Origin of the sequence: Bacillus sp. FSL M8-0277, assembly GCF_037975305.1 — a bacterium.
Classification (GTDB): domain Bacteria; phylum Bacillota; class Bacilli; order Bacillales; family Bacillaceae; genus Bacillus; species Bacillus pumilus.
On sequence record NZ_CP150255.1, the window covers coordinates 2,874,571 to 2,932,241 of the forward strand.

The window sequence follows — 57,671 nt, forward strand, 5'->3', positions numbered from 1 at the left end:
CTTTTTCTTGGACCGTTGTCACACTCTCTTCAATGTTATTCGTATAATCCGCCACCCCTTTTTGGCGGTCGGTTAACGAACTCATATTTTCAGAAAGTCGAAGCACTTCCTGACCAATTGAATCCTGTGCACTGACAACAATAGAACTGCCTGCAAGGTCTGCCGTATACACTGCATCTCCTTGATCAGCCATTTGCTCCGCAACATTGTCCGCACTTTCAGAAATTGTGTTTAATTCCTGTTCCATGCTTGCCTGCTGAGTCGAAATGTATTCTGCATAGCCATCTGAAAACTTCTGCATCTCATCAATAAAAGTAGACACATCATCGTTTGACGTCAGCATTTGTTTTTTGAGCGTATCCCAGTTTTCTGTTTCCTCTTTTTTGATGGAGAGGATGGACTGGATTTCATCTGGTTTGGTGTCGACCAAAGAAGAAGGATCCTTCTCTTGATAGAAGCTGTTAAGTAATGCTTCATAATGTACTAATTCATTTGAATACTTTAATAATTCTGATGCATTTTCTGATTTTGTATTAAAATCTCTAAGTTTATCCATTTTCAATGTATATCGATTTAATGGAGATTGAGTTGTTTCTATTCGTTCTAATTTTCTTGTAATAGCAGATTCTTGTTTGATGATGGATTTCTTTATATCACTTATGTTTTTATTGTTGCTAGTTTCTATTCTTATTATTTTTTCTTCTAGTTTATCTATTTTATCTGTTAAAGATTTTAATACTTTACTCAAAAGATCGACTTTTCCTTGTAATTGATCATTATGAGCTGTGGTTTTCTCCTCGATATTCTTTTTCACTTCTTCTAATTTTAGGGATAGTGCTTTTAGTTGCTCTTTTGATTGAACTGACGTTGATTTGGTTTCCCCAGTTTGTTCTGGATTTTCTTCACCATTTTCTGGAGTAGGTGGCGTTTCTTCATTTCCAGACAACTCATCTGCCACTTGATTTATTTCTGTTGAGATTTCAGTTAATTTCTTCGTCTCTTCTTCAAGATTTATTTTCAAATCGTCTGTCGAGTCTTTTTGGTCTTCACCTTGATTATTCGAATCCTCATTCGGATCCTCCGGTTTCTCTGCTTCAAGCAATGCCTTTCTCGAAACTTTCAATTGCTCTTGCAATGGAGTAATTTTATCCCCTATGTATGCAAGATATTGAGCTTCATAATTACTAATCAATTCTTCCTGAGACGTCTTCACAAGTTCCTTTAATCCCTTTGATTGATCAGGAATAGCGTCTTCTCTCGACTTTTGAACAGATTGGATAGCGCTGTCCGTTGTGTTTAGCTGACTTTGTACGCCGTTGATGTCTGTTTTGAGTCCACCCATTTGATCACTAAAGCTGCGGGCATTTTGGTTTTGGATATCAGCAAGCTGTTTGAGCCCCTGCTGGATTTGTTTTTGGTTTGTTGATTGCGCTTTGATCAGGAGGTCCTTTTGTTTGTCTTGATACTGCTGGTATTGATCGACTACTTTCACAAAGCCCTTTAACTGGTTCTTTGCTTCTTCTGTTGTACTCAGGCCATCTTTATATTGTTTCTGCGAATCGGCCATCGCATTTTTTAATTCTTCTATTTGTTTCTTCTGCTGCTGAACAGCGTCTGATAGTTTGTTTGAGTTCGGCTTATAGAAGTTATACATCGTGTTTTGAAATTCGACTTCTTTACCGACAATATGCTCAAACTCTTCTCTGACATTGCCGATTTCCTGTGATACAAAGCTCCAGTATAACGTTGACATCTGTTCATTCATTTTCTTTTGCGCATTTTCCAGCTCTCTTTGCACTTTCTCTTTATTGACTGAATTGAGCTGATCTTGAATGGAAAATTGAATGGATGCCTTTTCAGGATGATCTTTATCATAGCTCAGCACATTTTTAGAGAAATCAGACGGAATATAGAGGACAGCGTCATACTTTCTGCTTTTCAGTCCATTTTCCGCCGCACTGCGGTTCACTACGGTCCATGTATAATCTGGACGCTCTGATAATGCGGCAACGACATCCTGTCCGAAACGAGCGGTGTTTTCACTTTCGCTCGCTCCCATATCCTCATTGACCACAGCAATATTACGTGTGGCATTCTTTTTCTGTTTTGCCGGATCATCTCCAATAAGGTGGAAAAATAAAACCGGCAGAACCAGAATCAATATCATGGTCGATACGATTTTGATGGAGCTTTTTTGCTGCTCTGTCATTGAACACTCTTCCTTTCTACCGCACATAAAGGAACCTGGATTTTCTTCTCTTTCCCGTTTTCAACCAAATACCCGAAGCCTGGCTGAATATCTGGTTCTTGTCTTGCATACGGAAGCGGTATGATGTTTTGCTCTGATTTTTTCATGAGTAACATGGCATGACGAACTTGTTTGATTTCGTTTGTGAGTGCATCATAGCCTTTACTGAATTCGGTATGATTTCCTGATGCGATCAGGCTAAAGCCTAGGTGTGCATATGACTTCATGAAATCAGCCAATTGATCTTGAAGACGCGGGTCGATTGTCTGCTGAAAACGCGTAATGCCATCAATCACAAGCACAATTTGAGAGAACGACAACTGATCAGTCTCTCCCCGGCGCACAGCTTCGACGTACATCTCTTCACGCACCTTGAATAAACGGTCTATTTCCTCAGCCCATTCGGTGATATCACCTTTTGTTTCAAGGTAATCAATGTTCTCTTCTTTTGCATAATGAGAGAGACCCCGATCAATCGAATCAAAGACGGCTAGCTTCTCAGGTTTTGCTGCTAATAGCTGATCAAGCATCAGTTTTGTCACATTTGTTTTCCCTCGCTGCGTTTGACCGATGATGAGGCAGTGTTTATTCTTCTTCAAGTCAAAGTAAACAGGAGCAACAGATTCCTCATCTAGTCCGACTGGAATGTCATACGGCTGTTTTTGTTCTTCTAAGCGACTTTCTAGCTCCCAAATGGTTAGTTTATCAGGAAGCATTGGTACAGGTTTTGGTTTTTCAGCTGATGCAAAGCGATCATGAAGAAGCTGGATCTCTTGTTTCAAATGCTCAAACAGCTCGAGGTCGTTATCTCCTTCAACTGGCAGGAACATTTGTGCAAAGTAAAGCTCTTCTTTGTTGATAATAACTCGTCCTGGAATCGGCTCTAAGCTAAATTTCGGTCTGCCAATAATCGAGTACGCCTCTCCTTGATCCATTAAGTAATGGACGACCTTTGTTTTCAAGTTGTTCATAAGAGATTGACGGACTGCGTTTACCCGAGTCGCTGTAATTAAGAAGTAAATTCCTAATGATTGTCCATCACGGCTCAGCTGGATAAATTCAGATTCAAGTTCATGCATTTCGTCTTTGACAATGTCAAAGTTGTCGATCACGATGAAAATGAATGGGAGCTTTTTCTCATTTAAGGCGTTGTACATTTTGATATGACTCATTTCTTGCTGCCTGAATAAACGCTTGCGGTATTCAACCTCTTCCCGCAGACGCGTCATCGACTTTTGAATCTTTCTCATTTGATCCATTAAGAAATAATCCGCCGTGTGCGGCAGCTTGGCCAACGGAAGCAATGTTCCATTTCCGAAGTCATAAATATACGCATGCCATTCTTCAGGTGAATATCTCTCCGCAAAGCTCATGAGTAGTGTTGTTGCAGCAAGTGATTTTCCGTAGCCAGAGGAACCAAAGATCCCAATGTTCCCATCCTCCATCATTTGATAAGAAAGTGGATGCTGGCTTTGCTGATCTGGCTCATCGACAAGCGCAAAATGGAAGACATGCTCTTCACTCGACGCGTAACGTGATTTTGGAATCCGTTCTTCGAGCGGTGGAAGCCAAGGACTTGGGAGCTTCTCAATCCCAAGCTCCTGCTGCATACGTTCAATTTCATCCACAACAGCAGAAATCTCCGACACTGTCTCTTTTTTCACAGCCGGCTCTGTGCTTACCCCAGATAACGGAATAAGTCCAGTATCTGTCACAATGGCAATGTCATCTTCTGATCCGTAGCCATCCTCCATATAAGGCGCACCGCTCCAAGCTGATTGGAACAATTCATAGATTTCATTGTTTCCTACTTGTAGGTAGCCACGGCCTGTAACGGTAATAGACGCCGCATCACTATTTTTCAATATTTCCTTACTGTCTGACGCATCCTGTACTTTCAGTGCGACCTTAAAGCGTGAGTTACTCCAAATTTGATCATCAATGACCCCGCCTGGCTTTTGGGTAGCCAAAATGAGATGAACCCCAAGGCTTCGGCCGATACGTGCAGCACTGACAAGCTCTCTAATAAAGTCCGGCTCTTCACTTTTTAATTCAGCGAACTCATCAGAGATTAAGAATAAATGAGGCATTGCCTGTTCAGCCTTTTTCTCCTTATAGAGCTTCGTATAATCATTGATGTGATTCACATGATATTGATCAAACAAGCGTTGTCTTTTCTTCAATTCACTTTTAATTGAGGCAAGTGCCCTTTCACTAAAGTTCTTACTGCCTTCAATATTGGTGATCGTGCCAAGTAAATGAGGAATATTCCGGAACGGTTGCGCCATTCCGCCTCCTTTATAGTCAATCAATAGGAAAGCGACTTCATGTGGATGAAAGTGTACAGCGAGCGATAAAATGTACGTCTGTAAAAATTCACTTTTCCCTGATCCTGTTGTTCCCGCCAACAGGCCGTGCGGGCCATGTGCTTTTTCGTGCAGGTTCAGATCCACAATGTCATTTTTCCCTTTATAACCGATTGGCACAGAGAGTGATTTGGCCGTTTCTGATGTGAGCCACTTTTCACGAATACCAATCTCGTCTACCTGTTTGGCATGAAAAAGATCAAGAAAGGAGACCGTTTCAGGAATCGAATTGGTCATGCCAACTTGATGATCTAATGTTCTCAGCGTTCTGGCAAACAGCTCATTGTCCCCGCGCTCATGTGTATCAAGCTGAAATGGAATTCGGACGGCTTTCTTGTGCTGAATGAGAATATCTCCTTCTTCCTCGTTAATATAACGGACAAGCGTCGAGATATTTTCAGCTAAGCTTTCCTTTGTTTCAGCAGCAAAAATAATGGAGATGCCAAGGTCCGTTCGGCTGCCTTCTAAATATTCTAAAATCACATGTTCCGCAATGAGCTCATGATTTGTCACGATAAACACAAAGTGAGGCGTAAAGATCTTCTTCTCTTTTTCTTCTTCTAGATCACGCTCACGTAAAATTTCATAAATGGAGGACAACAGCTGATCACGTGTTTGTTCGTTGTAAATGAACCCTTTGCCGTATGTATGAGGCAGCTGGAAATGCGGAAGCCATTTCATCCATTCCCACTTCTCATACTCCTGCTCATGAAAAATAAAGACAAATCTTAAATCATGATAGCTGTGCGAGAAAGCAAGCTGTCCGACAAGCTGATGAAGCTCCTTTTTCACAATGGCTGGCTTTCCAATCAATCCTGTTGGGCCATCGGCAAGACCGAATGTGATGGGTACATCCTTTACTTCACGATAGACCTGTTGCATGTGCTGCGTTTGTTCCATTAAGTCATCGATATCACGATTGGCCATATCGCCGCCGCTCATCGATAGTTCATAGCTTGACGGGACTGCGCCCGTCCCAAGACGCAGCTGCAAGAAATCATCACTCATCAGTGTTTTTTCCCAAATTCGGCCGCTAATTTCTGACGTTAAATACTTCATTTGTTCAAATGACGGATAATGATACGTCAAAATATATTGCTGGCGGTCGTAGAGCTCTTGCAGTTCTTTTCGTTTATTTTCTAAGTAAAGAGAATAGACTCGCTGCCGTTTCTCTTCCCTTCTTTTGCGTTGTGATTTCTCTTTAAAGTATTGAACAGACGATGTGATTAACGTCATGATAAACATCGCCATCGACACGACAATAAAGATCCCGCGCGGCTGGACAAGAGCGACAATTCCCATCACAAGAAGCATCACAAGCGGCGGGAGGACAACAAGCCAAAGCCCTCTGCTGCTATTTTCACTCTCCTGCGAAGGAAAGCTAAAGGAAACCCGGTCATCTGGCAGATCATAAATTAAACGCGGTGTTCGTCTATATAAAGGATATTTTTGTTTTGTTTCTGTGCTTGGTGCTCTTGTTTTTTCCAAACGTGTTTGAAATGGTTCATATGCAGTCACCTGCAATAAATCATCCTCTTTCAATGTCACCGTTAGGAAGTTCCAGAACAGCTCATCTCCAGCATCAATTGTCTCTGGACCGTGAATTTTTTGCCCGTTCACATAAATCGTTTCGTCCTGAGGCATGACATACCAAGTTCCTTCGATTTTCTCCAAAGTAAATTGGCTCGCATCTTGAAACATGGAATGCGCTTGTTCTTTCCACACATCAATATCACCTTTGTTCTCACGTGAAAAAGACAGCTCGACTCTATTTCCTAGGTAATAAATGTGTTGATCATGATGTGCTTCCATTAAAACAAGTGTCAGTGTACCAAGCTTATATGGTTCATGTGGAAGTAATGTGCCTTTCTTCTCTTCACCCTGATAAATGGAAAAGCCATCATTCGGTTCATCAGGAGTTAAACGGATGACCCCTTCATCAAACGAAAGTGAAGGGATTGTCACCGTATGCTCTATTTCAGGTCCAATCACAGCTTCTCGATTGAACTGCTCGTCTAAACGGACGGTTTGATAATCCTCCTCATAAAAAACCCAAAGAAGACTCAAACGCTCCACCTCCTCATGGGACAGCACCAACTGTCAGTTGTATCGAAAGAATTATTTTTTCTCATCTTTTTTCGTCTGAGAGGTTTTCTTTTTCGCTTCAGATTCTTTCTCTTTTTTCTCTTGATCGGCTTTTGACTGCTCTTTTTGTTCAGCTGTTTCATCTGTTTGACTTGCGCCCGAGGAGTCATTGGTGCTTGTCTCCGTTGTTTCTTTTTCTTCATATTTCGCCATTTCCTTAATGATCGGATCTAGCTGTTTTTGTTTTTCTTCCGCAGAAAGACTGTCATCGTTTTGAATGTCGTTGCGGTAGGCGACGAGTGCCGTAAATATGTACCGGTCGTCTCCAAGTACCCGTGCAATATCAAGTGCTTCCTTGCTATTGCCTTGTCCAATATGAATCCAGAAAAGGAAATATTGCGGATCAGTCTGTAATGTGTATGTATCTGTGATTTCTTTTTTATGCTGATCGAGTAACAGGTTGCCTTGATTTGTTTGTACATACGAAATGGCCAGTTCATATTGAAGAGAGACCGGCATTTGATTGGCTGAATATTTTTCTAACGTATCCACCACTTGGCTGTACTGTTTGTTGAGATAATATTTGTTTGCCTCGACATAGGCTTCTTGTTTCGGCATCGCAAAAAAGAAGGTGTAAATGGTGTACACCAATGCTGGGATTAATAGGACAAGCAGACCTAGTCCGATATATCGTTCGACCTTCCATTTCTTTTTCGGAATGGTCAATAGCGTTTTCTCTTTCGTTTCAATCGCTTCGATCTTTTGCTGAATCAGGGCAGACAATTCTTCCAGAGACTGCGTTTCGCTGATCTCTTTTGCCAGTTCAGATAATTTCAGTGTCTCGCTGTAAGCCACATATTCTTGAAACTGATATTCATGGTCCACCACTCGAAGAATGACGGCTTTGACCTCTTTTAACAGACGATGCTCATCCGTTTCATATGGCGGGATGCTTTCTTTGACGCCGTAATGCAAAAATGCAGTAGCTAAGCCTTGATGAAAAACAATGTTTTCAGGAGAAACAATAGGATGCAGCCGCTTCACGTCGTGTTTGCACACTGCATCGACAAGCTGGTATGAAAAAATCCATTTGCTTTTTTCATCCTTCGCATGGATGAAACGAAATTCCTGATAGGCAGGAGGCGGTTGAATCGAAATAATGACCTCATCTTCAGTTAATTGAATCTCTTTTTTGAATGAAGGGTTGATGTCTTTGATCGGTGCCGCTTCTAAACCGTCTAAGAGTTTAATGGTCTCTCTTTGAAAAATGAAGCTGTAGGTTCCGCCCTCTTTTTTCATCACTGCTTCTAATTGTTCTTCTAAATAGGAACTCTTTTTATCTGCCATTTACAAAAGTCCTTTCATAGTATTTCCAGCCTGTCTCCTGTGGTGATTCCACAGTCTGACAGCTTATATTCGCCTGAAAACACAGCTTTCTTATTGACTACTCGCACCCAGCCGCCTTCTCGCTTAGGAAGTGAGATTTGTTTTGCCTGCCAGGCGATATGGATGACTTGTTTAATATGTAAATAATTTGATAGTCTCAAATCAAACACACTGCCATCATAATTTTTTAAGTCGATGGTAATATCGATATACACAAATTTCCACCTCACAAAATAGAAAGAGCGCCGGCATCCATTGACAGACTCGGCGCTTTTTCTGCTTTTCACACTTAGAAAGGAAATCCCTTTGATTAGCCGCGGATTTGGCTAGCGATGTCTTGGTCAGTGCTTTCAAGTGTATTTGCCGTTTGATCAAGCTGATTGCTGACATCTGTTAATAGATCAGACATTTTGATGAATGAAGGCTTTAACTGCTCGTATTGATCAGCAAATGCTTCACTAGAAGCACCTTCCCACATTCCTTTTAAATCTGAGATCATTCTATTTAGACGATCAACTTGGTTTAACACTTCTTGACTTTCAACACCATATTGCTTAGCGGTCGCTCTTAGTTCTTCTGGGGTTACGCGAATAATTCCTGACATATTCCTCATTACCTCCCGTGCATAGCCGCCATATAATGGGCTAATCCACTTATTTTTTGACGTTATTATTATAAAAACAGAAATGATACACAGTCAAACAAATCTGTTTTTATTTTACAAAATGAGTCTATAGAATTACTGTATTTTCGCTTTTTATCTAGTATTTAACATTTTTTTGGTCATATATTCTTAATAAGTGTAGACACACTTCACTGAATCTTTCCGCCTATTGATTTATTACTACGTTATTATTGTACTATTTCTTTTTCGCCTTCTTTCAGCATGATACGCTCGCTTCTCATAGCGATCTCTTTTTTAAATTTATGGCATTTTGTTATTGATTTACGTACCGCTTTCTCTTCATAATGTAAGTACGTGAAATATTCGAAAAAGCAGGGGTTTTTATGACAAAAAAGACAGATCCATTTAAGTATAGTCTTGATCGTTTAGAGGATGTGGCAGACCAAATTAGTGATGTGCTCAATTGCCCTATTACTATAGAAGATACGCATCATCGATTGCTCGCTTATAGCACACATAATGATTTTACTGATCCCGCCAGAACTTCAACCATTATCTCCCGCCGTGTACCGGAAAAGGTCATTAATCGGCTTTGGAAGGACGGCATCATTCCTACACTCCTTAAAACAGACGAACCGCTTCGTGTCCCTCAAATTGCAGAGGTGGGTTTATCTAGCAGGGTTGCCATTTCAATCTGGAAGGACAAAGAAGTACTCGGATTTATCTGGGCGATTGAATCCACACAGCCTTTTTCAGAAGAAGAAATGGACCTTCTGAAGATGGCAGCACATGCTGTTAAAAACAAATTACTTAACTTACAAATTCGCAAAACGAAAACAGAAGAACGCAATCAGGAGCTTTTTTGGAAGATGCTCACAGGTCATATTCATGAAAAGGATGAGATGCTCGACCTATTTTTAAGACTCGGCATCAGATGTCCAGACACGTATGCCATCATCATCTTCCGACTTCGTGACGAACTCACAGAGGACACAGAAAAAAAGCTATCTTATCTGCTTGAAACAACACAGCAAGTCCAAGTGCTGTTAACGACTGTTGATTTTCACGAATTCATTATTCTTGTCTCACCAAAAACAGAGCACCCACTGCAGGATATTAAACAATTCACAAGCGGCATGCTGCAGCAGCTGTCTGATCGTTATCATATCCATCACGTTCAAGCAGCGATTGGTGGAATTTACGATAACATCTCTCATATTCAGCCATCCTATAAAGAAGCACTGGCTGTATTAAAAACAAAAGAGCGCTTCCCTGTTGAAACCGAACGTTTACACAGTTTTTCTGAACTTGGTATTTATCAATATTTAGATGTCCTCGCTGAAAAACGAAGGGGTTCATCTTACTCCAGTTACTCTTTATCAAAGCTGGAAGATTACGACCTGAGGCATCATTCCAACCTAGTCGAAACCCTTGAACGGTTTATTGACTGTGACAGCAATGCCAATATTGCCGCAAAGCAATTAAACATCCACATCAATACATTGAATTACAGATTAAAACGCATTACGGACATTGCAGAAATCGATTTAAAAAACATGAATGAGAAAATGACCATATACCTTGATATGAAGCTAAAAAACGTCCATTTGTGAAATTTCACAAAGAGGCGTTTTTTTATTTTTTATTTCAACCGAAGCATTTTTTAAACATTCAGGATACACTAGACATACAATATGAATAGATAAGCATGGGAGGAATAAACATGATCATCGGCATTCCGAAAGAGATTAAGAACAATGAAAACCGAGTGGCATTAACACCAGGAGCAGCTTCTCAATTACTTTCAGCTGGACATCAGATTTTGATTGAAACAAACGCTGGTTTTGGAAGCGGATTCACTGATGACGATTATGTATCTGTTGGTGCAGAAATTCTTGATCAAGCGAAAGATGTGTGGGCTTCTTCTGATATGATCATGAAGGTAAAAGAACCATTACCTGAGGAATATTCATTTTTCAGAGAAGGACTCATCTTATTTACGTACCTGCATCTTGCGGCAGAGCCCTCCTTGGCTGAAGCTTTAAAACAAAAAGGCGTCACAGCTATTGCTTATGAAACAGTAACGGACGGAAAATCACTCCCTCTCTTAACACCTATGTCTGAAGTGGCAGGCAGAATGGCCGCCCAAATCGGTGCACAATTTTTAGAAAAGCCAAAAGGCGGTAAAGGCATCTTGCTCGCAGGCGTACCAGGGGTATCAAGAGGGAAGGTCACAATTATAGGCGGCGGTGTTGTTGGAACAAACGCAGCGAAAATGGCGATTGGACTTGGCGCAGATGTCACTCTTATTGACGTAAACGCAGAACGATTACGTCAGCTGGACGATCAATTTGGTCATCAAATGAAAACGTTAATGTCTAACCCTGTCAATATCGCCGATTCAGTCAGTGAGGCGGACCTTCTCATTTGTGCGGTGCTGATCCCAGGTGCCAAAGCACCAACGCTTGTGACGGAAGAAATGGTGAAGCAAATGAAGCCCGGTTCCGTCATCGTAGACGTAGCCATTGACCAAGGCGGCATTGTCGAAACCATAGATCATATCACAACACATGATCAACCTACTTATGAAAAACACGGTATTTTACATTATGCTGTCGCCAATATGCCTGGAGCAGTTCCACGGACATCGACTGTTGCTTTAACAAATGTCACCGTTCCCTACGCACTGCAAATTGCTAATAAAGGCGCTGCAAAAGCCATTCAAGAAAACAAAGCCATCGCAGAAGGTGTCAATGTCATGAACGGACATATCACATATGAAGCCGTCGCTCGTGATCTCGGCTATGATTATGTACCTGTTCATCAAGCGATCGATGCGTCCTCTATGACAGAAGCTTAATACAGACCCGCCCTTTTGATGGGCGGGTTTTATTGTTAACCAATATTAAAAACAGGTTGACAAATAACCTTCATCCCCTTAATCTATTTGTACAGATAAGACAGGGGGAAACATCATGCAACAGAAAACAAGAACCGCTGATTTTGTGCTAGTCGGAATGTTTGCTGCACTCATGGCGATTGGAGCGAATATCACATCCATTGTGCCGTTTTTACAGGTCGGCGGAATTCCACTTACGATGCAGCCATTTTTTTGTGTACTTGCTGGTCTTTTGCTCGGCAGACGGCTTGGTGCTTTAGCGATGATTGTATATGCCTTGGTCGGAATTGCTGGCGCACCTGTATTCGCACAGTTTTCAGCAGGCTTTGGGGTGATTTTAGGCAAAAGCGGTGGTTTTGTCTTATCGTATATTCCTGCTGCCTGGCTAGCTGGATTCATTTTAGAAAAAAGAAAAAATCCTGGATTTGGCCGCTTTTTACTTGCAGCTATTGCAGGTACGACCGTCATGTATGTGATCGGAACGACTTATACGTACCTCGCATTAAATGTGTGGCTGAATGCCCCGATTTCTTATCAAACCACGTGGTTCTTTATGATCTGGTTTATGGTGAAAGATTACGCATTGACGATATTACTTGCGATGCTGGCACCTAAAATTTATCGCTCTGTTTCAAAAGCTACGTCCTTTCGAAAACAACAAGCCGCATCATAAGTGCAGACATCATCTACAAGTTGAACATAGAGAAAAGAGCCTATCTTCATTTAGGCTCTTTTTTCATCATTTATTCAGCGTATTGGTCGATGATTCCTTCTAGCATCCCTTCAAGCACTTCTACATCTTCAAGGTCTGATGGACTGAAGCGGTAGCGCACAAGCTGTTCTCCATCATGATACATCTCCTCAAGCCACCCTCTGAGTCCTCTTGCTCTGCGGTCAACTTCGAAAACAATGTCTAATCCGCCTTCATCTATCAGAAAAATCAGCTCTAATTCATCAAGCATATAACGATAGTCATCTGATGTCGGAATAAACTCGAATTCTTGAACAAATGGCAGACGACGCTGGAAGTAAGGTGCTTGTTCACAGTCCGCTTCGTTCAGGTGGAAGCCAAGATTTCTAGTGGCCTCCAGTACATTTCTCACCCAAGGATGTGCTTCAACGAAAATGCGATCATAGTCCGATTTATCGATTCCTCCTTGGATATCAAGGTCTGTCATTACTGCAATTTCTACTTTTCCGATCGTCATCGGGGTATCGATAGGAAGAATAAATGAAAACGGAAATTCATGCTTTTCGCCAGGCTGGATGATAAAAGAATCCGTCACCCGTAAAGTAAAGATATTCACATATTTTCTATGCTCTTCATCATCTTTCACAATCACATACTGTGTTTGAATCTTGACATTGATATAGCGGATGTCCTGAGAGATTTTCCCGCCTTTTGCATGGACAGTTCCCCTTACCTCTTGTCCAGGATAATAAGTGTTTTTCTCCAAAATGGTATCTACCTTTGCCGCACCAATCCCTGCACTTGCCACTAGCTTTTTAAAAAATGACATCTCTCATCTTCCCCTTTTCGTTTTTATCAGCATATATACGTAAGATAGAGGAAGAAAGATTCATTTAATTCATACTTTAGTCCTAATTATTTTTTCGCTTGTGAACAACAAAAAAGCTTATAGAAAAAACATCATCGTTTTCTCTACAAGCTTTTCATCTTACAGGATAATCGCTGCAAGCCAGCCGAATAGAACAAGTGGGATATTATAATAGATAAAAGTCGGGACACATGTACCCCAAATGTGGTGATGCTGTCCATCCATGTTCAATCCAGATGTCGGTCCAAGCGTACTGTCACTTGCAGGTGAACCTGCATCACCAACAGCCGCAGCTGAACCGATAATGGCAATGGTCGCCATTGGACTAAATCCAAGGTGTAAACAAAGTGGAACAAAGATGGTCGTAATAATAGGAATCGTGGCAAATGATGATCCGATCCCCATTGTCACAAGCAGACCCACAAGCAGCATTAAAATGGCCGCGAGACTCTGGCTGTTGCCGATAAATTGTGAAGATGCTTTAACAAGCGTTTCAATGTCTCCTGTTTTGGTTAAAACGTTGGCAAATCCAGCCGCAACAAGCATGACAAAACCGATAAATGCCATCATGTTCATGCCAGATGTAATCAGTTGATCTGCTTCATCGCGTTTCATCATTCCGGTCACAAACAAGACAAGCAGTCCTGCGAGTGCACCGAAGATCATCCCTTCCACGCCAAGGCTTTGAGACAGATAAAGCTGGACAATCAATGACACGAGAATGGCAAGACCGGCAAAGAATAGACTTTTTGTCGTATAGGCTGATTTCTCTACATCTGTAATATCGCGATCCTCATATACTTTTGGCTTACGATACATGAAAAGAGAGACAATCAATCCTAGCACCATCCCCCCAACAGGGATCAGCATGGCATATGGAATATCTGCTAAATTCACAGCTAGACCTGCATCCTTCATATTGTCACGGAGCATTCCGTGGAAAATCTGTCCAAAACCGACTGGAAGTAAAATATATGGTGCAGTGAGTCCGAAGGTCATGACACACGCTAGCAGTCTACGGTCAATTTGAAGCTCGTTAAACACTTTTAATAATGGCGGAATTAAGACCGGAATAAAGGCAATGTGAACAGGAACGACGTTTTGTGAAAAACAAGATACGATCAAAATCACAAGAATGATCAGTACTTTTGATAATGTTTTTCTTCTTGAGTCGCCTTCTTTTCCTAAAAGCTTCACTGCTCCTTCAACCATGGCATCTGGAAGACCCGTTTTTGTCAGCGCCGCAGCAAATGCCCCTAAAAGCGCATAACTAATTGCCACTGTCGCATTTCCTCCGAGCCCGTCAGTAAAGGCTTCCACTGTTCCTCCCAGGCCTAATCCACCTGCAAGTCCGCCAGCTAAAGCACCAAGTGCGAGGGCAATGACCACATTGACCCGCAGCAAGCTTAATATCAACATTAAAACAACCGCTAAAACAACTGCATTCATGGTGAAACCCCCGAAATCCTTTAGTTTACTAATGTAGTAGATAATTAAAGTACCAACGTATGTTACCATAGAAAAAATACTACGTCAAATGGCGTTTGACCTACATAAAAAAGGCCCTGCCATTTGGCAGAGCCTCATCCTTTATTTCTTTCCTTCAAATCGTTCCACAAATGTGGCCAATGACCGTACCATCACACCTGTCGCCCCTGTTGGCCCAAAGCATGAAGGCTTTTCTGTTGTGGCTGTTCCTGCAATATCCAAGTGAACCCAAGGCGTATCCTCAGCAAATTCACCGATGAAAGCTCCTGCCATGATCGCATGTCCATCACGTCCTGGTGAGTTATTGAGATCTGCCATTTTGCTGTTTCGTACGCGCTTTTTATCTTTTTCAGTGATTGGCAGCTGCCAAATCATTTCACCGCATTCTTCTGATGCCTCTTTAAACTGGGCATACAGTTCATCGTTATTTGTCATGACGCCTGTTGTCTCATTTCCAAGTGCCACAATGACTCCGCCTGTTAATGTCGCCACGTCTACAAGAACAGAGGCACCGTGCTGCTTCGCATATGTCACCCCATCTGCTAAAACAAGACGGCCTTCTGCATCCGTATTCAGCACTTCGATTGTTTTACCGCTAAGCGACACAATGACGTCATCCGGTTTCATCGCGTCAGCCGAGATCATATTGTCTGTCGAAGCAATAACAGCAATGACATTTTGCTCTGGGCGCAGTTCACCGATGATTTCCATAGCGCCTAAAACAGAGGCTGAGCCGCCCATATCAGTTTTCATCCCAACCATACTGGCTCTTGGCTTTAACGAATAGCCACCAGTATCATATGTGATGCCTTTACCGACAAGCCCAATCACGTCCGTCCATTCTTCCTTGCCTTGATATTTCAGAACGATGAGCTTTGGTGGTTCTGTTGAGCCTCTATTGACAGCTAGAATCCCGCCCATCCCGAGCTCTTCCATTTGTTCTTTATCTAAAATTTCAATCTCAAATTCGTATTTATACGCAAGCTCTGCCGCGTACGAAGCCAGATCAGAGGATGTGAGCATATTCGGCGGCATATTCACAAGGGTACGAGCCGAATTGACGGACTGTCCGTAGACCTCGCCCACTTTCAGACTTGCCTGAATTTCAGTCGTATCATGATCCGTCATTGCATAAACAAATTCGATGAAGCGATCCGGCTCATTTGTTTTATGTTTAAAATCTTGTAATTCATATGTAGCTAAAAGGCAGCTTTCAGAAAGGGCATGGGCTGCATCTTGGGCAGGCAGATCCTTTCCAATAAACGTATCCAGTAAGACCGAAACCGCTTGCTTTTTATCTTGATGAAGCTTTTTAAATAAATGGGCAAACCCTTCTTTTGCCTCTTCAAACGTGTAATCTGATTCCTTCCCAAGTCCGACAAAATAAATGCGTTTGATGCCTGTTTCAGGGGATGGGAAAAACTTCGAAAGCTGATTTCGTTTAGATGAAATATCGCCTTCTTTTAATAATTCAGTGATTCGTCCTTCAAGTAATTCATCCATTTCTTTTGCTTTTCCTGATAATTGGCTCTTTTGAAAAAGTCCGATCGCCAGTGTATCTTTATGTTGCCATTCATTTGTCGAGAAAAACATATTTATCACACGCTCCTTCAATGAACTCCATTTTTCACATTGGAACTTCTATTATATCAAAATTTGCGGGTCTATACGATCATTGCCAGTCTGTCTTTACTTGATGAACATTTATATTTTCACACGCGGAAGGGCATCATGAAAAAGCGATGAAAACTTGTACAGCCCGTCCGCGTCTCCTCGTTCCACATCTACTTTCTTTAATGTTATAATTGAACATGGACTTGGCAGCATTTGAATCTGCTATCATTTTTTCATCATACTAGGGTACACAGTCCACCATTTTGCACGATATTTTTTCTTACAGAGAGGATGTTTCTTGTTCATGAGCGTACTGACGAATTTTCCGCTGCTTGCCAGCCTTGCAGCCATCTTTTTTGCTCAATTTGTAAAAGTACCGATTCAATTTATCATTTCTAGACGACTAGATTGGTCGCTCATTACAAGCACAGGCGGAATGCCAAGTTCACACTCCGCAGCCGTAACAGCACTCTCAACAGCAGTGGCTTTAGAGCACGGGCTAAATACATCAATCTTTGCGATTTCCGCCATCTTTGCGATTATTACCATGTTCGATGCGACAGGTGTGCGCAGACAGGCAGGAGAACAGGCAACTGTACTGAACAAGCTGGTAACAGATTTTAACCGATTTGTTTCTGAAGCAAAGAATTTCCCGAGTGCGGAAGAAAAAGAAAAGCAAAAGAAATTGAAAGAGCTTCTTGGTCATAAGCCGATTGAAGTCTTCTTTGGCGGCTTAACAGGGATCTTGCTGACACTTATCTTAGATTATTACTTCATGTAGAAGCGAAAAAAGCTTTGGACCTCAAACTTGTCCAAAGCTTTTTTATTCTTTATTGGCTTGAAACTGCTGACGGAATACTTGCATTGATTTTGCTTCATTAAGCTGGTTTAAGTCTTTTTCCGTTAACGTTCCTTCGCCCTTTTTGATGATATACACATCGAGCACTTTTTTACCCCATTCTCTATACACATCATCTACTGTTTCATAGTATAAATCAAGCTTATGACCTTTAATGGCTTTTCCCGTATCTGCGACCACTCCGTAGCCATAGTTTGGGATAAAGAGCACCGTTCCAATCGGAAAGACTGATGGGTCCGCAGCCACAGTTGAATATAAATCACGTTTCACTTTGACGCCTGAATATGTAATGCCATATGCATGGTGTTCCTTCGTTTTACCTGTTGATTCCACACCTGCTGTATAGCCTGTGGCGACAACCTTTTGCTTCGGGTAATCGTTCCAATTGAACGCTTCTTCGAGAGAAATAGCCCGCAAGTCATCACTTTTGAGTGCCATCGTTTCTCTTTTTTGCTGTTGGAAAAAAGAAGATACTTGCTTGCCAGGATCAGTCTCTTTCACCCAGGCAGCTACATCACTTGGTTCAACTCCAGATATGCCCGTAAAGCTTGTCAAAAGAGCAAGCATAAAAAGGGCTGTCATGAACAATCGTTTCATCCATGTTTTCATCTTTATTTGTCACTCCTCTACCCATCTATTTGTTTCCAAACAAAATGGAAACTATGCAAAGGAGAAACAAAAAAACCCACTTGCCTATCTACAAGTGAGTTAAAACATTTGATACCCTCTTTTTCGAAGTGCATTAATGACAAAACCTGATGCAATTGCACCAATCAGACCGCTTAACAAAATAATGATATCAGCCGCTGCGAGAGAGACAATGCGGTCCCCTATTCCTGAAAAAGCGATGCCCGGTTCTCTGACATAAGCAATCATCTTTTGATTGTTGATAATGAAAAGGCATACAATTGGATATAAAATAGCCATAATCCATGACATTCTCAGCAGCATATTGAGCAAAAAGCCAATGCCGAAGAATAACACGAAAAATAAAATAACGGAAATAATAACGACTGGTAAACTGATCACTTCATCTCCACCCCCAAATATCCCATCATTAGTTTAACTTGGAAATAGAGATGAAGTCAATCAATGGAAAAAGCAGATGGATTAAAGCTTCTTTCCTGTCCCTTTACATTCCTCACATGTTTCAGATCCGCCGAGCAATAGCTGAAAATATCCTTTCCCCGAACAATATTGACAGGTGGACTTCTTTTCTTTTGTATGTGCATTCATATTGCTCACTCCCTTAATCTAAATTTTCTGATAATTTATCATACCATACTTTACTGCCGATAACCAAGTAAGAAAATATGTCAAAAAAAACGTGTATCACGAGGATACACGTTTTTGTCTATATCGGTTTAGAAGAACTTGAATTTTCCTTTTTTCAGAACAAGTCCTGGTCCGCCAACCATGAATAAAGAACGGTTGTCGATGATTTTCTTCATTGCTGAAGCTTTTGTTCCTTGAAGTTTTTTACCAAACGCAACACCTACAGCGTCGTGTTCACCAAGAGAAGCAACTGTTCCTTTGATGTCTGGCTTAAAGCTTTCAAGAGAACCACCTTTCACTAGTGCGGCAAGGTTTTTCGCTACTGTTTCACCTTGCTGCATAGCGATTTGTGCAGTTGGTGGGTATGGACGGTTGATTTCTTCATTGATGATCAATGAACAGTCACCGATGATGAATACATCATCATTTTCTGGTACACGAAGATCTGGAGATACTTTTACGCGTCCGCGCATGTTTTCAAATCCAGCTTCTTCAACGATTGGGTTACCGCGTACACCAGCAGCCCAAACAACAGTTTCAGCTTTGATTTCTTCAGTATCATCGTCTTTTCCAACAATGATGCCTTCTGGCGTACATTCTTTGATCGCTGTACCAATTTTGAACTCAACGCCTTTACCTTGAAGGTAGTTCATTGCATAGTCGATCAATGCAGGATCGAATCCTGGAAGAGCTGTTGGTGCAGCTTCTACACAGATGATGCGCACATCTTTTTGATCAATATCATACTCTTTGCAAAGCTCAGGCACACGGTTTCCAAGCTCACCAAGGAACTCAATACCTGTGAAGCCCGCACCGCCGACAACGATTGTCAAGCGCTCTGGACGTTTTTCAGCTTCCGTATTATACGTCGCAAATTGAAGCTCAATATGCTCACGAAGCTGACGAGCAGAGTTGATGTTAGAGATTGAGAATGCATATTCTTTCAGTCCTGCAATACCAAATGTTTCAGGAACAGCACCAAGCGCAACAACAAGGTAGTCGTAAGAAAGTTCACCATCTGATGTCACGACTTTCTTCTCTTCCTTATTAATGCTTTCAACTGTTGCTTGTACAAAGTTGACACGGGAACTGTTAATCACATCTTTGATTTGATAACGACAGCGGTCATGATGAAGTGTACCTGCACTTGCTTCATGTAACCATGTTGTTTCGTAATGATAATTATGCTTGTTCACAAGAGTAATGTCCGCATCATTTGTGCCAAGCTGTTTTGTTAATCTTGTTACAGTCATTAATCCGCCATAACCTGCACCTAATACAACGATTTTCGGTTTATTCACTGGAATCACATCCACCTTTTTTAAATTTGCTGTAAAACGGATAAAGAATTACATATCGTTATTCTCAACCGCTTTGCGGCATTTTATGAAATTTAAACAAAAAAATAAGTATGTGAAAATCTGAACTTTCACCTACATAAAACGAAAGCATTTGACCGTATCCGACAAAAATTCATAAAAAATTAATATTTAGTTCCCTTAACAATAATAGCGAGTTCTGATCCAATTTTCAAGGCTTTAAACTGAAAATCCTTATGATAAACGGTCTTTCTCACTTTTTCCTCTTTTTCAAAGCTTCGGCATCAAAAAACGACAAGTTTTTCAAAACAAGTCAAACGACGATGTGTGGTATGATATGATATAGTGATAACAATTTTCATTTGGGAGGATTAAAGAAATGCAAGAAGATTCTAAGGTATATGACATTACCGTTATCGGAGGCGGCCCAGTAGGATTGTTTACTGCGTTTTACGGTGGCATGAGACAGGCAAGTGTGAAAATCATTGAAAGCCTTCCTCAGCTCGGCGGTCAATTATCCGCTCTTTACCCTGAAAAATACATTTATGATGTGGCTGGTTTTCCAAAAATCCGCGCACAAGAATTAATTGATAACTTAAAGGAACAAATGGATAAATTTGATCAAACCATTTGCTTAGAGCAAGCAGTTGAAACGGTTGAAAAACAGGCAGATGGTATCTTTAAACTTGTGACAAATCAAGAGGTTCATTATTCTAAAACGATCATCATCACAGCTGGTAACGGTGCATTCCAACCGAGAAAGCTTGAGCTAGATACAGCAGAATCATTTGAAGGAAGTAACCTGCATTACTTCATTAATGATTTGAATCAATTTGCTGGCAGACGTGTCGCTGTTCTTGGCGGCGGAGACTCTGCGGTGGACTGGGCACTGATGCTTGAGCCAATCGCAAAAGAAGTATCGATTATTCACCGTCGTGATAAATTCCGTGCACATGAGCACAGTGTAGAAAACTTGCACAACTCGAAAGTCAATGTGCTAACACCATTTGTGCCAACTGAGCTCATTGGGGAAGACCGTATTGAACAAATTGTGCTTGAAGAAGTGAAAGGCGATAAAAAGCATGTACTAGATGTGGACGACGTGATCGTCAACTTCGGTTTTGTTTCCTCCCTTGGACCAATCAAACAATGGGGCCTTGAAATCGAAAAGAACTCCATCGTGGTCAAATCCACGATGGAGACAAACATCGAAGGTTTCTATGCGGCAGGAGACATCTGTACGTATGAAGGAAAAGTCAAGTTAATCGCAAGCGGATTTGGTGAAGCACCAACTGCTGTGAACAACGCGAAAGCTTACATGGACCCGAAAGCTCGTGTACAGCCGCTTCATTCCACAAGCTTATTTGAAAATAAATAAGAACGGATCAAAAAAAGGAGTTCCATCTGCGGAACTCCTTTTTTGTTTATTTAAAAATCCCAATATAGGCATTCGCCATTCCAAGTACCATTGCAGCAAGTAACACCACAACAATTCCTGCCACAACCAAAATCACCCGATCCTTCACGCGTTCCTTTTTCGGAAGCGGCTTGTCTATCCCGCAAGATGGACATGTTTTTGAACGATACGGAATCAGTTCATGACAGTTCCTGCAATTGATTTGTTCACTCAAACCTCAGCAACCTCTTTTCTGATGACAGTTTATGTTTGGTTCTCATGATACTCTTTTCGAGTGGAAATAGCCAGTTGTGAGGACAAGCTGTAACAAAATTGAGCGATTTACAAATTGTTTAAGAAGGAATGGAATCAATGAAGGTTTGATTGGTTCAACCGATATAAGAATGAGAAGATCGTAATGAAGGATAGGTGGAAAGATGATAAAGCGTTTCATGATTAGTTTAAGCTTGTTACTGATGATTGGCGGTTCAGTTGAAGTGTTTGCAAAAGACTATAACAAACATTATGCTCAATTCGCTGCCGGATTGAATATGGATGTTGATCAGCTAGAACCTTTTTTAAAGCGTGTATCCACTTCGGTTTTGGATTCTGGTTTGAGTGATCAAGAAATCAAACAGATACTCACCAACGTTCAAAAAATGAATAAAAACAATGAAACAAAAAGAATGGGCACTTTTGAAGTGGTGTACCATGAAAAAACAGCAAAGATTAAAATTGAAATTGAAGTCCATGTGGAAGATGGCAATAAAGAAGTGGTGATCTATATGTTTAGCACCCAAGAGTTGGTGGATGTCTTGGATAAAGAACTATTGAAAATAGAAGAAGCAATTTGAGAAAGAGACGCTGAATGAGTGTCTTTTTTTCTAAGCTGCCAGTAATAATTTCTCTATTTTTGTAAATTTTATTCCTGAAAAAAAACTGTTTTCATTAATATCTACTAGCTTAACATGAGAAAAATCGTAAGGAGATAATGCAGTTCTCTTTCTCTGATGAATTGCGCCATCATGAGTTTTGCATCCTTACTGGCCATATAATTGAGCCCGAGGGTTGTTTCAACTTGTGTTTCCCGGTTATTAGGAAGCTCGCAGGAAATTAAAAAAGTTAATATTACCTTTTTTTCATTCTATTAATAGCAATACTACTGTTATTATACTTAACTTCTTTAGCTACAATTATCATTGGACTAATATTTAATTAGATTAAGAAAATGAATAAACGAATAACTAAGTCAAATTACCCTGATTTCTTACTAAAATCTCCTCTTTAACTTCAGGAACATAAACAAACTATTTATCGGCATTTTTTATACACGATATGTTAGAATTATGATACGTGCGACTGAATCTACTATGGGGTTATACTGCTCATGACCCTAGCAAAGAAAGGGACCCATTAGAGTCCCTTAACTAACGTGTTGATGTTCTTTAATTAATCTTTGGTAAATTGTATTATTTCAACATTAATTTCAATCTTACTACCATCTGAAGTTGTTCCTATTTTCATGGGTTTTTTTCTGTCTTTATTATTATTATAATAATTGTGAAAAAATTCATCTATATTCAGTTCATATATCTCTGCAAGCGCCTTTAACACATTATGCCTTGTATTCCAATTCCCAATATCAATTTTAACTTGACGCCAATTTTGAAAAATAACATCTCTCCCCCCAAAGCTTGTAGCTATAACATTTGGCTCTAGGGATTTAAGATTTAAAATTTCGCCTATTTGATATCGGGAAGTAAAACCTATTTTTTCAGACCATTCGTGTTCTTTTATTTGAGAATAATTCAGCCAACCATGATTTGTGTAACATAATGGAAAACCTTCACCATTACCACCTAACGCATAAATGATATCCGCTACACTGTTCAACACTTCTGGGGATAAGTGATTAAAATACTCAAGAATAATTCGACCTTGTTCGGTTGCCCATGTAGCAATTGTTTTTTCAGACGCAACAGGAACCCCTCTGCTTCTACTGGCTCCATCTACTTCACCAACCACTACGCCGAATACTCCTCGTAGCTTTTCAACATACAAACCACCGCATGTTAGATATCCACTAATCTCACTATTATAGTACCCGATTTCTTTAGTTGGGCTTATTCCTGCTCGTCCTACTTGTACACCATCTTCATTAAATATTGGCTTTACTAATACCGAATTTTTTTCAGCTAAACTTTTAATGTCATCGGGACAATTATTTTTTTGATAACCTGATAAACTTATGATGAAATCAACAGGATTAATATTTTTCCAATCATCCGCTTCAATTATTTTTTGAACTGGGTGATTTTCATACTGGATATATAAATCGACGTCTAATGTAGGAGCTATCATTCTACAAATTGATGCCAACTTTTCGTTCGATTTGACCTTGAATATCTCATCAGAAGCATCTAAAATTTTTAACATTGAATCAAGTAATTCCTCTTTATTTTCTAAATAAATACGTATACTTGTCCCTGGGTCCTGTAAACCCTCTCTCACATTACATTTTTTTAATATCGGGCGACCACTAAGCCCCATCCCAAATTCCAGTATTTTAGTTTCACTAGGTCCATCATATATGGTCCTTGTTTTTACTACTACTCTTTCCCCCCACATAAAAGTAGAATAAAAACCTATTCCAAATTTACCAATTGATTCAAAATTACTTGTAAGTAATCCTGGATGTTCTTTTGTCATTAAGTAGCTTCCCCAATAGCTTGAACCAAAAGCTAGAAGTTTTTGACACAAAGTATTCTGTGACATTCCTATACCACTATCTATTATCTCAATAAAATCATTACTATTTTCAACACCAACTTTTATTGTGATACTTCCCCAAAGTTTCCCATGGTTTTGAATTGTTCTTCTTGCATGCAAAGCATCCCTTGCATTTTGAATAAGCTCCCTTAAAGGAATTGTACTATCTTTCCCATATAAACCTTCACCTCCTAGTTGTTTAACTAAATGAGGTACATCACTTACATGCAGGCTAGCACTTACTGGTTCCCAACCATTTACACGAATCACTTCTGATAATTTAGTTGGGCTTTCTATTCCTTTTACACCTTTTATTATAAAAGTCGGTTTGTTTTTTTCCTTTAATATCCTGTCAACACTTTTTAGCTCGTTATTTACCATAGATAAATTTTCATATGCTAGCCACCAAGCATCAATTTCATCTTCATTAAATCTTTGAACAGAGGTAAAAACTAATTGGTCACCTTGACAAGTTGGTCTTGATAACTTCCCCTGAAACTTCCAATGAATATCACTATAATGTTCAGGTTTCCTTAAAGCTCTCAGAAAAGCTGGAGCCCTTCTACTATCTAAATGTGCAGCATCAGCCACACGGAGTATACATGCCAACTTTAGTATATCTACAGACCAACTATCTGGATAGGATGGTGGAGCACCAATTTCTATGTTTAAGACATTTTCCATTTTTTCTATTGACCAGCCATGACTTGATGCTAAAAGACCTATATATTCTCCAAAATGCGCTAATAATTCTTGATCTTCCAACAGACGGTAGCTCTGTCCCTCTTTAGTAGTCCAAACTGCACTCACAAGATTTTCTGCATGCGTTGCATGCAGTTCTCTTAAGCGAGTAGCCTTTGCATTATCAAGAACATTTTTAGGAATATTTTCTCTCTCTTCTTGTGTTGGAATTCTTCCTAGTTCCTCTCTTAAAGAATATTCAACTATATCTTCCCATTCTTCCCCTTCAAAAAGTTGGCTCACATCATCTACATAAGCAGCCGATGCCATCCCTAAATCATGAAGAAGGATTGCACTACCTAATACAAACGCCTCCATCGGATTTAATTCATAGCCTTCACCAACAATTTTCGAAGCTGTTTCCCATAGGGCATCGATGTGTGTAATATCATGAACAGTAAAATTAGGTAAATCTCTTGCAATTTCAGCAGACAGTATCATAGTATTTTTTCTAAAATTCTCGTAAGCTGATAATAAATTCATTCTAAAAGTTTCATATTGGTCTATTTGTTTCTCTCCTATGGAACTTTTCCATAAGCTACTATCACTTATAGTTTGCATATAAATCCTCCAGTATAGAAGTAATATATCTATTGAACTGAAAATTAGTTCATACAAGATATTAGTTTTATATATTCTAATTATAACCTTTATAGTTTTTTTTTTACATACCACCTTCATAATTAATCAAAACTGATTTCTTATTGATATATCATTGGAAATTAAATAAAAGAACACTGCTTATTCGAAAATAATGTTGTATTACCTTTTTGAACTCACTTTTTACCAAGACTGGTTCTATTCATTATTGTGAAATGATACGCTAACTGATTTCATACCTTTTCCATAGTATAGCTTTACACCAGTTTCATATTAATCCATTCCCATCTGTCAGAGTGGGGGTTATATAATCGATCATAACTGTCAGACATAAGTCTTCCTATTGTATACCTTTCACTATCGAAGTAATATCCGGGACTGACCCCCTAAGATGAGACAAATAAAAAACACCTTCAAGTTTGAAAACGGATCGTTGTGATCCGAAATAAAACATGGAGGTGTTTTTTCTATGGGGACAAGAGTGAGTTATCCGGTTGAAGTCAAACAGAAGGCTGTAGAAATGAGATTGGGCAGGCGTACCTATGAAAGAGATCATGCAGGAATTGAATATCAAGAATAAGACGCAGGTTCAGACATGGGTGAGATGGCATAAAACTGGGGATACACACAGGTTCGAACAACCTGTTAGAAAACAATATACCTATGGAAAGGGTCCCGAGTACTCTTCTGAATTAGAGCGACTACAGGCAGAAAATCGCTATTTGAGTCAACAGAATGAAGTTTTAAAAAAGTACAACGAATTGGAAAGGAAGTTGATAAGGAAACGTCAATCAAACTGGTAGAAGAATTGTGCAAAACGATGACGGTACAGGACATCTGTGTCCATTTAGGCATCTTACGTACTTCGTATTATAGATGGAAAAAGGATTTGACTCAGACTCATTCTAAAAGACAACTAGAGAAACAGGTCGGCACGTTGTGTCGAAAGCACAAATATCGATATGGTTATCGGAAAATCACAGCCATACTAAAAATGAGAATGCGTATTAACCATAAAACTGTTCAACGTATCATGCAGAAAAACCAGTGGCAATGCCGGGTTAAAATGAAAAAGCGTAAGAAGAATGGGCAGCCTTATGCCGTAGCCGGTAATATACTGGATCGGAATTTTCAGTCTGATCGCCCTCTTGAAAAACTAGTCACGGACATCACGTATTTGCCTTATGGACAGAAACAATTGTACCTTTCCAGTATATTGGATTTATATAATGGAGAAGTGATTGCTTTTACAATTGGTGATAAGCAGGACACAGACTTTATCTTAAACACACTTAATCAGCTCCCAGCACTTCCTGAGAATTGCGTGTTACATAGCGATCAAGGTTCTGTGTATACATCTTACGAGTATCAGAAAGCTGTTCATATAAAAGGCATTACCATGAGCATGTCCCGTAAAGGGACGCCCGCTGATAATGCCTCCATCGAATCGTTTCATTCCTCACTAAAGTCTGAAACGTTCTATCTTAACAGGATTGATCGCACTACGACCACCATCGTAGAACGCACTGTTATAACAACATTCGTATTCAAACGAAACTAAACAACCAATCACCGATAAACTATCGGCAATTGGCTGTATAAAGGTGTTTTGATTCCTGTCTCAAAAACGGGGGTCAGTCCCCTCCTTCAAAGTGTTTTTTATTATAATAACACTTACTGTTATACAATTCGAATAGCTGTTATCCACTACATATACAGAGTCTGAAGGACTACCTCTTATGTCTCAGACATATCCTGCTACAATATCCTCAAGTTCCTGTTGTATATAGAAAAGTCTAATCCATTTTTTTCTTTTGTGATGCCAAAGCTAATTTTCTCTTTATAATCGACATATATTTCTAGTAGATCGAGACAGTATGTTTCAAGCTTTCCCTGTACAGCTTTACTTGAAGCCTTTAATATCATTTAAAGGCTTGTGTACACTCAAAATTCCAATGTAATTCATAACCAGTAACACCCATTTAAACTTTTCAACACTCTTCTGGCGTACCGGTATTCGTGGCTGTTCTGAACGAAGAACCGCATCCGCATGAAGCAATCGCGTTCGGATTGTCAATCGTGAAACCGCCGCCCATTAGTGATTGTTTGAAATCAATGATGGTGCCGTTCATGATGTCAAGGCTTTCGGAGTCGACAAGGACCTTGATGCCCTGCTGTTCGAACTGCGTGTCTTTCTCAGAAACTTCATGGTCAAAACCCATTCCGTATGAAAGACCGCTGCAGCCGCCGCCTTTTACGCCCACTCGTAGGAACGCATTTTCTTCTTCATGTTCTTTCATCATATCTTTAATCTGCAATGCAGCAGCTTCTGTAATCGTTACTGGTGTACTCACGATCATCCCTCCTTTTGACTGGATGTTTCTTTTCAATTATAAACGTGATGTTGCCTTTTCTCAAATAATTGGTTTAGAGATAGAATGTGCCGTCACAAATTGTTTCAGCAGGTCCTGTCATCAGCACATGGTCATTGTCTTTCCAGCGAATGATGAGGTCTCCGCCAGCTAGATGAACGGTCATATCCGTTTCTTTTTTCGCATGTCCATTGACAATCGTTGATACAGCCGCAGCACATGCTCCTGTACCGCACGCTTGCGTAATCCCTGATCCTCTTTCCCACACGCGGAAATGCAGTTCCGTTTCACTGACACGTTCCACAAATTCTACATTGACGCCTTCTGGAAACATGTCATGCTTTTCAATAATTGGCCCAAGCGAATCGAGCGGCGCCTGTTCAATGTCTTCTAAATAGAAAACGATATGGGGATTCCCCATTGAAACAGCTGTTCCATTTAAGGTCGTCGTGCCAAAATCAAGCGGTTCATTAATCGTTGTACTGGCCGGTTCACCAAGCATTGGCATCGCTTCTTTTTCAAAACGAGGTTTACCCATATCTACTGTCACTAACTGAACGTGACCATCCTGCACATGAACGGTCGCTTCAACAAGTCCTGACAATGTCTCAATCTGGAACGTTGTGTCTGTTACGATTTGATGCTCATATACATATTTTGCAACGCAACGCAGACCGTTACCGCAGTTTTTCCCCTCTGATCCATCATTGTTGAAAATGCGCATCTTCACAGGCGCAACATCTGATGGGCAAATGAGGATCATTCCGTCTGAACCGATTCCTGTGTAAACAGAAGAAACCTGAATTGCTATCTCTGACAGCTGCTCTTCTGGAAGCTGTTCCTTCATCTGATTGACGTATATATAATTGTTTCCTAGTCCGTGCATTTTCGTGAATTGAAATGATGTCATGAGCGTCCTCCAAAAATGTTGTTTCTTTATAGTATAAAAGGAGTCGATTCAGGAGACAATCTTATCATCCCCCGTTTTTCATACATAAAAGCTCTTTGCTGCCATGGCAAGGGGCTTTTATTATGCATATGCCTCATTTTCTCTCGTGTGATGCTTCATTTTAATGATATTTTATTAGCATAACATATTGGATGCGCTTTCTATTCATTCTCCTTAAAAATGGAAATTTAAAATATGAAAAAAATGCACCTCATGACCCATGTGGTGCATTTAAAACATCTCATTTTCCTCTATAAAAGCATAAATACGCTCAACTAGCTGCTCTGCATTTTCTCCGGAAACAAATTCTCCATTCACGAGTGCAAATGGGGAGTCCATACATTTGCCGCAGTAGCTTAAACAGCCGTATTCCATAACGTCTAGGTTTGGGTCTTTATCAAGCTTCTCTTTTGCTTCTTGAGACCCTTGTGCAAGATTACTTACACAAAATTCGATCAGTGGGAACACTTTGCTTCACCTCACATTGCTTTACCATCCTACCGAAATTCCTTCTATTAGTCAAAACATGAGCTTCACCTGTATCGTTACGCCTATTCCTCGTAAAATGTTTTACTATTTAGGACTAACTAATGAATATGTAGGTTATTTTGAAACAATTATTGTGGTTTCACAGTAAATTCGATATAATTTTATTTGGTATTTTAACTTAAAGTTTTTTAGTATAAGTGTTTTTCAATGTCTACGGGGAAAAGGAGAATCGTCATGAAAAATTTAGTCTTGATCGGCGGAGGTTACGGGAATATGCGGGTTCTCCACCGCTTATTGCCAAATCAATTACCTGATGATGTTACTATCACATTAATTGATCGAAATCCTTACCACTGTTTAAAAACAGAATATTATGCACTCGCTGCTGGAACGATCTCTGATCATCACATTCGAGTATCTTTTCCAGAGCATCCGAAGCTGGATATTCAATATGGGGAAGTAGAAAAAATTGATATTGAAAACAAACAGATCTTATTCAGCGACCGTGAACCCATTCCTTATGACGACACGGTGATTGGACTCGGCTGTGAGGACAAGTATCATAATGTCCCTGGTGCGAAAGAACATACATACAGCATTCAAACCATTGATCAGTCAAGACATACGTATAACAAATTAAACAATTTGGGTGCAGGTGCAACGGTTGGTATCGTCGGTGCTGGACTTAGCGGGGTAGAGCTAGCCAGTGAATTAAGAGAAAGCCGTGCTGATTTAAACATTATTCTTTTTGACCGCGGAGAGCTGATTCTATCAAGCTTCCCAAAAAGATTAAGTTTATATGTGCAAAAGTGGTTTGAAGAAAATGACGTAAAGATCATTAACTGTGCCAATATTACGAAGGTTGAAGAAGGTGTTGTTTACAACCATGATGATGCCATTGAAGCAGAGGTCATCGTATGGACAGCAGGCATTCAGCCAAGCAAAGTGATACGAGAGATGGATGTTGAAAAGGACGTACAAGGCCGCGTCGTATTAACACCTCATCACAATCTCCCTGGAGATGAGCACGTCTATGTCGTGGGTGATTGCGCAAGTCTTCCGCATGCCCCAAGTGCACAGCTTGCCGAGGCGCAGGCAGAACAAATTGTCCAATCTCTGCAAAAACGCTGGAAAAACGAGCCGCTTCCTGAGGCTTATCCTCAGTTTAAGCTAAAAGGTGTATTAGGCTCTTTAGGGAAAAAAGCCGGCTTTGGCTTAGTAGCAGATCGTCCACTTATTGGCCGTGTACCAAGACTTCTAAAATCCGGACTCCTTTGGATGTATAAGCATCACAATGGCTAACATCATGTGAATTTTATCTCAAAGCTCCCTCTCGTCGAGGGAGCTTTTTTCTATGAAACGGCATGTGCCGATGAACGGGTCCATTTGATCGGAGCAAGGGCAAGGATGCAGTCTTTACGAAACGTTCTCATCGTCTTTTTCGATAAACAATACGCTTGGATGAGCTGGTCTGTTTGACGGTGGACAATGATTTTACGCTTCGTGCACTCTCCGTTTTTCTTCATATAAATCATCTCAATTGGTATTTGCTGTTGAAGAGATTGTTTCAGTAAATAATTCATGATGCTCACGCTCCTTTCATTTCATTATAATCGAACAAACGTTCTTTTTCAACCCGGAAAGGAACGTTTGTTCTGTTTATTTTCTCAAAAAAAGAACAGTTTATTCACTGCTCTCCGTGTAACCGTATTTCTCCATTTCTTGATAAATGTCTTTTAATTTTGGATTGCCCTCTCCGACAATTTGATCCTCCACTAAGACAAGCGGATAAAAGAATTCATCATCAAGAATTCGTTCGGACAATTCCTTTTGGTGTTCGTTTTCTGGTGGGTGCTCAATATCAATATATGTGATGCGAAACGGCTGATTTGGATATTTTCGTTTTAACGCTGCATCTAACCACTCAAATGTGTCTTTTGATGAAGGCAGATTCACGCAGCTAGCGCAAAGTACATCTCTTCCATATACATAAAGATCGACGGTTTGATTCATTTGACAAGCCCCCTATTCTTTCTTTATTTTAGCTGAATTTTCTGTATGAAAAAAGTCAAAATCACTTTTTGTTTCAAGATGAGATTGTGCTATAATGAGAAGGAAACTTTGAAACCAATCAATAGATTTTTATCGTCCAGATGAATATAATGGTGATATGTTGTGAAAGGAGCGATTGTATCTAATGACTGAAGTCGAAATGAAAGACCAAGTACAGGAAGTACTAGACAAACTTCGTCCATTTCTATTACGTGATGGTGGAGACTGTGAGCTTGTAGACATTGAAGATGGCATTGTCAAATTGCGTCTTCTTGGTGCATGCGGCAGCTGCCCAAGTTCAACCATTACATTGAAAGCCGGTATTGAGCGCGCATTATTAGAAGAAGTGCCTGGCGTTGTAGAAGTTGAACAGGTTTTCTAATTCATATATGACATGAAAACGACCCGAATTTGGGTCGTTTTTTTCAGTATTAGCCTTTTTCAGCGTGATATGAAAACCCTTGAATTCTAGGAAGGACGAGTACTGGCGCGGAGCGAATTGATATTCGTGAGCACAAGCACGCAGGACTGACACGGAATGCGAGGGTTTGTCATCACGCTGAAACGACCCGATTTGGGTCGTTTTTTTATTATTAGCTTAGCTTCTCTCTAAACCAATCCTTTATAAAGGTCAGTCTTTGAATACGCTGCCCCGGATGGCCGCTTCTGGATAAATCATGAGATGCTTTCGGGAATTTGACGAGCCTTGTGTCTTTCCCAAGCTCCTTCAGTGCTACAAAAAGCTGTTCTGCTTGATCGACTGGGCAGCGATAGTCTTCGTCGCTGTGTAGGATGAGAAGCGGCGTATTTACCTGCTTCACATACTTGAGCGGCGAACGATCCCATAGCTTATCGACTGAATCATAAATATTCCCATCCATCTGCCACCTTGTGAAATAATAACCGATATCACTGATGCCATAAAAGCTAATCCAGTTTGAAATGGACCGCTGTGTGACGGCTGCGCGAAAACGGTCGGTCTGTCCGACAATCCAGTTGGTCATAAAACCGCCATAGCTGCCGCCTGTCACTCCAAGTCTTGTTTCATCAAGGAAATCATAGGCTTTCAGCACATGATCAACAGCCTGCATGACATCCTCATAATCAACGTCACCATAACTCCCTCTCACACGGTCGGTAAACATTTGTCCGTATCCATGACTGCCATGAGGATTGATATATACGATGGCATAGCCTTCCGCGGCAAGCATTTGAAATTCATGAAAATACGTATAACCATACATGGCATGCGGCCCGCCATGAATTTCTAAAATAAGCGGATAAGTCTTCCCCTCTTCCAATTGGGATGGCTTCATAAACCAGCCATGCACCTCGTCGCCTTCTTTTGACTGAAACGAAAATGGCTCTGGTACCGATAGGACATGCTCCTTGAGGAATTCATCATGCTCGAACGTGATTCGCTTTAGATCCGCCTCCCCTAATGTCAGCTCATACAGCTCACTTGGAGAAACGGGTGACAGCCGGCTCAGCAGCATTTTGGATTCATTCGGATGAAGGCTGAAGTTTGTGATATGCTCTGCCTCTAATCGAACAGGATAGGCTAAGCCTTCAACAGAGAAATAATAAATCCCTGTACTGCCTTGATCAGAAACAAGCGCATAAAACCCTTGGCTATCCTTTGTCCACTGCGGAAACTGATTGGCTTCGCCCATAACACTATCCCCTGCCATACAGTTGCCCACATACATATCGAGCATTTCTGACAGCTGAACGCCGTTTCCCTCCTTCAGATCATACAGCCATAATGCTGGGAACGTAGCATTTTGAAATTCTCGCTCATGTCCGATATACACGAGGCTTTCTCCATTAGGAGCAAAAGACACGGCGGAATAAGCGCCAGCAGATTGTGTAATTTTCTTTGTCGTACCGTCCTCTAATGATTGGAGGCATACATCACTTATGTAAGGTTTCTGAGGATTTGATTGAATATAGGCAAGCCATTTCCCGCACGGAGAGAGCGTGTGATTCACATGATGATGCTGTCCGCTCGTAACTGCCTCGATCTCTCCTGAATGAACATCCACTTGAATGATCTGCGTAAAACGCCCATCTAAAAAACCTCTGCCATCTGCTTTATAGGTCAAATCATCATATACCGCAGGAGCGAACTCATCTCGCTCTTCCTTCTTTTCATCATGTATAGACTCTGTTTGTTTCAGTGACACAGCCGCATAAATGAAAGTTCCATTTGGTGAAAAGACAGGATGAGATACTCCGTATGGAATCGACGTTAAGGTACGCACACCGCCTCCCTCGCTCTGAATCAGTGCAAGCTGGGGAGCTTCCTTTGGCTTTTGCAAAATAAACGCAAGCTGCCTGCTGTCTTTTGACCACACTGGCTGATGATGCTTTCCATCCTCAAATGTCCATTGTGACAGCTCCTCTGTCTCTTCATCTCGAACCCATAAATGGATGTTGTAATCGTCCTTTTTGTCATTCACCGTGACCTTTGTAAAAACCGCCTTTTTTCCATCTGGTGAATAAACCGGATGAGAAACAGAAACAATCTTCGTTAAATCTTCTGCTGTCATCAATTTCTTCATGAATGTATCTCCTCCTTTTATGCATAAAAAATAGTTCGATCCTCTAAATAATAATCCCTGCTTCATTTTATAAAAACAAGAATAAAAAAAGAACGTGCATTTTTACAGCACGTTCTCAGGTTATTGAAAAAGGGCTAAAATGATCTTTATTTTAGCTCTTTTTCTTCTTTTCAGCGTGATAGAGAACCTTTGCAGTCTAGGAAGGACGAGTACTGGAGCGGAGCGAATTAATATTCGTGAGCACCAGCACGCAGGACTGACACCGAATGCGAGGGTTTGCCTACACGCTGGAACGTGCATTTTTACAGCACGTTCTTTACTTGATTGACTGGATCATGCTCCACGACAACACCTTCTACTGGTACTGTCAGCAAATCTACTTCGCAATGCGGGAAGTTTTGGGCAAGCTGCTTTTTCAGCGCTTCTCCCTTCCCTTTTTCAACTAAGGTTAAGATTGTCGGACCAGCACCGCTTAATGCCGTTCCATACGCTCCTTTTAGCGAAGCGACATGCTCTACCTTCGACAGCTCTGGGACGAGCATTGTGCGGTAAGGCTGATGAAATAAATCCTTATTCATCATTTCTCCAACAAGCGGCCAGTTTTGCGTCATTAAGGCGGCAACAAGCACGTTGCTCACAGCACTCGCACTGACAGCATGTTTATAGGAAAAATCCTCTGGCAGGACATCACGGGCATCCTTTGTCAGTACTTCATAAAAAGGAATCACGACAACAACATCTATATCCACATGCTTCACTTTGACAGCATGTGTCTTGTCTTCTTCATGAAGACCAATCAGTAAACCTCCGAATAAAGAAGCACCCGCATTATCTGGATGACCTTCTACCTCACTTGCAAAAAAGAGCTTTTGATCATCCGGCATATTTAATTCGAGAAGCTGATTGGCTAGCTCAATGGCTGCCACAATTGCAGCAGCACTGCTGCCCAGCCCCCGTGCCAATGGAATATCACTCCACACTTTGACATAAACAGGCGGGAGTGTTTTTCCAAAGTGATCTGCGACCTTTTTGGCTGTTTGATAAATGAGGTTGTCGGTGCCTGATGGAATTCCAGACACGACATCTGATTCTGCTTCAAACAGCCAGCTATCATGGTCATAGACCGATAGCTTTAAATAGCGGCTGAGCGCCATTCCAACTGAATCAAAGCCTGGTCCTAAATTGGCAGTGCTTCCCGGTACTGTGATTGAAAAAAGCATGGAGGCTTTACTCATACGCGCGCGGCCTTTTCTAAGTGTTCAAGAATTTGATCTTCATCTGCATCAAGTGTGACCGGCTTAATTTGTGAAATATCAATGGCCGTATTCGGATCTTTCAATCCGTTGCCTGTTAATACCGCAACAACTTTACTGCCTGGCTTGATTTCTCCGGATTTCACCTGCTTTAGCACACCTGCGATAGACGCACATGAGCCTGGCTCTGCAAACACACCTTCTTCACGAGCAATCAATTGATATGCATGGAGAATTTCTTCGTCTGTCACTTCATCAATCTTTCCGTTTGATTCATCTGCCGCTGCCACAGCTTGTTTCCAGCTTGCAGGATTTCCGATACGGATGGCAGTTGCCACTGTTTCTGGCTGTTCAATCACTTCATTTCGCACGATCGCTGCTGCGCCTTCTGCTTCAAAGCCGCGCATAACAGGCAGTCCAGTTCCTTTTTTCTCATGGTATTCCTTGAAGCCTTTCCAGTAGGCGGTAATATTCCCCGCATTTCCAACAGGAATCGCCAGTACGTCCGGGGCCGAGCCTAGCTGCTCACAGATTTCAAATGCCGCCGTTTTTTGTCCTTCAATTCGGTACGGATTGACAGAGTTAACAAGGGCAATCGGCGATTTTTCACAGATGCTGCGGACGATTTTCAGTGCATCATCAAAGTTACCGTCAATTGCAATGATCTCTGCTCCGTACATCACAGCCTGTGCAAGCTTGCCAAAGGCAATTTTTCCGTCTGGAATGATGACGATACATTTCATATCAGCACGAGCAGCATAAGCCGCTGCCGCTGCAGAAGTATTCCCTGTCGAAGCACACATGACCGTATCATTGCCTTCTTCTTTTGCCTTTGCAACAGCCATGACCATCCCGCGGTCCTTGAAAGAGCCTGTTGGATTGACGCCTTCTGTTTTCACATGAAGCTCAATCCCTAGCTTTTCCGAAAGCTTGGCAAGGTGGATCAGCGGTGTATTCCCTTCATTTAATGTTAGTTTTGGTGTTGATTCGTTTACTGGTAAGAATTCTTGGAATTCTTCAATAAGTCCATTCCACTTCATCAGCTTAAACCGTTCCCTTCTACTCGGTACGTGCTCTTCACTTGAACCACCACGTCGAGATCGTTTAATTTTTGCAGGATATTTGAGAAATCTTCTTCTGAGGTCCGGTGTGTAATAATCACAATTTCAGCCAGCTCATCATGCCCTTTCACAGGAAGCTGAAGGATCTTTTCAAAGCTGATGCCTCTTTCAGAAAAAATAGATGTAATGCGGGAAAATGCCCCGACTTGATCTCTAACATGAATTCTTAAAAATTGCTGAGCAAATACTTCCGACGGTGATTTGATCTTTTTCTCAAACTCCGGTGCGATAAATCCGCTTCCGTTCACGCCAAGACGCATGTTTTTCATGACTGCGACTAAGTCTGATACAACAGCGGTTGCCGTTGGCAGACTTCCAGCTCCAGGTCCGTAAAACATCGTTTCCCCTACAGCACTCCCATAGACATACACCGCATTGAATTCATTGTTGACTGATGATAACGGATGGTGATCAGGGAGTAAGGTTGGCTGGACACTGACTTCCACTTTCTCTCCGTCCCGCTGGGCAATTCCGATCAGCTTCATTGTGTAGCCAAATCGTTTACTGAAATTAATGTCTTCATCAGAAACGTCAGAGATGCCTCTGACCTTCACATCGTCTAATTCCACATTCATGGAAAAACCGAGTCTTGCAAGAATCGCCATTTTCCTTGCTGCATCCAGTCCTTCTACATCAGCTGTCGGGTCTGCTTCTGCAAAGCCAAGATCCTGCGCTTCTTTTAAGACATCCTCATATGCGCTTTTATCGACGTTCATTTTCGTTAATATAAAATTGGTTGTGCCGTTCACAATTCCCATCATTTTCGTAATTCGGTCAGATGCCAATCCTTCCTCCAGCGTACGCAGAATCGGAATTCCTCCGGCGACACTTGCTTCATAATAAAGATCACAGCCATTTTCTTTCGCCACATGTAAAAGCTCTGTTCCGTAAAGTGCCATTAAATCTTTATTGGCGGTAATGACATGCTTCTTTTCATTTAACGCATCTATTAAATATTGTTTTGTCTCTTCAATGCCGCCCATCACTTCAATAATGACGTCGACCTCTGGATCTCTAATCACATCGTATACTTCAGTTGTGAAGACTTCTCTTGCCACATCCACATCTCTCTTTTTATCGGGATTGCTCACAAGCACTTTTTGTATTAATACCGGACAGCCGATCTGGTGCATTAATTTATCCTGATGATCTTGGATAATCTTGACGACACCGCTTCCCACTGTTCCTAATCCTAATAGTCCAACTCGAATTGCCTTCACCTGAAATTCCACCTTTCTCCGTCAATGTCCTCTCTAAAAAGACATTTGTTAACCTAACACAGACATTCAATGTACACACATTATAAAGGGGTATCCTCATTTTGACAAGGTAATAAAATATGAGATTGTTAGAATGAAACCGCTTAACAGCTATTTATATCAAGATTCTATATTTTCAAAATATTTTTGTCAGAAAAGCTCCCGAAACTCAGGGAGCCTGAAATGATGAACGAACCGGCGTTTTGGCTTGCTGACCTTGTAGGACAAGCGCAATATTCTCAGCACATAAACGCATCATCGTTTTTCTCGTTTCGACACTTGCACTTCCAATATGAGGGAGAACCGTGACGTTACGTAATGTTGTTAACGGATGAGATGGGCTGACAGGCTCCTGTCTAAATACATCCAGACCAGCGCCGGCAATTTTTCCTGTCGTGACTGCCTCATATAAAGCATCCTCATCCACAGTCTGTCCTCTTGATACGTTAATAAAATAAGCAGAGTTCTTCATCAGATCAAATGCCTTTTCATTAAACATGTCTTTCGTTTCTGGGGTTAACGGCGTCAGGCAGACGATGAAATCAGACTGCGTGAGCAAGTCCTCAAAAGCCGCATAGGTCACGCCGAGCTGCGCTTCTGCCTCTGGCTTTCTTGACCGGTTATAGTACAGCACCTTCATGTCAAAGCCTGCTGCCCGCTTGGCAAGCGCTGTTCCGATACTGCCCATGCCGACAATTCCAAGGTTTTTGTGATGAACATCAGCTCCTGAAAGAAGAAGCGGTCCCCAGCCTGTCCAATTTCCTTCCTTAATCCAATCACTCGCCTCGACAATCCGTCTAGCTGACGCCATCAGAAGGGCAAAAGCTAAATCAGCCGTGGATTCCGTTAATACATCAGGCGTATGACAAATGGTGATGTTGCGCTTATTAGCGGCTTCAAGATCAATATTGTCATAACCCACAGCAAGGTTTGCGATCACCTTAACATGTGGAGCCTTTGATAAAAGGGCTTCATCTACTTGATCTGACAGCATGGTGAGAAGCGCATCCGCTTTCGCTGCTTGTTTTTCTAATTCTTCTCGTGGACATGGCTCATCTTCGCTTGGCCACATCTCGATATGAGCGACTTCTTTTAGTGGTGTAAGTGATGCTTCATCCAGCTTTCTTGTGATATAGACATAAGGTTTCGTCAAGAAGAACACTCCTTTGATTGATTTCTTTAAGCATAACGAAAAACGCCTCAAGAGAAAAGAGACGTTTCATCTGTTCACTGAAACTTCAAATCAGTGGACCTGTGATCCAGCCAACAGGTGGAATGAGGCTCCCGCCGCTTCGCATGGCACTCATTTCTTGAAAGACCTTGAGAAAGTATTCATAGCGATTGGCATCATTTAAGACGTAATCTAGCCGTTCTTCATAATATGATTTTTCATTTTCTCCCGACATGTAGTAGCCTTCTACAATTTCAAAGTAATGAAGCGGGAACAACAGGCGGCTGTATAACAAACGCTTAGAAAAGGAAGAAAGTGGTGTCACCTGCTCATATTGCTGTAGAAAAGAGAAGCCCTCCTCAATTAAATCTTCCTTATGCTGGACAAAGGTTTCTCTTAAGTATTCGGCAATATCCCGGGTTGGATGATCAAAGACCCAATCTACAGGTAAACGAAGCGGCTGCTCATGCGGCCATGTCCTTCGCGAAAAACGCTGGTGGCAGACAGTGCCTGAGTCACATTCTTTCGGTTCATCATCCAGCTCAGTATCCACTAAATATTGAATGGCGTTTTCCGTTAATCCAAGATAATACGGAAAGGATTCGATGAATTTTTTTTCAAACCGTTCCAGTGGTTTTTGGTGCATTTGCTGCATCCAAAAGCCTTCAAGCTGATCTAGCCGTTTTGCCCATAATTCCTTCCACGCTCCCACACGTTTTGTTTCAGACACCTCATATGGAAATCCTCTTCCCCTGACATGAAAGGCCGCCAGCTCTGACGCCTGTTGAAACGAGCGGCTCGAGATCGGCGGTGCTGCCTTTAATAAAGCATACAGCTCCTTTCCATGAGTAAAGGTGGGCTTCTCTTCATTTGTTAATTCAAACACAGCGACGTATGGGTCTCCGGCATTCAGTAAATACTGACTGATATGAAACAGCTCTGTGAGTTCTTCTTCTCGCAAGTGAGACACAGGAACAATGATAAAGAGAGCCTCCGACGTTTGAAAGCTCTGATAACTGCCATATGGCATAAGTTGACGCACATCAATACCAAATGTGTGATAAATGGTTTCTTTCATGTTTTCACCTGCGTTCATATGATCGATCTCTTATCATATCGTAGTCGCAGGTTGAGGGATTTATGAATACTATTTACTATCCGAAGCTTTTTACACGTTGTGGACAAATTACGAGGATTGGGTGAGGAATATATGCCGCATCATCATGAGATGAACGAAGTAGAAAAAACAGCAAGACGCCGTTTACAAGAACGAGGCGTATCCATTCAAGATATAGCAGACCTTGTCTACTTTTTACAGGAAAAATATCATCCTGGCTTAGACATGACAGAATGCATCCACAATGTGGAGCGTGTCATCGCAAAACGAGAAGTCCAAAATGCGATATTAACTGGCGTCGAACTAGACGTACTCGCCGAGCAAAAAAAACTGACCGAGCCGCTTCAGTCTATTCTAGAAACAGACGAAAGCCTGTATGGTGTTGATGAAATTTTATCGTTTGCTATCGTCAATATTTATGGTTCGATCGGCTTTACGAATTACGGATATATCGATAAAGAAAAACCAGGAATTCTCGGGATACTCAACGATAAATCCACAGGGGAGTGCCACACCTTTTTAGATGACATTGTCGGCGCCATTGCTGCTGCAGCATCAAGCAGGCTGGCACATAGTGCGAGAAATGTGGAATAAAGCAAAAAAGAGGACGCGCGCATAACGCTTGTCCTCTTTTTTTTATGATAATCGTTCAATCCACTCAGATAATGAATCAATGACATAGGTTGGCTGTTTGTCATATTTGTGAAGCAGCTCTTTTGTTGTCACGCCTGTATGAACGAGCAATGTGTCCATTCCTGCATTCATCCCTGCCATAATATCCGTATCATAGTTATCGCCTACCATGAGCGTCTCAGACACATCCGTCCCGAGCACTCGCATGGCTTGTTCCATGATGATCGATTCTGGCTTCCCGATAAATGTTGGCTGGACTGTAGTAGTCACGGTCAATACAGATGTTAACGAGCCGTTGCCTGGCAAAAGCCCTCTTTCGGTTGGAATAGCAATGTCTCCATTTGTTGAGACAAATTGTGCGCCTTGACGGATGGCAATCGCACCGACTGCGAATTTTTCATATGTAATGCTGCGATCAATTCCAACAACAACGAAATCAGCGTTTTCCTGACCAAACGTCAGCCCTTTTTCTTCAATGGCCTGCTTGATTCCTTCTTCACCGATGACGTAAACAGACGCGTCTTTCTTTTGTTCGGCAATATAATTGGCTGTTGCCATACTTGTTGTAAAGACTTGTTCTTCTGTTGCTGGGATATCGAATGAAACAAGTTTTTCTGCTACCTGCTTTGGCGTGCGTGACGAGTTATTCGTGACAAACAAGTAGGGCATGTTTAGCTCATTTAACTTTTGAACAAATTGACCTGCTTCTTCGATCTTTTCTGTTCCTTTATACATGGTTCCATCTAAATCAATTAAATAGCCTTTGTATTTCATGATGTTCACAACTCCAATGGATTATTTAAACGCTGATACTGGGCCTAGCTCCTGCTCTAAGTAGGTACGGATGCGGTTTGGGAAAACCTGTAGCGCATGCTCAACCTCGCTGATCACCTGCAGCAAGTCGTGATGAGCCACTTCTTGGTATTGCTGTACAAGTGTTTTGCGGCACGAGACAAGCTTTTTCAGCTGACTGCCTTCCTCTTCTGGTACAACCTTTTCATCAACAAGAATATCCATGATGTCATCATAGCTTCCTGGATCACGCATAATAAAGCCATCAATCATGTCATTTCCCGTATCAAGAATACATTCGACGAGCAAATGGACAATTCGTTCCAGCGCTTTTTTCTCTAGTGGACTTGTCCATGTTTGATGACTACGCATCAACTCATATTGCTCCTCGAAAAAACGTAATGTCTCTTCAATTTTTTTTCTGTCTACGAAATACATCATGACGCTCCCCTTTGCGTTATTTTCTGATTCGTTTTAAGACAAAATAGGCACAGCCAAAATTACAGTATTCATAAATGTATTCATCGAGTGTGCTGATTTTTGTATCAAATGTGGCCTTTTGGTTTTGGTCATCAAAGAACCCCTTCAATCTCAGCTGATTGTAGCCCCAGTCCCCCACAATATAATCATACTTATTTAAAATATCTGAGTACCTTGCTTTAAACGCTTCTTCATCAAAACCGTCTTTAATATCTCTTACAAGATCAAAAGTAGCATTCTGAATGACGATCATCTTCTCACCTCTTTTTAAACGATCCATCTTTAATGATAATTCATTGGAAGAACTCCATCAATTGCTAAAGCATGTTTTTTCAGATTTAGCCGAAGCTAAAGAAAAAAGGAGGTCACTTTTATGAAGAAACAACTGACAGCCGCGATTCTTCTCAGCATGCTTTTAGGCGGGTGCGGCTTTCAATCAGGTATGAACCGGCAAGTGGATGAAGATTCTTCAAGTAAAACCATCCGTCTGTCGGATCGTCATGAAGGAAATAATTCCAACATGCCAGAAGCAGACACAAACAGAGCAGGGTATGTTCGTTATCAGCACCAGCAAGTAACGGATCAGAAAGAAAGAACACCTGCTTTAAATCGCGAGCATCTTGCCCACGTCATCACAAGTTTAACTGTGCAGCTCCCAAACATCAAAGATGCAGCCACACTTGTGACAGATGAGGATGCACTGATTGTGTATCGAACAGGCAACAAAAACCGGGATGAATCTGCCGATCAAGTAAAGAAAACGGCGGTTTCTGTTCTCCCTCGTTATTATCATGTATACGTCTCTGATAATCCAGAGCACTTTCAATCCATTGCCAATTTTTCACGTCTTCAAACCAATTCACGTGATTTTGATCAAATCTTAACCAAAACAATTCAACAAATGAAATATTCTCCTCAAGGTGGAGATATTTCTACGAAAGAAGATGCAAATGGTATGACGAATTCCGACCGTACCATGAGAAGAAACGCCCCTTACGGCCAAAATTAATACGAGAAAAAACGCCAGAGAGCTCTGGCGTTTTCTTGTTATGCTTGCGCCTGACGCTTTTTAGACGCTTCATTTACTTGTTCATCTGCATGGTAGGAAGAGCGCACAAGCGGTCCAGCTTCACAATGGCTGAAGCCTTTTGACATGGCAATTTCTTTCAGCTCTGCAAACTCATCCGGATGATAGTATTTTTGAACTTTTAGATGTTTTTTCGAAGGCTGTAAATACTGACCAATCGCCATAATATCGACGTTGTTAGCAAGAAGATCATCCATGACTTCAATGATTTCTTCCTTCGTTTCACCGAGTCCAATCATAATGCTTGATTTCGTTGGAATGTCGGGCTGCATTTCTTTTGCACGGCGCAAGAATTCTAATGAACGATCATATGTAGCACGCGCACGAACCCTTGGCGTTAATCTGCGAACTGTTTCAATATTGTGATTTAAAATGTCAGGACGTGTGTCCATTAACGTCTTCAAATTATCGTAATTGCCGCCCATATCTGAAGGGAGAACTTCAATTGTCGTAAATGGGCTTTTTCTTCTAATGGCACGAACGGTTTCAGCAAACACACCTGCTCCGCCATCCTTTTGGTCATCCCTTGCAACCGCTGTTATGACAGCATGCTTTAAGTTCATCAAAGCCACTGAATCTGCCACGCGTTCTGGCTCTTGCAGGTCTAGCTCAGTTGGAAGTCCAGTTTTCACCGCACAGAAACGGCATGCGCGCGTACAAACAGATCCAAGGATCATAAATGTAGCGGTTCTTCTCACTGCCCAGCATTCATGAATATTCGGACATTTTGCTTCCTCACAAACGGTATTCAGGTTGTTTTCCCGCATCATTTTTTTCAAACCGGTATAGTTTTCATTCGTATTCAGCTTAATTTTAAGCCAGTCCGGTTTTCTTACGTGCTCTTCCTTCTTTGCCAATTCCATCATCTCCATATGAATTCGTTAAAGGTGCATCTACAAAAATCTTCCTGCTATATACGATGGATGCAGCTAAGAAGCTGCAAAAAATTGAATCTTCGGCCTAAAGCCTTTTCTTTAGACACTTTAACATAGTACAGATTGAACAACAAGGGAATGAGCTGCAAAAATACCCAAAAGCCTCCTAAAAAAATCACAAGAAAATTACTAACATTTTCTTCTTATGAAATAGGGTGATCTAACCACACTAAACGGTAGAAGACGATGCTTGATGAAAGGAGATGGACGTTTGTGAAAGTGGTTTTAGCCATCATGATCGCTCTTTCAATGCTTCCTTTACCTGTTCATACGCAGGGGGAAGGCAAGCAGCCAGATGTACTGAAGCAGCGAATGGCACTTTACGAAAAAGTCGCCATCACGACACAGGTTCCATGGTATGTACTTGCTGCGGTTGATCAGTATGAGCACAATATTCGAAAAAGCAGAAGAGATTTACCGAAACAAAAAGGCGTCATTGGCATCTACATTCCCCGGGAAATGTGGATCGGCCCTGAAAACCCGAATAAGCAGGATACCTCTCCTTTAAGCATTAAAGTGTTTGATGGAATTGGACTTGATGGCAACGGGGATGGAAAAGCGAACAGCGATGACGATGAGGATGTATTATTCACGTTTGCTCAATACTTGCTTCATTACGGCAACAGCATTGATCAATTAAAAATTGCTTTATGGGACTATTATGGACGAGATCAAACCGTTGGAATCATTTCATCTTTTATGAAGCTATATCAGCACTATGGTCATCTTGACCTCGGAAAGCACGCTTTCCCTCTTCCAGTCGGAGCTGACTACAGCTACCGGAGTACATGGGGAGATGCAAGAGGATTTGGAGGCAGAAGAATTCATGAGGGTACGGATTTATTTGCCCATTATGGACTTCCCGTTCGTGCGACATCGTATGGCGTGATTGAAATGAAAGGCTGGAACCGCTTTGGCGGCTGGCGGATTGGGATTCGAGATATTCATAACCATTATCATTACTTCGCTCATTTAAATGGCTTTGCAAAAGGACTCAAAACAGGTCAAATTGTTGAACCCGGACAGGTCATTGGATCTGTCGGAAGCTCCGGTTATGGCCCTCCAGGCACAGCAGGAAAATTTCCGCCGCATCTTCACTATGGCATGTATAAAGACAATGGCAGAACTGAATGGTCTTTTGATCCATACCCTCATTTAAGGGCGTGGGAAAGAGCTGAGCGAAAACGACATTAAAGAAAAGGAGAAGTTTAGCGTTTTCGCACCCTTCTCCTTTTTCATGTCTAAGCAAGTTACTGCTCATTTTTCTCCTTCAAACCTAAAATTAAAAATAGAATTCCCATGATGATAAAAATGAAATACACAACGGTTACTTCCAATGGAATCATGTCAAACATACCTCTAAAAATATTGATACTTAAGCTTTCATTTCTGACCAGTAAAATGGATGCTGTGATATATTTAGCACTAAATACTATAGCAAAAATCAAAAAACAAATACCACTTACATAAAGTTTCTTCATAAAGCTCCCCCTAATAACAATTAAAATTGATCATGACACATTCATCTATATGGAATCAAGTAGTGAATGAGGTTTTTATTTCCAATGACTGCACATCAAAAAACAGCCCAATCATTCCTTGGGCTGTTATTCTTTCTTCTCCTTTTTCTCTGGGAGAACAATCGATGGAGCGCCTGAGTTCGTTCCGCTGCCATTGTAATAATCTGGTACGTCCCCTTGAACGGCTTGGATGGAGACGGGAACTGAGTTTTTGACCACGATTGTTTCAGATGCAAACGGGATGATGACTCTCACCTTGACCTCGATTAGAACACTAATATCAATCAAGGCATTGTTGATGCCATAAGGCTTAATGTTTTTTTCAACGTCCGTATGCGGATCGCCAATGACACTAAACCGTACAGGCACTTTTGGTCCTAGGTTGGCGATGAGTGCATTTCCGGACGCTTGCCCAAGCGGAATGTTATATATAATGCCGTCATGTCCATCTGTTTGATCCTTTAATGCTTCTTTTGCCTCTTTTTGAAAGTTCCCCTTTTCAATGTCCTCTAAATTTTTTTGAAGATGACGTGATAGGTCAGCCATTGCTTTAGATGTTGCTTGCGCATTAAAATCGATGGTCGTTACTTTTCCGTTCTCACTTGTATTCATAACCACCATATCCTTCATATTCTCCTGATCTTCTGCAAAGTCTTGGACGGAATATTGAATCAGATGATTGGCGATACGCTCTGTTTCTAGTTCAGCAATGTGTATAAGGGTTGGTTTAATGGAGCGGTTAATAAAAAATAGACTTATGACGGTTGAGAGTACAAAGAATAAGATCGCAAGCAGCATGACGTATCGGAATGGCAAAGGGCCCTTTTTATAGGGGCGATAGCGGCGGTTCATTCTCAATAAAAAATCCCCCCTTCTCCATTACAAGTGTATGCAGACAGGCGGGGGGATAGGAATCATCTCTTCATTTTATTTCACCATTTTTAATAAGGCGTCTCTTCCAATGGTTCCAACTGTAATGCCTAACGCTTCTGCAGCGTATGTCACAGATTCTAAAGGGGCATCAAGCAATTGCTCTATCGTTCTCACACCAACTGCTCTCCCTGCGATAATACCTCTATCTGCAAGCTTTTCATTTAAGAGCCCGACATCCAGTGCACCGCACATAATATACCCATGTTCATTTGTCACTGCCATAAAATTCGTCTTCGGCAGTTTGACGGTGACGGCTGTAAAGGAATGTCCATCAATATTAATAGGTGTTAAATTCACCAAATCCCTTCACTCCTCTCATCACAATCTATGTGACAAGAGGGCGAGTGTTGTTAGGCTAAAGCGGATTTCATGTGGCTTCCTTCAGGCGCCAAGTAAGCACATCACGTAAAAATTCCGGCATGAAATATTCAATGTGTTCATGGTCACGGATATGAGGAAATAGAGAGCCTAATGTATACATATCGACTGTGCCAACCGTATATAAGGCGTCTTTTCTGATCAATTGATCATGCACAAAAACATCCTCTACTCGTTTGGTTTCACCTTCTTCTACTGTATAGGTGAGGCCGCTATACAGCATTTTCCCCATCAACTCACCTCTAAAGCCGAAGCCCTTGATGCGTAGCTGTTCCATTTTTTCTTCACAGGCACGCCGAACGGTTTCGATAAGCTGTTGACCGGAAAGCGTCACCCTAATTGGGTTAATTGGGTGCGGGCAGATTCGGTGGACTTCTTCTCTAGTCACGATTCCTGCCTCTAATGAATCAAGCACCATGCCTGCATTCATCATGCCGATATCTGCCCCGCACCAATCTTTAATGGCATCTGTTAAGAGCTGCGGAAGCGGGGATTCATCAAACCACTTCGTTTCTAGCCTTGACTCAATCGCAGTTACTTTCTCCTGCATGAGGGCTTTCGCTCTTCTCTCTGCTTGTTGTAGGGTAGTAATGGCTTCATCTGATTCACTGATCAGCTGATCCACTGACTGCACTGTCGCTTTTTTCTCGATCAGCTCTTTGCTCACTGTGTCAATGGTCAGCTCGACACAGCCAATATAATGCCCATACTTTTCAGCGCATGCAAGCAGTACCCCATTGTCCATTTCACCCTGTTCTAACAAATGATGCGTGTGTGAGCCTAGGATGATGTCGATGTCAGGAAAATCATGGGCGACCTCCCGATCATGGATGATACCAAGATGGGATAAGAGCACAATGATATCCGCTTGTCCCTTCACTTCCTGCAGCATGTCCCGTATGCTGTCAAACGGATCTGTTATTTCCCAGCCCAGCTTTTCATAGACAGGTGTATACGCAATGGTCACGCCTAAGAGACATATTTTCAGTCCGTTTTCCATTTGGATCATATGATAGGGCTTTGCCCACGCTGGCCTTTTGCCTTTCTCAAATAAATTAGACAGGACCACTGGAAATTGTGCATGCTCGTACAATTGATCCAGCTGATCATGAGGCAGCGTAATGCCTTCATTATTTCCAATTGTGACCCCGTCATAGCCAAGCTGATTGAGGAGCTTGACGTTTACCTTTCCATAATCAGCTTCTGACACGAGGTTCACTCGGTCCATATGGTCGCCAATATCAAACAAGAGCATCTGATCGTGAACTTGACGCTTTTCTTCAATATAAGCTGCGATTTTTGGCCAGTTCTCAAAGTGGCTGTGCAAATCGTTTGTATGATATAACCATAGCTTCTGCAGCATGTTGATCTCTCCCTCAAGTTGTCACTGAACCGTCTCATTCAGGTTGAAAGCCGCAGCTCTCATTTAACTAAATAAATCTAACTGCTTCGGAGAAAGGCTTGAATACGTAATATCCAGCAAATCAATCATCTGCTGACCATTCGCCGCTGCATCTCCGCCGGAGTTATTATTAAACACGACATACACATCTTTTGATTGCTGATGCAGGATGTCGAGATTCTTTTTCCACTCTTTTAATTCAGCTTCATTATATAAATATAAGTATCGCACTTCACGCCAATTCTCATGGTCTGCTGGGTGAAGCCAGCCCTGTTTATTTCTTCCGTGAAAACGGACCAATGTTTTATCACGGTGCGTAGCTTGTATGACTGGCGGAATGGAGCCTTCTCCAACTTGCGGCTCATCACAAACAGAATGAATCCAGCCTTCTTTTTCCATAAAGGACAAGGTCTGCTCATAAAATTCATCTGAGAACCATGTGCGGTTACGGAATTCGAGGGCACACGGAATGTCCCCCATCTTCTCTTTACACCATCTTAAATAAAGGACGTGCTCTTTTTTGCAATCAAACCATGGTGGAAATTGAAATAGAACCATGGCTAGTTTCCCTTCACGAATAAGCGGAGTCAATGAAAGAATAAATGCGTCAAACATCTCTTCCTTCGAAGCAAACGGAATTTCGCCTCTCTGATGACCGGTCATTCCTTGATATGCTTTCACGACAAATTGAAAGGTATCTGGCGTATCTTTGATCCACTTTTCATGATTACGTTCAGGCTGAACTGCATAAAAGCTGGCATCCAGCTCCACAATGGGAAACGTAGACGAATAGTGAAACAGCTTTTGCGCGCTGCCGATTTTCGGCGGATAAAGACTGTCATGGTCACCCCAGCCAGTTAATCCGATATAAATCATGTTTCTCACCTCTTGCCACTCTCATGTATAGACGGCTTCCTCACATGAAAGCCTTTTTCTCTTGTCATACCCATCTTTCTGAAAGAAATTCTTCTGTCTACAACATATCATATTTGCCCGTAATTCTGAATGAAGATGACTGATGGTGCGTGATTTTATCAAGAACTCTGTTTGTTTGTGATATTAGTTGACAACTTTCTATCTTAAATGATTTGAGCTGATAACATAAAATGCATATCAGAGAAGTGAACAGTGATTGTCCATTTATTTATTCATCTTCACCAAGAACTAAAGTTCTCAATAAAGGAGACTTAGTGGATATGAACTTAGACGATAACCAGTTTGAAGCATTGCAAAAAATCGCCGAAAGGATTCACAAGCCTGTCTATTTGTGTAACCAGCATGGGCGCCTTCTCTGCAACTCGCACATCATCATCACGAGCCCAGATTGGATTCGCATTCTCCCCTTTTTCAAAAGCCGGACACCCCATTATTTTTCAATAATAGATACGAAGCAAACCTTTTCTGTCTTTCCGATTGATCTAACCGAACAAACATGTGAGTATGTGGTCATTCCTTCCTTCATCCTTCCGCTGGATGAAACACTGCAAGTCATCATTGAACAAGCAGTACACGAAATCTCGATTGCGCGAATGAGACAATATTCTGCCCAGCAAACGGCCAAGCGTGCCAGAAATGAAGGATTTCGCAGATGGATAGAGGGTTCATCGTATTCTCAGCAAGACGCTGCAAACATTGCGAAGGCGTTTGGATTAAATGTAGATAGCAGCTATCTATGTATGATCTGTCAGCTTGATCAGTGTCATGAGACCACTCATTTTTTGAAGCAGCAACTGATGTTAGAACAAGTCGTTGATCTGCTCGACAGCGCACTTCCAAGCTCTCCTTTCCCTTCCTTTTTATTTGTCAAAGGTGATATGGGCATTGTATTAATGGAAGAGACGGGCAGTTGGTCAGAGATGAGTGAAAGACTCCTTTCTTTTTTGAAACAGCTGCAGATGCTCGTTAGCATTCAAGTGAATCACACCATTTCCTTTGGCGCGAGCTTGACTAGTTGTCGCATCAATTACCTGTCTGAGGGGTACAGAGAAGCATTAGAAGCGCTTCAAGCCGGACATCTCTCGGCGCAGTCGGAATATATACACTTCTATCAGGCAAAGGATGTGCCAGATTTATTAAAGCTTATTCCAAGAAAGGATTTAGTCACGTTTCACCAGATGCACCTTCACCCGTTATATGAAGCCGGTCAAAATCTCCTCCACACCTTATCTGTCTATTTAGAAACGCATTGCCACGTTTCAGAAACAGCGAAACGTTTGTCTATTCATCGCAACACGGTCATTTATCGATTGGAGAAGTGTGAGGAGCTGCTGCGGATCAGCTTAAAAGACCCTGAAACCACATTAAGGCTGCGCTTAGCATTACGTATTCAGATGCTTCTTTCACCCCATCCTGAGTGAATGTTTTCTTCCGAAGTTTCATATAGTTTGGAGGAGAAAAATGATACAAGAGGAGGGATGATAAATGGATGATGAGCTGCGTCACATCCCGCAGCCCATTCGAGAGGATGGTGCTGGTGCCACCGATCTAGGCCCGCGGGACGTCCTTCGAGATATCGAGAACCCAGATATGCTTGTTCCACCTAAAACCGATGCCGGAATCATTCCTAATTTAAAATTTTCATATTCCGATACACATATGCATTTAAATCATGGCGGCTGGTCGAGAGAAATTACGAAGCGAGAGCTGCCTGTTTCCACAACGATTGCGGGTGTCAACATGCGGCTGACTCGAGGCGGAGTGCGAGAGCTCCATTGGCATAAGCAGGCTGAATGGGCGTATATGATTTTAGGAAAAGCCCGCATCACCTCTGTAGATGCAGAAGGGCGAAATATGATCGCTGATGTAGCAGAAGGAGATTTATGGTATTTCCCCCCAGGTATTCCGCACTCCATTCAAGGACTTGAGGACGGGTGTGAATTTCTTTTAGTCTTTGATGATGGCGCTTTTTCTGAATTTGATACGTTCACCATCACAGACTGGTTTGCCCATACACCGAAAAACATTCTCTCCGACAATTTTGGCGTTCCTAAGAAGCTGTTTGACCATATTCCGAATAAGCAGCGCTACATGTTTCAAGGCTCTCCGCCAGCATCAATAGAAAGCCAAACGGTATCTGATCCATACGGAAGCATCGAGCCGCCATTTACGTACCAGCTGCTTCGCCAAAAACCGCTGACGACCTCTGGGGGAACTGTCCGCATTGTCGATTCACGGAATTTCCCTGTTTCAAAAACCATTGCAGCTGCGCTTGTTGAAGTAAAGCCTGGCGGCATGAGAGAAATGCACTGGCACCCTAATAATGATGAGTGGCAATATTATTTAACCGGTACAGCCAAAATGACGGTCTTTGGAGCCGGGGGCACTGCCCGCACCTTTAATTACAGAGCAGGTGATGTCGGATATGTTCCTTTTGGTATGGGACATTACATCCAAAATATCGGCCAAACGAGCCTTTGGTTTTTAGAAATTTTTAAAAGTGATCGCTTTGCAGATATTTCGTTAAATCAGTGGATGGCCTTAACCCCTCCTCAATTAGTGAAAGAGCATTTGCATGTAGATGATGCCATGATTCGAGCGCTTCATAAAGAAAAATCACCTGTCGTGAAATATAAGAGATGATGCGCATCAAAAAAACCGATCAAGCCGTACTGATCGGTTTTTTATAAACAAATTTTAAGAAACTGTCGAAGGATGCTGCACTTTTTTCCCCCACACGATGGATGCAATGAAGCTTATGCAAAGCACCAGTGTTCCGAGCATAAAAGGAAACTCAATATTCACATCAAATAAAATGCCCGCAAGGCTCGGTCCGACAATATTGGCAAGGCTCATAAAGGATGTATTGAGGCCACCCGCTACTCCTTGCTGATTACCTGCCATTTTGGACAGCAATGTATTGAGGGCTGGACGAACAAATGATGTAGCCGATAAAAATAAAATAGAGCCTGCAAAGATTAGCCAAAAGGACGGCGCAACACGGCAGACGATGAGCATCAAAGCCGCTCCTAGAAGTGCATAACGCACGACGCGCATTTCACCAAATCGTTTCACAGAGGCATTCACCAACGCACCTTGGACAAGCACGCCTGCAAGACCCGCAACCGTAATTACAAACGCAATATCCTTCGGTGTAAATCCATGTTTTTGGTCTACATATAAGCCGAAAATCGATTCAAAATGAATGATGCCAAAATTGAGGACAAACGCCAATATAAACAAAAAACCGTAGGATGTCTTTAAAGCTTGCAGCATTTGTACAAACGGGTTGAAATGAATGTCTTTGTTTAACCTCGCTTCTTCCTGCTTTTCCTTTGTTAATGTTTCAGGTAAAAACAGGATGGACAATAGGGTAGAAAGAGCTGCAAAGGAACCTGCGATGAGAAAAGGAAAAGCGATTCCGTACTCGACCAAATAGCCGCCTACGCCTGGTCCAATGACAAAGCCTAACGTCATTGCAGCACTAAATAGCCCCATTCCTTTCCCTCGATCCTTCTCACTTGTGATATCAGCGATGTATGCAAACATGGCTGGCATGAGTAAAGCCCCGGCAGCACCGCCTAAAAATCGTGACACAAACAGCATCCAAAGCTGATCAGCAAATGCAAAAATAAACTGGGCAATCGTAAAGCCGGCAATCCCCGCAATGATCAATTTTCTACGTCCAAATCGATCGGTCAATGCGCCTGCGACCGGCGATAAAGCAAACTGTGTGAGACCTGTTGCAGCGACAAGAAAACCGAGTGTTTTTCCTGTTGCGCCAAAGGCTTCAATGTAACTTGGCATGACAGGGACAATGAGGCCAAAGCCAAGCATGGCAATAAAAATATTGAGCATCAAAATATATAATCTGCCCATTTTCTTCATATCAAAAAACCTCTTTCTGCAAAATAAATGAAAATGATGACAAAAATGATCAGAACTTCTTCAGTATAGCGATATCACTGTCTATAAGTCTAGTTTTTCAAAATTTAGTTTTCTTTTCCAAATAAAAAATACCCGCAAATAGCGAGTATCCTTATGACTTTATTCACCTTGTTCATAGATAGAAAGAGCCGCCTGAAGCCCTGCGCCGCAATGGATGGATGCACCATGCTTGATTAAAATTGCTTCCAGCCCTGCTAACACAAACAGCACATTTTCTTTTCGGCAGCTATAGCCCATTGTGCCAATTCTCCATATACGTCCGGCTAGCGGTCCAAAGGAGCTGGCAATTTCGATACCAAAATGCTTAAGCAGATCGGCACGTACCGCTTCTCCATCCATACCACTTGGAATCTCAATACATGTCACAACCGGCATTTTACAATGTGGATCACCGAACAATTCAAGTCCCATCGCTTCAAGTCCTTTCATCAAGGCCTTCTCGTGATATGCGTGCCTTTGGAAACGCTCAGACAGACCTTCTTCCAGCACAACACGAACCCCTTCTCGAAGTGCATAGAGCATCGTTGTCGCTTCTGTATGATGATTTAATCGCCTAGGGCTCCAATAATCCTGAAGCTGGCTGAGATCAAAGTAATTGCTTTTAATTGGAGAAATATCCATTTGCTCCTGCAATTCATCCTGTGTCGCAATTCCCTTTTCCACTTTCTTTCTCGATTCAACGACAGCTGCAACCCGATCATTATACGTGATAGGTGACATGCCTGATGGAACAGACAAGCACTTCTGCGTACCGCCAATCGCCGCATCAATCTTCCATTCATCCACTTTCACCTGAACCCCGCCAATGGTTGCTACAGCGTCTACAATGAACAATGCATCCAGTGCCCGGCACGCTTCACCAATTTGCTCAAGTGGCTGCAACCGCCCGGTGGATGTTTCACCATGGACCATCACAACGATTTTAGGCTTGACCTGCTTCATTTTCTGAATGATATCACTTGGGTCAAAAACGGTTCCCCATTCACATTCCATTGTATGTACCTCAGCACCATAGCGCTGTCCTATTTCAATGAGAAGATGACCGAACCGGCCAAAGACAGGCACAAGCATCGAATCTCCCGGCTCAATGACACTGGCAAGCACAGCTTCAAGCCCTGAACGAGACGTGCCGTCAATTGGAAAAGCCCATTCATTTTCTGTTTGGAAAAGGGACCGCAATAAGGTCATCGTCTCATTCATGATATGTGTAAATGCTGGATCAAATTGACCGAGAATTGGTGTACTCATTACACGGAGCACCCTGGGATCTACTTCAACAGGTCCTGGTGTCATAATCGTTCTTGAAGGTATTTGCAGTTCTTTCACGTTATCCATCCTTTCCCTTGCTGTCATCCTATATGCCCACTTATACAGTAATGCTGATAAAATAGCAATCTCTTTTCCTATGAACTCATTACATAAAATTTACGAGAAATCCATTTATTTCTTTCTGACATTATGATAGAAATAAAGAGAATACATTCCCTATCAAGGAGGAAATCGAATGAAGAGAACCTTATTTGGAACTGTGGCTGCCGGAATCATGATATTCGGTACGTTAGCCGCCCCGCTGCCGCAAACTGCGAATGCTCAAAGCTTTACTCTGAATGAACCGAGCCAAACCATCACATTTTCCCCGTTACAGCTTCAAAACGAAACATCTGCACAGCAAGCGAAAACCATCGTTACAAGTCAAATCGATTCCTATTATCAATCTGCTAATGGCAAATCAGGACCCGCTTTAAAGAAAGCTTTACACGATATTATTGATGATCATAAGCAGCTATCCTACAGCCAAGTTTGGGATGCCTTAAAGAAAACAGATGAAGATCCAAAAAATCCAAACAACGTGCTCTTGCTCTATAGCGGTGTCTCTCGCTCAAAGCAATCGAATGGCGGAAATGTTGGCCAGTGGAACCGGGAGCATGTCTGGGCTAAGTCACACGGCAATTTTGGGACAAGCCAGGGCCCAGGTACAGATCTCCATCATCTGCGAGCAACAGACGTACAAACGAATAGTACTCGTGGAAATTTAGATTTTGATCTGGGCGGAAATGAATACAAGGGAGCACCGGGCAATTTTTACGATAGCGACTCATTCGAACCTCACAGCCGGGTGAAAGGGGATGTGGCAAGAATGCTCTTTTATATGGCAGTGCGATACGAAGGGGATGACCGCTTCCCAGATTTAGAATTAAACGACAAAGTGAATAATGGTAGCGCCCCTCTTCACGGCAAAATGTCCGTACTTCTCAAGTGGCACAAACAAGATCCTGTCGATCAAATCGAACGAAACCGCAACGAGATTATTTATGAAACGTATCAGAACAACCGCAATCCCTTTATCGATCACCCAGAATGGGCAAGTGCGATTTGGGAATAAAAAAGAAAGGCACTGCTACGAACAAGCAGTGCCTTTTAAAATAAAATGACTTCACCGCTCATACACATTCTGGATATTCCGTTATTCCTTAAATTCACTAATGATTATTCTCTCTAAATTTTTATCTAAGTAGAAAAATTCTATTTTGATATCATGCTCCGAATCCTTATAACCTATTATGTTATATCCTTGGTCATCGTCTCTACCGTATGTATTTTCACCAAAATAATCATATATATCTTTCTTAGTTGAATGAATATTTATTGTGTTGTTTATATTACTTTGATTATTTTCTAAAGAAATTGCCACTATTTCTTTTCTTCTATTCACTTTAAAATAATTTGAATTTGAAGTTTTCATCCATTCATTTTCACTGCTTTTTTCCTTTTTCAATCCCAACTTCAAATGTCCTACCTTTAATTCAGTCAGATTTGTATTTTTTACTGTAAGAAAAGAAATTTGGTTTTTAAGTGGTTGAATAAAAAACAAGCCCACGATGATTGTCATCATAAAAATGATACATATTATAATTTTTTTCATATGAGTTCCTTCCATAAAATATGAGATGATGAAATAACAAAAAAACTTTATTTAATTTTACACCTAACTATTTAAACCAATAAAAAAACACCTTCAGTAGGGACTGACCCCCGTTTTTGAGACAGGGATCAAAACACCTTTATACAGCCAATTGCCGATAGTTTATCGGTGATTGGTTGTTTAGTTTCGTTTGAATACGAATGTTGTTATAATAATAAATGTATTCTTTGACAGTGCGTTCTACGATGCTGGTCGTAGTGCGGTCAATCCTGTTAAGATAGAACGTTTCAGACTTTAGTGAGGAATGAAACGATTCGATGGAGGCATTATCAGCGGGCGTCCCTTTACGGGACATGCTCATGGTAATGCCTTTTATATGAACAGCTTTCTGATACTCGTAAGATGTATATACAGAACCTTGATCGCTATGTAACACGCAATTCTCAGGCAGTGCTGGGAGCTGATTAAGTGTGTTTAAGATAAAGTCTGTGTCCTGCTTATCACCAATCGTAAAAGCAATCACTTCTCCATTATATAAATCCAATATACTGGAAAGGTACAATTGTTTCTGTCCATAAGGCAAATACGTGATGTCCGTTACTAGTTTTTCAAGAGGGCGATCAGACTGAAAGTTCCGATCCAGTATGTTACCGGCCACGGCATAGGGCTGCCCATTCTTCTTACGCTTTTTCATTTTAACCCGGCATTGCCACTGGTTTTTCTGCATGATACGTTGAACAGTTTTATGGTTAATACGCATTCTCATTTTTAGTATGGCTGTGATTTTTCGATAACCATATCGATATTTGTGCTTTCGGCACAACGTGCCGACCTGTTTCTCTAGTTGTCTTTTAGAATGATTCTGAGTCAGATCCTTTTTCCATCTATAATACGAAGTACGTAAGATGCCTAAATGGACACAGATGTCCTGTACCGTCATCGTTTTGTGAAATTCTTCTACCAGTTTGATTGACGTTTCCTTATCAACTTCCTTTCCAATTCGTTGTACTTTTTTAACACTTCATTCTGTTGACTCAAATAGCGATTTTCTGCCTGCAGTCTCTCTAATTCGGAAGAGTACTCGGGACCCTTTCCATAGGTATATTGTTTTCCAACAGGCTGTTCGAACCGGTGTGTATCCCCAGCCTTATGCCACCTCACCCATGTCTGAACCTGCGTCTTATTCTTGATATTCAATTTCTGCATGATCTCTTTCATAGGTACGCCTGCCAATCTCATTTCTACAGCCTTCTGTTTGACTTCAACCGGATAACTCACTCTTGTCCCCATAGAAAAAACACCTCCATGTTTTATTTCGGATCACAACGATCCATTTTCAAACTTGAAGGTGTTTTTTATTTGTCTCATCTTACGGGGTCAGTCCCGTATAAGGTGTTTTTTTATTTTAGCGGACAGACAAGACAATAATCGAGACTCTCAGATTTTTTCTCGAGCTTATAATACATACAGCAAGTCTTTCGGTTGGATGTTTCTAGTAAACTGTCATCTAAGTTTAAGCTGTGATGAAATGGATTTTGTTTTGCTCCAAATACATCACCAGCTGCTTGCTTCAGATACAGATAATCCTCCCGCACGCGCTGCTTCACCGCAGGGTCTTCAGCCTCTCGCATCATGCTGCGATAAAGAGAATTGATGCGAACTGCTATATTCTCCCACAAAATGGTATACGGAAGTCTTGACGTACGCTTCAGTACATCTAAAAGAGGTGTGACACACTCCGTAAACAGCGAATGCACAACCTGCTCTCTCCATTCATTCCGATCTCCTTCTAATGGAACAAACGAACACAATGACTCATCAATTTCGATTTTCCGATCCTCTCTAAAGACACATGCCTCTGGTGGAAACTGATAAACACCGTCATACAGCGTCATCATGTACAAAGAGGAACTGACCGCTAAGTAGGCATAACGCTTTGAAAACATCGACGCTGCTACCGCCACATTCGGTGCATGCATAGCTTCCTTTTCAGCCTCTAATAAACGCAGGACAGATGCTTCTGAAAAAAGCGCAGCAAGTGTGCGATCAGATGTCATTGGTCCATTTGTGATGTGTACCCCGAAATCAAGTAATTCTCTCTCAACCCACTCTGGCCTCATATCAAAAC

General features: G+C 41.5%; 52 protein-coding genes and 2 pseudogenes (1 of these 54 running past the window's edge). 15 read left to right on the plus strand and 39 right to left on the minus strand.

Annotated elements, in window-relative coordinates:
* The 5 genes from esaA to MKZ05_RS14650 form a co-directional block, all read right to left on the minus strand.
* Positions 1-2,209: the 5' portion of a type VII secretion protein EsaA gene (gene esaA / locus MKZ05_RS14630; protein ID WP_212045496.1), read on the minus strand. Its footprint begins 698 nt before the window's first position; the window shows 2,209 of its 2,907 coding nt (coding positions 1-2,209); its start codon is at positions 2,207-2,209; the stop codon falls past the left edge of the window.
* Positions 2,206-6,681, minus strand: coding sequence for a type VII secretion protein EssC (gene essC, locus MKZ05_RS14635; protein WP_339160445.1), 4,476 nt, complete (start codon positions 6,679-6,681; stop codon positions 2,206-2,208). Before essC ends, esaA begins: the two co-directional genes overlap by 4 nt.
* A 51-nt stretch (positions 6,682-6,732) precedes the next feature.
* On the minus strand, positions 6,733-8,046 hold the full coding sequence (gene essB, locus MKZ05_RS14640) for a type VII secretion protein EssB (RefSeq protein ID WP_212045498.1): 1,314 nt from the start codon (positions 8,044-8,046) through the stop codon (positions 6,733-6,735).
* A 14-nt stretch (positions 8,047-8,060) separates the two neighbouring features.
* Complete coding sequence (locus tag MKZ05_RS14645; protein ID WP_003213579.1) at positions 8,061-8,300, minus strand: EsaB/YukD family protein; 240 nt, start codon at positions 8,298-8,300, stop codon at positions 8,061-8,063.
* A 95-nt stretch (positions 8,301-8,395) separates the two neighbouring features.
* Positions 8,396-8,689, minus strand: coding sequence for a WXG100 family type VII secretion target (locus MKZ05_RS14650; protein WP_003213769.1), 294 nt, complete (start codon positions 8,687-8,689; stop codon positions 8,396-8,398).
* Positions 8,690-9,093: 404 nt separating this feature from the next.
* On the opposite strand from MKZ05_RS14650, the gene MKZ05_RS14655 reads away from it, so the two are divergent.
* The 3 genes from MKZ05_RS14655 (at position 9,094) to MKZ05_RS14665 (ending at position 12,282) form a co-directional block, all read left to right on the plus strand.
* Complete coding sequence (locus MKZ05_RS14655) at positions 9,094-10,323, plus strand: PucR family transcriptional regulator (protein WP_212045499.1); 1,230 nt, start codon at positions 9,094-9,096, stop codon at positions 10,321-10,323.
* Between the two features lie 110 nt (positions 10,324-10,433).
* Positions 10,434-11,570 carry an alanine dehydrogenase gene (ald, locus tag MKZ05_RS14660; protein ID WP_061409499.1) on the plus strand — a complete coding sequence of 379 codons (1,137 nt, stop codon included), beginning with the start codon at positions 10,434-10,436 and terminating at the stop codon, positions 11,568-11,570.
* A gap of 115 nt (positions 11,571-11,685) precedes the next feature.
* Positions 11,686-12,282, plus strand: coding sequence for a biotin transporter BioY (locus tag MKZ05_RS14665; RefSeq protein WP_003212636.1), 597 nt, complete (start codon positions 11,686-11,688; stop codon positions 12,280-12,282).
* Between the two features lie 70 nt (positions 12,283-12,352).
* On the opposite strand, the gene MKZ05_RS14670 is transcribed toward MKZ05_RS14665, so the two are convergent.
* From MKZ05_RS14670 to MKZ05_RS14680, 3 genes are all read right to left on the minus strand, one after another.
* Entirely contained in the window at positions 12,353-13,129 is a 777-nt protein-coding gene (locus tag MKZ05_RS14670) for a sporulation protein (protein ID WP_212045500.1), read from the minus strand.
* Between the two features lie 159 nt (positions 13,130-13,288).
* Positions 13,289-14,617 carry a Na+/H+ antiporter family protein gene (locus MKZ05_RS14675; RefSeq protein WP_003212911.1) on the minus strand — a complete coding sequence of 443 codons (1,329 nt, stop codon included), beginning with the start codon at positions 14,615-14,617 and terminating at the stop codon, positions 13,289-13,291.
* A gap of 141 nt (positions 14,618-14,758) precedes the next feature.
* Positions 14,759-16,249 carry a leucyl aminopeptidase gene (locus tag MKZ05_RS14680; protein ID WP_050944058.1) on the minus strand — a complete coding sequence of 497 codons (1,491 nt, stop codon included), beginning with the start codon at positions 16,247-16,249 and terminating at the stop codon, positions 14,759-14,761.
* Between the two features lie 325 nt (positions 16,250-16,574).
* Here MKZ05_RS14680 and MKZ05_RS14685 point away from each other — a divergent pair, with 325 nt between their 5' ends.
* Complete coding sequence (locus MKZ05_RS14685) at positions 16,575-17,051, plus strand: divergent PAP2 family protein (protein WP_003212726.1); 477 nt, start codon at positions 16,575-16,577, stop codon at positions 17,049-17,051.
* A gap of 42 nt (positions 17,052-17,093) precedes the next feature.
* On the opposite strand, the gene MKZ05_RS14690 is transcribed toward MKZ05_RS14685, so the two are convergent.
* From MKZ05_RS14690 to MKZ05_RS14705, 4 genes are all read right to left on the minus strand, one after another.
* Positions 17,094-17,738 carry a 3D domain-containing protein gene (locus MKZ05_RS14690; RefSeq protein ID WP_003212854.1) on the minus strand — a complete coding sequence of 215 codons (645 nt, stop codon included), beginning with the start codon at positions 17,736-17,738 and terminating at the stop codon, positions 17,094-17,096.
* A gap of 99 nt (positions 17,739-17,837) precedes the next feature.
* Positions 17,838-18,158, minus strand: coding sequence for a YuiB family protein (locus MKZ05_RS14695; RefSeq protein WP_003212933.1), 321 nt, complete (start codon positions 18,156-18,158; stop codon positions 17,838-17,840).
* A gap of 81 nt (positions 18,159-18,239) precedes the next feature.
* The gene (locus MKZ05_RS14700; RefSeq protein ID WP_157957789.1) at positions 18,240-18,365 is read right to left on the minus strand and encodes a YuiA family protein; all 126 of its coding nucleotides are present in this window, start codon (positions 18,363-18,365) and stop codon (positions 18,240-18,242) included.
* A gap of 128 nt (positions 18,366-18,493) precedes the next feature.
* Positions 18,494-19,711, minus strand: coding sequence for an NAD(P)/FAD-dependent oxidoreductase (locus MKZ05_RS14705; RefSeq protein WP_161792789.1), 1,218 nt, complete (start codon positions 19,709-19,711; stop codon positions 18,494-18,496).
* 391 nt (positions 19,712-20,102) lie between these two features.
* Here MKZ05_RS14705 and yumC point away from each other — a divergent pair, with 391 nt between their 5' ends.
* Positions 20,103-21,101 (plus strand): ferredoxin--NADP reductase 2, encoded by a 999-nt coding sequence (gene yumC / locus MKZ05_RS14710; RefSeq protein WP_212045501.1) that lies wholly within the window; start codon positions 20,103-20,105, stop codon positions 21,099-21,101.
* 46 nt (positions 21,102-21,147) lie between these two features.
* Here the strand turns inward: yumC and MKZ05_RS14715 are convergent, their stop codons facing one another.
* Entirely contained in the window at positions 21,148-21,354 is a 207-nt protein-coding gene (locus MKZ05_RS14715; RefSeq protein WP_008346803.1) for a hypothetical protein, read from the minus strand.
* Between the two features lie 202 nt (positions 21,355-21,556).
* On the opposite strand from MKZ05_RS14715, the gene MKZ05_RS14720 reads away from it, so the two are divergent.
* Complete coding sequence (locus MKZ05_RS14720) at positions 21,557-21,973, plus strand: hypothetical protein (protein ID WP_212045502.1); 417 nt, start codon at positions 21,557-21,559, stop codon at positions 21,971-21,973.
* 595 nt (positions 21,974-22,568) lie between these two features.
* Here the strand turns inward: MKZ05_RS14720 and MKZ05_RS14725 are convergent.
* Positions 22,569-25,190, minus strand: coding sequence for an ATP-binding protein (locus tag MKZ05_RS14725; protein WP_212045503.1), 2,622 nt, complete (start codon positions 25,188-25,190; stop codon positions 22,569-22,571).
* A gap of 508 nt (positions 25,191-25,698) precedes the next feature.
* Between MKZ05_RS14725 and MKZ05_RS14730 the strand changes: the two are divergent.
* Positions 25,699-26,831, plus strand: a pseudogene (locus MKZ05_RS14730) (IS3 family transposase).
* Between the two features lie 389 nt (positions 26,832-27,220).
* Here MKZ05_RS14730 and erpA read toward each other — a convergent pair.
* The 3 genes from erpA to MKZ05_RS14745 all read right to left on the minus strand — a co-directional run bounded on the left by erpA (position 27,221) and on the right by MKZ05_RS14745 (position 29,018).
* Positions 27,221-27,583 (minus strand): iron-sulfur cluster insertion protein ErpA, encoded by a 363-nt coding sequence (erpA, locus tag MKZ05_RS14735; RefSeq protein WP_017358921.1) that lies wholly within the window; start codon positions 27,581-27,583, stop codon positions 27,221-27,223.
* A 73-nt stretch (positions 27,584-27,656) separates the two neighbouring features.
* On the minus strand, positions 27,657-28,511 hold the full coding sequence (gene dapF, locus MKZ05_RS14740) for a diaminopimelate epimerase (RefSeq protein ID WP_041091838.1): 855 nt from the start codon (positions 28,509-28,511) through the stop codon (positions 27,657-27,659).
* Between the two features lie 270 nt (positions 28,512-28,781).
* On the minus strand, positions 28,782-29,018 hold the full coding sequence (locus MKZ05_RS14745; RefSeq protein WP_003213414.1) for a YuzB family protein: 237 nt from the start codon (positions 29,016-29,018) through the stop codon (positions 28,782-28,784).
* Positions 29,019-29,273: 255 nt separating this feature from the next.
* On the opposite strand from MKZ05_RS14745, the gene MKZ05_RS14750 reads away from it, so the two are divergent.
* The gene (locus tag MKZ05_RS14750) at positions 29,274-30,341 is read left to right on the plus strand and encodes an NAD(P)/FAD-dependent oxidoreductase (protein WP_212045504.1); all 1,068 of its coding nucleotides are present in this window, start codon (positions 29,274-29,276) and stop codon (positions 30,339-30,341) included.
* A 50-nt stretch (positions 30,342-30,391) separates the two neighbouring features.
* On the opposite strand, the gene MKZ05_RS14755 is transcribed toward MKZ05_RS14750, so the two are convergent.
* Both MKZ05_RS14755 and MKZ05_RS14760 read right to left on the minus strand, forming a co-directional pair.
* Positions 30,392-30,622, minus strand: coding sequence for a hypothetical protein (locus MKZ05_RS14755; RefSeq protein ID WP_003213664.1), 231 nt, complete (start codon positions 30,620-30,622; stop codon positions 30,392-30,394).
* A gap of 100 nt (positions 30,623-30,722) precedes the next feature.
* Positions 30,723-31,052: a YuzD family protein gene (locus tag MKZ05_RS14760; protein ID WP_003212989.1), complete on the minus strand. Its 330-nt coding sequence runs from the start codon at positions 31,050-31,052 to the stop codon at positions 30,723-30,725.
* A 121-nt stretch (positions 31,053-31,173) separates the two neighbouring features.
* Here MKZ05_RS14760 and MKZ05_RS14765 point away from each other — a divergent pair.
* Positions 31,174-31,473 (plus strand): annotated as a pseudogene (locus MKZ05_RS14765) (NifU family protein).
* A gap of 211 nt (positions 31,474-31,684) precedes the next feature.
* On the opposite strand, the gene MKZ05_RS14770 reads toward MKZ05_RS14765, so the two are convergent.
* From MKZ05_RS14770 to yutH, 6 genes are all read right to left on the minus strand, one after another.
* Positions 31,685-33,655: a S9 family peptidase gene (locus MKZ05_RS14770; protein ID WP_212045505.1), complete on the minus strand. Its 1,971-nt coding sequence runs from the start codon at positions 33,653-33,655 to the stop codon at positions 31,685-31,687.
* Between the two features lie 302 nt (positions 33,656-33,957).
* Positions 33,958-34,890 (minus strand): homoserine kinase, encoded by a 933-nt coding sequence (thrB, locus tag MKZ05_RS14775; RefSeq protein WP_034620114.1) that lies wholly within the window; start codon positions 34,888-34,890, stop codon positions 33,958-33,960.
* Positions 34,887-35,948, minus strand: a complete 1,062-nt coding sequence (gene thrC / locus MKZ05_RS14780) for a threonine synthase (protein ID WP_044140848.1) — start codon at positions 35,946-35,948, stop codon at positions 34,887-34,889. Before thrC ends, thrB begins: the two co-directional genes overlap by 4 nt.
* Complete coding sequence (locus MKZ05_RS14785) at positions 35,948-37,249, minus strand: homoserine dehydrogenase (RefSeq protein ID WP_003213524.1); 1,302 nt, start codon at positions 37,247-37,249, stop codon at positions 35,948-35,950. Before MKZ05_RS14785 ends, thrC begins: the two co-directional genes overlap by 1 nt.
* Positions 37,250-37,457: 208 nt before the next feature.
* The gene (locus tag MKZ05_RS14790; RefSeq protein WP_212045506.1) at positions 37,458-38,441 is read right to left on the minus strand and encodes a D-glycerate dehydrogenase; all 984 of its coding nucleotides are present in this window, start codon (positions 38,439-38,441) and stop codon (positions 37,458-37,460) included.
* Positions 38,442-38,526: 85 nt separating this feature from the next.
* Positions 38,527-39,537: a spore coat putative kinase YutH gene (yutH, locus tag MKZ05_RS14795; RefSeq protein WP_034620180.1), complete on the minus strand. Its 1,011-nt coding sequence runs from the start codon at positions 39,535-39,537 to the stop codon at positions 38,527-38,529.
* A 132-nt stretch (positions 39,538-39,669) separates the two neighbouring features.
* On the opposite strand from yutH, the gene MKZ05_RS14800 reads away from it, so the two are divergent.
* A complete protein-coding gene (locus tag MKZ05_RS14800; RefSeq protein WP_003213652.1) occupies positions 39,670-40,170 on the plus strand; it encodes a phosphatidylglycerophosphatase A in 501 nt (166 codons plus the stop codon).
* A 42-nt stretch (positions 40,171-40,212) separates the two neighbouring features.
* Here MKZ05_RS14800 and MKZ05_RS14805 read toward each other — a convergent pair whose 3' ends face one another.
* From MKZ05_RS14805 to MKZ05_RS14815, 3 genes are read right to left on the minus strand one after another with little or no spacing between them, the layout of a single operon-like run.
* Complete coding sequence (locus MKZ05_RS14805; protein ID WP_212045766.1) at positions 40,213-40,986, minus strand: TIGR01457 family HAD-type hydrolase; 774 nt, start codon at positions 40,984-40,986, stop codon at positions 40,213-40,215.
* Between the two features lie 18 nt (positions 40,987-41,004).
* A complete protein-coding gene (locus MKZ05_RS14810; RefSeq protein WP_212045767.1) occupies positions 41,005-41,439 on the minus strand; it encodes a DUF86 domain-containing protein in 435 nt (144 codons plus the stop codon).
* 19 nt (positions 41,440-41,458) lie between these two features.
* Positions 41,459-41,734, minus strand: coding sequence for a YutD family protein (locus tag MKZ05_RS14815; protein WP_003213192.1), 276 nt, complete (start codon positions 41,732-41,734; stop codon positions 41,459-41,461).
* A 120-nt stretch (positions 41,735-41,854) separates the two neighbouring features.
* Between MKZ05_RS14815 and MKZ05_RS14820 the strand changes: the two genes are divergently transcribed.
* Complete coding sequence (locus MKZ05_RS14820; RefSeq protein WP_050944070.1) at positions 41,855-42,490, plus strand: YhcN/YlaJ family sporulation lipoprotein; 636 nt, start codon at positions 41,855-41,857, stop codon at positions 42,488-42,490.
* Positions 42,491-42,528: 38 nt separating this feature from the next.
* Here MKZ05_RS14820 and lipA read toward each other — a convergent pair whose 3' ends face one another.
* Positions 42,529-43,425 carry a lipoyl synthase gene (gene lipA / locus MKZ05_RS14825; protein ID WP_034317455.1) on the minus strand — a complete coding sequence of 299 codons (897 nt, stop codon included), beginning with the start codon at positions 43,423-43,425 and terminating at the stop codon, positions 42,529-42,531.
* Positions 43,426-43,752: 327 nt separating this feature from the next.
* Here lipA and MKZ05_RS14830 point away from each other — a divergent pair, with 327 nt between their 5' ends.
* Entirely contained in the window at positions 43,753-44,697 is a 945-nt protein-coding gene (locus MKZ05_RS14830; protein ID WP_249118194.1) for a M23 family metallopeptidase, read from the plus strand.
* Positions 44,698-44,753: 56 nt separating this feature from the next.
* Here MKZ05_RS14830 and MKZ05_RS14835 read toward each other — a convergent pair whose 3' ends face one another.
* The 5 genes from MKZ05_RS14835 to MKZ05_RS14855 form a co-directional block, all read right to left on the minus strand.
* The gene (locus MKZ05_RS14835; protein WP_339160448.1) at positions 44,754-44,984 is read right to left on the minus strand and encodes a hypothetical protein; all 231 of its coding nucleotides are present in this window, start codon (positions 44,982-44,984) and stop codon (positions 44,754-44,756) included.
* Positions 44,985-45,110: 126 nt separating this feature from the next.
* Entirely contained in the window at positions 45,111-45,881 is a 771-nt protein-coding gene (gene yunB, locus MKZ05_RS14840; RefSeq protein WP_080772989.1) for a sporulation protein YunB, read from the minus strand.
* A gap of 69 nt (positions 45,882-45,950) precedes the next feature.
* Positions 45,951-46,256, minus strand: coding sequence for a YunC family protein (locus MKZ05_RS14845; protein ID WP_050944071.1), 306 nt, complete (start codon positions 46,254-46,256; stop codon positions 45,951-45,953).
* Between the two features lie 67 nt (positions 46,257-46,323).
* Positions 46,324-47,697: a bifunctional UDP-sugar hydrolase/5'-nucleotidase gene (locus tag MKZ05_RS14850; RefSeq protein ID WP_212045509.1), complete on the minus strand. Its 1,374-nt coding sequence runs from the start codon at positions 47,695-47,697 to the stop codon at positions 46,324-46,326.
* A 63-nt stretch (positions 47,698-47,760) separates the two neighbouring features.
* Complete coding sequence (locus MKZ05_RS14855; RefSeq protein ID WP_003212748.1) at positions 47,761-48,612, minus strand: DUF72 domain-containing protein; 852 nt, start codon at positions 48,610-48,612, stop codon at positions 47,761-47,763.
* Positions 48,613-48,932: 320 nt separating this feature from the next.
* On the opposite strand from MKZ05_RS14855, the gene MKZ05_RS14860 reads away from it, so the two are divergent.
* Both MKZ05_RS14860 and MKZ05_RS14865 read left to right on the plus strand, forming a co-directional pair.
* Positions 48,933-50,093, plus strand: a complete 1,161-nt coding sequence (locus MKZ05_RS14860) for a helix-turn-helix domain-containing protein (RefSeq protein ID WP_339160449.1) — start codon at positions 48,933-48,935, stop codon at positions 50,091-50,093.
* Positions 50,094-50,157: 64 nt separating this feature from the next.
* Positions 50,158-51,315, plus strand: a complete 1,158-nt coding sequence (locus MKZ05_RS14865) for an oxalate decarboxylase family bicupin (protein ID WP_251191391.1) — start codon at positions 50,158-50,160, stop codon at positions 51,313-51,315.
* A 54-nt stretch (positions 51,316-51,369) separates the two neighbouring features.
* Here the strand turns inward: MKZ05_RS14865 and MKZ05_RS14870 are convergent, their stop codons facing one another.
* Both MKZ05_RS14870 and MKZ05_RS14875 read right to left on the minus strand, forming a co-directional pair.
* On the minus strand, positions 51,370-52,560 hold the full coding sequence (locus tag MKZ05_RS14870) for a tetracycline resistance MFS efflux pump (RefSeq protein WP_003213581.1): 1,191 nt from the start codon (positions 52,558-52,560) through the stop codon (positions 51,370-51,372).
* Positions 52,561-52,719: 159 nt separating this feature from the next.
* Positions 52,720-53,955 (minus strand): alanine--glyoxylate aminotransferase family protein, encoded by a 1,236-nt coding sequence (locus MKZ05_RS14875; protein ID WP_339162427.1) that lies wholly within the window; start codon positions 53,953-53,955, stop codon positions 52,720-52,722.
* Positions 53,956-54,124: 169 nt separating this feature from the next.
* On the opposite strand from MKZ05_RS14875, the gene MKZ05_RS14880 reads away from it, so the two are divergent.
* Entirely contained in the window at positions 54,125-55,003 is an 879-nt protein-coding gene (locus MKZ05_RS14880) for an endonuclease (protein ID WP_339160450.1), read from the plus strand.
* 81 nt (positions 55,004-55,084) lie between these two features.
* Here MKZ05_RS14880 and MKZ05_RS14885 read toward each other — a convergent pair whose 3' ends face one another.
* From MKZ05_RS14885 to MKZ05_RS14895, 3 genes are all read right to left on the minus strand, one after another.
* Complete coding sequence (locus tag MKZ05_RS14885) at positions 55,085-55,543, minus strand: hypothetical protein (RefSeq protein WP_003212829.1); 459 nt, start codon at positions 55,541-55,543, stop codon at positions 55,085-55,087.
* 139 nt (positions 55,544-55,682) lie between these two features.
* Positions 55,683-56,833, minus strand: a protein-coding gene (locus MKZ05_RS14890; RefSeq protein ID WP_339160451.1) for an IS3 family transposase whose coding sequence is annotated in 2 segments (ribosomal slippage) — positions 55,683-56,560 and positions 56,560-56,833 — 1,152 coding nt in all. Because the reading frame shifts where the segments join, the coding sequence is not laid out codon by codon here.
* 110 nt (positions 56,834-56,943) lie between these two features.
* A complete protein-coding gene (locus MKZ05_RS14895) occupies positions 56,944-57,663 on the minus strand; it encodes an IucA/IucC family C-terminal-domain containing protein (RefSeq protein ID WP_339160452.1) in 720 nt (239 codons plus the stop codon).
* Positions 57,664-57,671: the final 8 nt, after the last annotated feature.

Coding starts and splice junctions, on each gene's coding strand:
- essB (WP_212045498.1), bottom strand. CDS start 8,046: ATGGCAGATAAAAAGAGTTCCTATTTAGAAGAACAATTAGAAGCAGTG.
- MKZ05_RS14650 (WP_003213769.1), bottom strand. CDS start 8,689: ATGTCAGGAATTATTCGCGTAACCCCAGAAGAACTAAGAGCGACCGCT.
- MKZ05_RS14655 (WP_212045499.1), top strand. CDS start 9,094: ATGACAAAAAAGACAGATCCATTTAAGTATAGTCTTGATCGTTTAGAG.
- ald (WP_061409499.1), top strand. CDS start 10,434: ATGATCATCGGCATTCCGAAAGAGATTAAGAACAATGAAAACCGAGTG.
- MKZ05_RS14665 (WP_003212636.1), top strand. CDS start 11,686: ATGCAACAGAAAACAAGAACCGCTGATTTTGTGCTAGTCGGAATGTTT.
- MKZ05_RS14670 (WP_212045500.1), bottom strand. CDS start 13,129: ATGTCATTTTTTAAAAAGCTAGTGGCAAGTGCAGGGATTGGTGCGGCA.
- MKZ05_RS14675 (WP_003212911.1), bottom strand. CDS start 14,617: ATGAATGCAGTTGTTTTAGCGGTTGTTTTAATGTTGATATTAAGCTTG.
- MKZ05_RS14680 (WP_050944058.1), bottom strand. CDS start 16,249: ATGTTTTTCTCGACAAATGAATGGCAACATAAAGATACACTGGCGATC.
- MKZ05_RS14685 (WP_003212726.1), top strand. CDS start 16,575: ATGAGCGTACTGACGAATTTTCCGCTGCTTGCCAGCCTTGCAGCCATC.
- MKZ05_RS14690 (WP_003212854.1), bottom strand. CDS start 17,738: ATGAAAACATGGATGAAACGATTGTTCATGACAGCCCTTTTTATGCTT.
- MKZ05_RS14700 (WP_157957789.1), bottom strand. CDS start 18,365: ATGAATGCACATACAAAAGAAAAGAAGTCCACCTGTCAATATTGTTCG.
- yumC (WP_212045501.1), top strand. CDS start 20,103: ATGCAAGAAGATTCTAAGGTATATGACATTACCGTTATCGGAGGCGGC.
- MKZ05_RS14720 (WP_212045502.1), top strand. CDS start 21,557: ATGATAAAGCGTTTCATGATTAGTTTAAGCTTGTTACTGATGATTGGC.
- MKZ05_RS14725 (WP_212045503.1), bottom strand. CDS start 25,190: ATGCAAACTATAAGTGATAGTAGCTTATGGAAAAGTTCCATAGGAGAG.
- dapF (WP_041091838.1), bottom strand. CDS start 28,511: ATGACATCATTTCAATTCACGAAAATGCACGGACTAGGAAACAATTAT.
- MKZ05_RS14750 (WP_212045504.1), top strand. CDS start 29,274: ATGAAAAATTTAGTCTTGATCGGCGGAGGTTACGGGAATATGCGGGTT.
- MKZ05_RS14755 (WP_003213664.1), bottom strand. CDS start 30,622: ATGAATTATTTACTGAAACAATCTCTTCAACAGCAAATACCAATTGAG.
- MKZ05_RS14760 (WP_003212989.1), bottom strand. CDS start 31,052: ATGAATCAAACCGTCGATCTTTATGTATATGGAAGAGATGTACTTTGC.
- MKZ05_RS14770 (WP_212045505.1), bottom strand. CDS start 33,655: ATGAAGAAATTGATGACAGCAGAAGATTTAACGAAGATTGTTTCTGTT.
- thrB (WP_034620114.1), bottom strand. CDS start 34,890: ATGAGTAAAGCCTCCATGCTTTTTTCAATCACAGTACCGGGAAGCACT.
- thrC (WP_044140848.1), bottom strand. CDS start 35,948: ATGAAGTGGAATGGACTTATTGAAGAATTCCAAGAATTCTTACCAGTA.
- yutH (WP_034620180.1), bottom strand. CDS start 39,537: ATGAAAGAAACCATTTATCACACATTTGGTATTGATGTGCGTCAACTT.
- MKZ05_RS14800 (WP_003213652.1), top strand. CDS start 39,670: ATGCCGCATCATCATGAGATGAACGAAGTAGAAAAAACAGCAAGACGC.
- MKZ05_RS14810 (WP_212045767.1), bottom strand. CDS start 41,439: ATGTATTTCGTAGACAGAAAAAAAATTGAAGAGACATTACGTTTTTTC.
- MKZ05_RS14815 (WP_003213192.1), bottom strand. CDS start 41,734: ATGATCGTCATTCAGAATGCTACTTTTGATCTTGTAAGAGATATTAAA.
- MKZ05_RS14820 (WP_050944070.1), top strand. CDS start 41,855: ATGAAGAAACAACTGACAGCCGCGATTCTTCTCAGCATGCTTTTAGGC.
- MKZ05_RS14830 (WP_249118194.1), top strand. CDS start 43,753: ATGCTTCCTTTACCTGTTCATACGCAGGGGGAAGGCAAGCAGCCAGAT.
- MKZ05_RS14835 (WP_339160448.1), bottom strand. CDS start 44,984: ATGAAGAAACTTTATGTAAGTGGTATTTGTTTTTTGATTTTTGCTATA.
- MKZ05_RS14850 (WP_212045509.1), bottom strand. CDS start 47,697: ATGCTGCAGAAGCTATGGTTATATCATACAAACGATTTGCACAGCCAC.
- MKZ05_RS14855 (WP_003212748.1), bottom strand. CDS start 48,612: ATGATTTATATCGGATTAACTGGCTGGGGTGACCATGACAGTCTTTAT.
- MKZ05_RS14860 (WP_339160449.1), top strand. CDS start 48,933: ATGAACTTAGACGATAACCAGTTTGAAGCATTGCAAAAAATCGCCGAA.
- MKZ05_RS14865 (WP_251191391.1), top strand. CDS start 50,158: ATGGATGATGAGCTGCGTCACATCCCGCAGCCCATTCGAGAGGATGGT.
- MKZ05_RS14870 (WP_003213581.1), bottom strand. CDS start 52,560: ATGAAGAAAATGGGCAGATTATATATTTTGATGCTCAATATTTTTATT.
- MKZ05_RS14875 (WP_339162427.1), bottom strand. CDS start 53,955: ATGGATAACGTGAAAGAACTGCAAATACCTTCAAGAACGATTATGACA.
- MKZ05_RS14880 (WP_339160450.1), top strand. CDS start 54,125: ATGAAGAGAACCTTATTTGGAACTGTGGCTGCCGGAATCATGATATTC.
- MKZ05_RS14885 (WP_003212829.1), bottom strand. CDS start 55,543: ATGAAAAAAATTATAATATGTATCATTTTTATGATGACAATCATCGTG.
- MKZ05_RS14895 (WP_339160452.1), bottom strand. CDS start 57,663: ATGAGGCCAGAGTGGGTTGAGAGAGAATTACTTGATTTCGGGGTACAC.